Here is a 57,082-nt window from a genome sequence, read left to right as displayed (position 1 = left end):
GGGGCCAGCTCAGGCAGATCCGGCGTCCGCTCGGCGTACCGGTTGCAGAGATTCACGGCCTGACGCAGCGAGGTGTGCGGGGCGCGGATGCGGTGCCATCCTCCGGATGAGTCGCCCGCGATGGCGACCCCGCGCATCTCGGCCGGGATCTGGATAGCGGCGAGGACGGCGTCCGGTGAGATGTCGCCGAAGGCCATGTTGGCGGATGTCTCGTCGTTGACGCGGTGGGCGGTACGGCCGGTGAGCTGGGCGCGCAGCATGGTGATGCCCTTGCCGAGTTCGGAACCGAAGCGCTGCCCGCAGATTTCGAGGTAGATGCCGGCCGCGCGCCCGAGTTGGGCGAGGCGGACCAGGGCGGTAATGATGCGGTCTCGCCGCTTCTCCTCCTCCTTGTTGGCGTACAGGGCCAGTTCGGCGACTTCGTCGACCAGGACGACGATCGGGATCGGGCGCAGGTGTTCGGGCAGGTCCCAGATGTCGGCGGCGATCTCCGCGTCCGTCACATCGGCGGCAATCCGCTGCTCGGCGCGGATGAGTTGGTACACGTCTTCCATCCGGGCCACGAGCGCGTCGAGCAGTTCGGCGGCGGTGTCCGGGTTGTCGGCCAGCGCGGAGAACCGGCGGGCCAGCGGGAACAGTTCGACCCCCTTCTTGCAGTCGATGCCGACCAGGGCGACGTTCATCGGGGCGAGTCCGGCGACCAGGTTGCGTTGGTAGACGGACTTGCCGGACTCCGTGGCTCCGAGGGTGAGGGCATGAGGTATCGCCCGGTAGTCGCGGTAGTGCACCGAGCCGTCCTGCCGCAGGGCCACCGGCACCCGCATCGGCCGAACATCGGTCTCAACCGGCATCTGCACCCGCTTGAGCACGTCGTAGCCGGTCATCCGCACCTCTACGACGCCGGAGGACAGCTCGCGCGAGGTCACACCATGCATCGAGAACGAGTGCCGGAGTCGGTCCGAAGCCGCGGCAATGTCGAAGGCGTCCTGTCCGGGGCGGAGCTTGAGCCGCAGAACCAGGCCAGTGCGGGTCGGCCGCAGCCGCAGGATCCGCGGTGAACGGGACTCCGGTATCGGCCGGTTGGCGGCTCGGGCCAGAGCGAGACGCCACCGCGCGGGCGGAACGGTCAGCCCGCACGCGTCCATGACGGAGCTGTACCGGACCACGACCCGCGCCACCGCCAGCGTGACCCCGAAGGTCAACCAGTACCAGGCGGGGCGCCGCCACCGCAGGAGACCCGCGACGGCGGCGACCAGCACCAGAGCGACCACAAAGCCGGTCATGGTCAGGCTGCCTTCGGCCTTGTCGCGGCGTCGGCGAGCGAGGTGACCGCGACCGCGCGGAACGCGATGCCGTGCCGCTTCTGGCCGTTGAAGTCGTTCTCCCAGGGGCGGGCGATCAGGCCGGTGAGCGCCACCGGCGTGCCCATGGACAGTTCACCGGTGACCCCGGGCGCCGGGACAGTGATCGACAGGATCTCCACTTCCTCGTTCGCCGCGAACATCACGTCGACCGTCATCAGCGTCGCGCCGGTCTCGACGTCGGTGGCGATCTCGCCGGTGCGACGGTCCTTGATCTTGGGCTGCGGGGTCTTGGCGACCATCACGGTCGCGGCGGAGGTGTCGACGGGAATCTGACGCACAGCAGATCTCTCCTCTATAGATGCCGAACTCCGTCACTCATGTACATGAGTGACATGAAGAAGAGTGCATCACTCCTGTACATGAGTCAACCCGCCACGATGAAGAACTCGTGACGGGCTGCGAGGAGTTGAGCGGGTGTCAGTCGACGGCAGGGATCCGGTACTCGAAAACGAACTGGTCAGCGGCCATGAGCGTGTCGCACACCTCGACCACGAGACCCGCGGTCGTCCGAGCCTCCCGGATCAGATGAACCACCGGCGCACCCGGGCTCAGCGCCAGTTCCGAAGCCTCCCCCTTCGAGGCCGGACGCGCCTGCAACGTCTCGACGAACTCCGCGAACTCATACCCGTGGTCTTCGAGTCGGGCGTAGATGCCACCGCCGCCGGGGTTCTCGGCGAACAGCTCCGGGATCTCCTTCACCACGTCCCAGGGAAGGTAGGACGTGGCGGTCTCGACCGGGGTGCCGTTGCGGAAGTAGAGACGCCGACGGGCCAGCACCTGCGTGCCGGCAGGGACACCCAGTCGTCGGGCAGCATCCTCGGGCGCTTCCATGGGCCCGATGTAGAGAACGCTGACCTTGGCAGCCGCGCCGGACTGCGCGGACTCCGCAAGGTAGGCGGCCTGCCCACCCTGCCGGAGCGAACGCCGGAAGCGATCGGAGGAGCGGTGCCGCACCGGCGGCCGGTTCTTCACGATCGAGCCCTTGCCGTGCCGGGTCTCGACGAGCCCGCTCGCCCGCACCTCGACCATGGCCTTGCGGATGGTGCCACCGGACACGCCATAGCGATCCACCAGCTCAGATTCACTCGGCACCATGTCACCAGGCTTCAGGACACCCGCCCGAATCTGCTGCACGATCTCGTCCGCGATCTGCACGTATCGAGGGCTGGCCCCGCCCCCGCCTGCCGCAGTTCCCATAGTCCTTCTCTGCCTCCTATGCTCCTCTACATGAGTCAATCACAGGAAGCGACACCGTCCCCCCTGCACTCCGTGTCCGTGGCCGGAGTAGTGGTGCGCGAGGACGGGCGCCTCCTGGCGATCCGCCGGGCCGACAACGGCACCTGGGAACTCCCCGGCGGCATCCTCGAACTCGACGAGACCCCCGAGGCCGGAGTGGCCCGCGAGGTCCTGGAGGAGACAGGCATCCACGTCGAGGTGGACGAACTCACCGGTGTCTACAAGAACCTGACCCGCGGCATCGTGGCCCTGGTCTTCCGCTGCAAGCCCTCCGGTGGCACCGAACGCACCTCCAGCGAGTCCACGGCCGTCGCATGGCTCACACCCGACGAGGTCAGCGAGCGCATGTCCGAGGTCTACGCGATCAGACTCCTGGACGCCCTGGGTGGCAACGGCCCGCACGTACGGAGCCACGACGGCAGGCACCTCATCCCAGCGGGATAAAACCTTCTCTCCTTCATCAAGGCACCCGGCTGCGCTCCGCTCCGCCGGGCGCGCTTCCCGGCTCTGGCTGCGCCCGCGCTCCTGCCTTCGGCCCGCTCGGCGCTGCCGCCGCCGACGCGCGCCCGCAGTGGATAGGCCCGTGGGGCATGAGACGAGAACCAAGCCCGCGGCTTCAAGACATGCCTCCGGCGGGGGCGCTCAGACTCCGGGATGGGAGGGGCGCCGTACGCGAGTGCAGGCCGGAGCGTGGCGAGCGTCGTGGGCTCCCATCCCGACCACCTTCGCCCCAGGCAGAGCCGAGCAGTCGCGGCCCAGGGCGTCAAGGTCGTTCGTACAGTGGCGCGCTCCACCTTGACGCCCTGAACCACGACCGCTCCACGGTGTGTGGGTCGAAGGCGGACGGGATGGGAGCTGGGGTGAGTGGTGGGTGAGGGTCGGCAGACGCGCTGCCCAATAATTATGTGATCCTGATCACGCGACAAAAGACTCATAGTTGTGACATAAGGTCAGGAGACACTGGGTTTGCAGGGATGACACCCCATCAATTGTCGGAACCGTGTGATATGGCGTCGAGGTGTCCATGTGTTGCGGCTGGTCAGGGCCTCACGCGTTGTCGCAACGGGATCTGGGTCCGCGCCGGACCTACATGTGGACGACGACTTCGAGGTCGAGAACGACAACTTGGTCGGCGTCACGGTTTGTCGGTGCCGTGCCATAGCGTAGGAGGACCAAACCGAAGGGCACGCCCGCCTCTTGGGGAAGATGCGTCGGGCGTGCCCTTCAAGAACCGGAGGAAACATGTTCATCCCGGATCTCGGTGGGGCGGCACTCAATGGCGCCCACCTTCTCCGTACTGTCGCACGCCACACTGACAGCCGCAAAGAACCGCTGTTCGCTGCGGCCTTCGCTTTGGCCTGCGTCATCAATGGCGACAGCCTGACGAGCGTGCTGCGTCAGGCCACGTGGTTCATGGTGGCCCTGATCGTGCTCATCCTCGTGGTGGTGATCAGCGATCGATTCACGACGCCGTACACCAGCATCTCTACGGGTGCCCAGCCTCGGACGATTGAGTGACATCAACCGCTGACACCAACAGCTCCGACTCCACGCAGTCGGTCGCGGACACTCGAACCGGTGCTGTCTGGTCGCATTCCATGTTGATCAGGTTCAGCGCGAGGGCTGAACCGACCTGATAAGGATGAGGCTCCAACTTGTCCGCGAGGGGGCGTCGCTCAGGTTGTGGGCGGCGCCCCCTCAGGCTTGGCTCAGTCAGTGAGACTTCACCGGACCCGCAGAAAGGGCCTCGTGGTGATGCCAGATGAGGTATCGATCTTCTCGGCGTAGCTCCGCGGCACCCCACTCCAATCGCATCACGCCGTGGTTCATGGAGCAGGCGTAGGCGACGAGGACCAAGCCAACTTCCGGGGGGATCTGACCGAGGTCCCTGTGAGTCTCTTGCTCGTCGAGTTCTTCGAGCCCTAGGTCCAGCTCTCCCTGCATGGGTTCCGGCCCGTGACGTCGAATGAGGTCAGCGCGTAAGCCCGTGGCTCGCCGGAGTCGTGCTGCGGTGACGGGTACGTCCGTCTTGGCGTAGCGGATCGGGTAGATCACGTTGTCCGCGACGATCACGACGGTTCGGGCTTGGAGGCGGACTGCGGTCGCGCCAGGGAGATGTTCGAGGCCGGCGGCGAGCTCCTCGTACTGCACGGCGTGGAGGCCGTGTCCGTACGCCTCCAGCGTTTGGGTGTGCACGCCTTGGTGGCCGTTTCGCGCCCGTTCGTGGGCCCGCGTCAGGCACGCGGGGATGGCATCAGCCAGCGCACCCGCCACCTCGCCGAAGGTCTCCTTGGCCCACGGAGTCACCACACTCATTGCCTACAGCCTTTCCCCCGGGTATCTCGCCCGCCACGCAGCACCGCGCCCACCGTCCCGGCCCGAACCCCGACGTGCTAGTGCGCATAGGGGCGCATTCACGCACAGAGCCGGCGCATGGTCGATCGTAAATCCAAATCGGATGCCGAAATTTGACATCCGATTCCCATGCGTGCATGGTGCTTACGATCGCGCCTTGCTGTGAGGTGCGGCATCTCTCGAAGGAGGCCCATGAGCGAGACGGCATCGGACGCCGTGGAGTGGCAGCTCAAGCCCGGCGACCAGATCGAACGCAAGGCGCTGCACAGCAAGTTCGGGGGACGGACGCAGGGAGGTATCGGGCCGTCAGCCAAGACACCCAACGTCTTCATCTTCACGGACCCCGTCGCCGGCGAGAAGCATGGCTACTACGACGACTGGATGCCGGACGGCCGCTTCCACTACAGCGGAGAAGGCCAGTACGGCGATCAGCGGATGATCTCCGGCAACGCCAGCATCCTGAACCACCAGGCTGAAGGGCGTGCTCTGCGCGTCTTTCAGGGCGCCCGCGGAACGGTCACCTACCGCGGCGAGTTCACCGTCGATCAGGAGAACCCCTGGTACTCCGCGGACGCCCCCGAGACCGACGACGGCCCTCTCCGCAAGGTCATCGTCTTCCGGCTCAACCCGGTAGACACCGCGCCGCAAGAGCCTGCCACCAAGCTCGGCCGGCTGCTCGTCTCGCACCCCAACCAGGTGGACGACCTTCCCTTGGAGAGGAACGAGAGCGAGACCACGTTCGTCAACCCGAACCAGGAGCCCTACGAGGCCGACCGTAAGGAAGCCCGCCTCGTCAAGGCGTTCGCCGACTACCTGACCAGCAATGGTCATCGGTCCGGCCGGCAGCGCATCCTGCCCCCCGGGGAAAGTCGCCCGCTCTTCACCGATCTCCATGCCAAGGGACTCGGACTCCTGGTCGAGGCCAAGGGCAGTGTCACCCGCGAGAACATCCGGATGGCCATCGGACAGCTCGCGGACTACAGCAGGTTCGTCGACCACACCATCCGCGCCATTCTGCTCCCCTCCGAGCCGCGGGAAGACCTCCTGGACCTGGCCAAGGCGCAGGACTGCGCCGTGATCTGGCCCGAGGGTAAGGGGTTCATCAGCACCAACCCCAAGGCACTTCCGTAGTGGATGGCCCTGTACCGCAGCGCAGTACCGCAACCCCAGCAACCGGCCCCATACGCCACCACCTCTCCGGGACCGGGTAGCGGCCGGTATGGCCCTTACTGACCGATCCAGCTAGAGCTACGGATCAGAAGGTTGCAGGTTCGAATCCTGCTGAGTGCCCAGCAGGCCAGAGGCCCTGTGGAGAGATCCACAGGGCCTCTGGCTTTTGCCTTGATGGCAGCGTTTGACGGCAACCGCCTCAGCGGGCGAGTGCAGGGCTGATTGGACGGCGACGAGGACACCGGCCGCGCCGTCGTCATCGTCCGGCCTGTTGCCGTCACCCCTCAGCGCATCCCCGACGCGGTCGAAGGCCGAGCGCTGGGAGTCGAGCCGAACAAAGGTATAGATGTCCACGGTCACGCGGATGGAACTGTGGCCCAGGACTTCCTTGATCATCCGAGCGTCGGCGCCCTGTTCATGAAGCAGAGACGCGCACGTGTGGCGCAGGTCATGAAAGTGGACCTTACGGACTCCCGCGCGAGTACACAGTGTCTCGAAGGATCGGTTCAGGTTGCGCGGCTCGATGGGGGTCCCGTTCTTCGTGGTGAGGACGAGGTCCTGACCCGTCTCCTTCCGGTTGGCACCAGCCGCCTTCCGGTCGGCTATCTGCTGGGCACGGAGCGCGGTCATGCACTCGGCCGGCAGGGCCACGCGATGGGCCGAGCGCTGATTCTTCGGCGCGACGATCAGTAGTTCGCCGCCGACCCGCTGTAGGGCCTGGCTTGCACACTGGGCAGGCTTGCTGTTCGCCTCAGATTCGTCGCAGCGCATCTCTCCTGTCCGGCGCAAGCACCATACGAAAGCATGCGCCAGCCGCTAATGTTCTGATTGTCGACACACGCGAGGGGGGAAGACATGAGGGATGCTATAGCCTTAGATCTTCGTCAGATGATCTGCTCCCTGCATCGTCTGGATGCAGTGCGAACCGAATGGGTTTCCAAACGGTTTTGGCGCGGACTAAAAATTCGAGCTGAGCGAAATACGGAGGCTCGCAGGCGGTGTCTTCCTGAATTTTTAATCTATCAAACGTTACTCTCGCCAGGTAGATGTTGGCCAGCGTGGATCCATGAGTCTTGGCTGGTTGGGCACGTACCACTTCCGGTTAGATTCTCGCAGGCGAGCCACATGCACCCAGAGGACGTCCTTCCGGGATCAAATTTGATTGAGGCGATCCCTGGAAGCATGCGCGGCGGCCCAAATGGCACGGTCAGCTTTAAAGTGTTCCATCCAATGGTCACCGCAGGGTTTGTGGATTACTCGCGTCTTGGCGGTAGAGGGCAGGCGCTCTTGGCCTCGCGGACGGGCAGAGTCAAGGCGTTTTTCCTTGATGACTTTACGGGAGTTCAGCGGCCAAAGCTGATGCCCGAACTCTGCGTCGAGAAATGCACTCGAAATCTGGTTTCAAATAAGATCGAAGAAATACTTATCGCCGGTGGGGTCGAAGTTTCCGAAACAACCTACAAGAATCTGGCATCATCCAACGTATCTCGTCAAGACAAGCTCCTGGCGGAGGCTGTGAGGACAGGTCATACGTGGGGGCTGTTTTCGATTGATCTCCAAGGTACAGCTCTGACTGAGGCGGGTTACGTATACCTTGACGCACTCAGGCGTCTGCGTGGAAAGAAAATCCCAGGCAAGGATCGAGAGGTGGCCATGTCATACGACCTCCGCAATGCAAAGATCAACAACTTTCAACAGGGTGGAATCAATCTCGGCTCTCAAACCTTTAACGACAATGGATCTGCTCAGCTACCACTTGAGCAGGCCGCGGAACTCGTTCGGCTGGTGCTCGATGAAGCTCCGTCCTTGCTCGCCCACGCCACTGTGGTTCATGGCGAACTAAGGCAAGCTCAGGAAGAAGGATCCGGCCCCGACCACGGACGCATCAGCGCCGCTCTTGCCAATATCACTGCGGGACTAAGTGCAGGCAGTTCAGCGCTCGCGTTGGCCGAAGGAATCAGGGGTGCTCTGGGCTTCTGACAGTTGCCTTCCCGATGAACCTCCGCGCGCGGATCAGGCGTCGACGTGGCACGTTGCGGGGAGCAGATGTAGCGGCAGGGCGCTGGCAGTCGAGCGGGCGGCGAAGCATCGTGCTCTATCCGTAGGGCTTCTACCCTTGACGGTACCCAGGAAGCGGGCCGTGCGCGGAGTGCACAAGCCAGGAAGTGGTTGGCGACGGGGCGTCAGCGGGTCGCTTCGGCCATGAGCAGTGCAGCCAGAGGAGGGGGAAGCGCGTGTCTGAACTGAGTCCAGAGGGGTTCGCGCTCGATGGGGAAACGCATTCCTGGCAGACGGGAAGGATGCCTGAAACCGAGCAGGACTGGATCAGCGAATACCGACTCTTGCTAAAGAGCGATGAAACTTCGATGCGCTTGTGGCGGGGCCAGCGTGATGAATTAGAGGAACTTACGCAACAGATAGCCGATCTTACGGAAGAGAATCGGCAGCTCGCGGCTGAGCGCAAGCAACCTGCATTTCATCTCGGTAAGCGCCCAGAAACACCAGAGGAGATCGACGCCGAGGTCCGTCTACGCGAGATCGAGCGCCGCTGGGAAGTGGAACTCGCGGATCGGAAGCACCGGGCAGATCTTGCTTTCGATCAATCCAGCCTTGTTCGGCGCGCAGAGGGCGTTCGCGGCTGGGCGCTGGTTGCTGTGGTCTTTGCGATCACCGCCTCCCCTTGGGTCGCCATGATCACTGGGGTTGCCGCGAAGGACTTCAGTCTTTATGTCACCCCGGTCACAGGGATCGCTGGGGCCATCATCGGATACTGGTTCGGTCAAGGGCAGCAGAATGAGCTTCGCCCTCCGACAATCGTCAACTCTCCGACCGCCATGCCCCGCGCAAAGTCGCAGTAGTAGCGGTTGGTACACCGTCGCCGGGCAGTTCGATGTCTCCCGAGGCGTCAGTCCGGCATAGGAAACCGCCCCAAAGCGGCCGCATCGACGGTGCCTACAGTGGCCGTGGGGTTGGGCAGGTAATACCTGCCCCCCTCACCGCTAGGGAGTTCGTCAAGTTATTCAATCTAGGAGATACTGACATTCAGAGCAAATATCATCGTCACCGTCGCCGTAGAAATTCTGGGGGACCCTCTTGGCTGCTTCGATGAGCGAGTCGTAGGTGTTGACCCAATATCTACCACCGCTAGATCTAATGGCATTCAGGCGTTGTCGATCGGAAGGCGTGACATTCTTGCGTTGCCCGATTAGGATATGGCTGCTCGCTGCAAGCGGGGTCAGGTTGACGAGACCAAGACCGAACGGCTTCTCTCGCTGGGCGTAGTCCTGATTCAGGCTGATCCAGTGGTGCCAATCGCCCACCTGCTGAGTCGCTTCCACCATCTTGGTCGCAGGTTTACCATTGCTCGGATTGAACCATTTTGCGGCGGGGTTTTCGATCTCCACGAGCCGATAGTTCAGGAGTAAGCTTTCCGTTCGGGCGGCCAGAAAGTCAAGCCGGAATTCCTGGCCTAGCCATACCTCCTGCTTGACCCACCAGCAGTAGCCACCCCCCAGGAGGCGGCATAGAATCTGCGGATACTCCCACAGGAATCTCTGCATTGGATTTTCGGTTGTGGACGTTTCCACTTCTTTCTGGAATCGCGCAATCACGTCCGGGTCAATCGGATCGAGTGCGCAAACTCTCCTAAAACCGAGTGGCGATAGTGCTTCGTGGCAGAAATTAACTCGGATGTCGAGTTCGGCATCGTACCTGTCGTCCAATTCCCACCCCTTTGACGACCGCAGCTGTCTACGCATCCCAGACAGGCTAGCGCGGCCGACTGACAATGCCACGCACTAACGGAGGTGACACCGAGGTGCCCGTGTCTTCGTGGATGGTTGAGGATGCCAAGCAGCGGTTCTTCGGCATCGTGGCGCGGCAGCTCGCTGACGGATACGAGGCCCCCGGATGGGCCACGGCGAAACTCGCCGACATTCTGACGCTGCGCCGTACCGCGCAGGCGTCGACTCGCAACCGCACCGGACGACCATGCGTCAGGCCCTACGACTTCACGGGTTCAGCCTCAGGGGTTGACGGCAATGCTGACGGCAACGACTGCACATGACGCCCGCCAGCGGCCCTCTCTGAGCACCAGGGCAGACCGCTGCTGGGGCCTCGCACCAGTACCCTGCCCGATCCTACGGATCAGAAGGTTGCAGGTTCGAATCCTGCCGAGCGCACATAGACGAGAGGCCCCGGAGAAATCCGGGGCCTCTGGGCGTTGCCTGGGCGTACAGCAGCGAAGTACAGCAACCGTGTCAGCAGGTTCCGCCCATCGCGTCGGACAGCTTGCCGATCGCGTTGCGCACTTCTTCCTCCTTCGCCTCGGCATAGACCTCCATCGTCATCGCGATCTGTGATTAGCGAAGGATGCGCTGTGCCACCTTCGGCTGGATCTTGAGCGCGACCAGGAGCGAAGTGCATGTGTGTCGCGTGTTCCGCAGCGGGATTTCCCGGAGGTCGGCGCGACGGGCTCGGAGGGCGAACATCCGGGTGAGGTTCCCCGGCTCGATCGGGGTCCCGTACTTGGTCGTGAAGACCAGGCCATGAGCGTCCTGCCAGAGATCCCCGGCGCTTTCCGGTCACCCAACTGCTGAGCCCGCCGCTTCCGAAGCGCCTTGGGGCAGAGCGCCAGCAGCGGTAGGAAGTCATCGGATTCCTCCGTCTTGGTCTCACGGTGGAGGATCTGTCGTTGGCAGGCACCGTGCAACACAACGGCCCCTGACCGTTTCACATGGTCAGGGGCCGTACGCCTGCGCGGTGGGCTTCCACTCGTCTCCTTCAGGAGCGGTGAGGTTCGTTCACCGCCAGAAGGTGACCGCGGCTGGTCGCTACACGGAGCACATCTTGCAAGGCCCCGGCCAGTTCCTTCACCAGAAGTCGCAAGTCCTCCAGGCCCGCTTCCTTGTCGCCGAGGGTTTCCGAGGCCTGTTCCAGCAGTTCGGTCGCCATCCCCAGTTGCACCGCCTCGATGTTGTCCGCCAGCCGGGACATGTGTCCGTCTCGGTCATCGGTACTGAGGTAACAAGGCCTGCCTTCCGGTCCCGACCACGGGAGAAGCCGCAGTTCGTTTCGGGGTGTCATCCTTGCGTTTGCCTCTCGTTGATCATGTGGTGAGTAGTGAAGACCGCATCGACGCGGTCCCCCGGGAACACCAGATATGCGGCCTCAATGACGCGGCCGGCGCTGTCGGCTGCGACGCGAGTGATCGCGAGAACCGCCACGGCGGAGCTGATCCGAAGGGTCGATGCTTCGTCCGGTGTCGGCAGGCGGGCGCACACCGTCTCCCGGATGTCGGCCAGCGGAGGGTTCAGTACGGCAAAGCCCCTAACCCTCCGCTTACATGCGGATCCGTCGCGGAGCGTTGCGGTCGGCGTCAGGTCGCGCGGGACGTAGATGCGGGCCAGGCTGTGCGGCGACTCCCGCTCATGGCTGAGACAGAAGTACTCGGTCAACGGGCTGCCGCTCGGCACCCTCAACAGGTTTGTCAGGTGCCCGTGCGCCCGGATCGCGGTTCTGCGGACAGTGACACGCAGAGCCGCGTCCGCAGCAGTCGCCGGATCCAGCGAGCCTCGTCCCCCGACATACGTGATCTTGCGGAGTGGGCGACGAACGAAGTTCCCCTTGCCGTGGATCTTCTCAACGAGCCCTTCCCGCTCAAGCACTGCGAGAGCCCCCCGCAGCGTCGGCGTGCTGACCATGTACTGACGTGCCAAGTCGGCCTCGGACGGGAGGCGTTCGCCGGCCTCGATGCGACCGGTCGTGATCCGGTGCCGGAGGTCACCGGCAATGTCGTAACGGCGAGAAGACATGGACTCAGTCACCGCCTTCTCAGCATTCGCACGGCAGTGAGCCGAGTTCGCCCATGAATGGTCAACTGCTCACCCGTCTCGAACAGCAGCTGCTTGGCACCGTGCGGCAGTTGGCACAGGTCACTCACCCGGCACGCCCGGCCGCCGACTTGGATGACGTCGCCGCGTCGCACGGTGGTCGAGGTGATCTCGACGGTGGATGGCAGCGCAGCGCTGGGCGCCCGTCCCCTCATCGCTGCACCTCCCCGGGCGCGGGCTGGGTCGACGTCGAGTGACAGGGGCAGTCGCACACCTCGTAGACCACCCGGACGCCGGCCGGCACCGAGGGCGGGAAGAATTCCGTGCAGGCGTGGTGCGTACCGATCCGACATGCAATCGATCGGTAGGAGGCCCCCGCGGCGGGCGTGGCTCCGGACTGTTGGCGAGGAGGCATCAACGGGCCCCCGCAAGAGCCGACCAGGCCTCAGTCGACAGATGGGGAGCCAGGACCATCGAGCGTTGCCGTACGTGCTTCTCCCAGGCCAACACGTACGGACGGACGAGCGCGATGTCCTCACCCGCGAGCGAGTCCGCGTGGTCTACGCAGTCCGAGACCCGTCCCCCGCCGGCCGTCGACCTGTCAATGGGCGCAGGGGGCACGAAGGCAGCCATCGGCCGGGAGAGCGTTAAGGGGCGGCGGTGCCTGCCCTTGTGGAAGTACCGCTCTCTGGTGAGCGAGACGGCACGGCGGATACGGTTGAACACGCTACTCAGCTCCTATCGCTGATGGCTCGGTCCCCCGACATCGCCCGTCGAGGGGACCGCTTTGTCTACGACCGCCCAGAGGGTGCGGCCGTTCAGGCTGGTGGCCAGGAGCCCGAACCGATCGGCTTCGGCCACCGCTTCCAGAACCTCCCGCCATGACTCGGCGGAGAGCGATTCCGGCACCTCCGTTTCGACCGACGTGTATCCGGCGTGCTCCTCCAGGCGCGCGGGGAGCCCGACGGACGACAGCCGGGCGGCGATGGCCGCCGCGCTTACTCCTGAAGCGGGCACAGGGCAGCCTCCGTCACCGGCGATCACTTTCAGTGAAGCTAGTTAACTAGGTTAGAGCTAGTGGACTAGATTTTCCATATGCCTGAGCAGCCGCCCTATCTCCGCATCGCCGACGAACTCCGGCGACGGATCACGGAGCACGTATGGGAGCCGGGCGATCGTCTGCCCTCCCGCGCCCAGATCGGCGAGGAGTACGGCGTGGGCGAGAACGTGGTCCGCCGGGCGCAGGAGCTGCTGATCTCCCAGGGCGTGCTGGAGGGCCGCGCCGGTTCCGGCACGTACGTCGCGGAGCCACGGCAGCGGGTGCGGGTGGTCCGTTCAACGGCACGCGAGCAGCCCGACGGCTCTCCGTTTCGTGCGGACATGAAGGCCGTGGGCAAGCAAGGGGATTGGGAGAGTCTGACCGACGCCAAGGTCCCCGCCCCTGCGGAGATTGCGGCCCGCCTGGGTATCGCCGAGGGAGATCTGTGCGTCCGCACGACGTACGAGTTCCTGGCCGACGGCAGGCCGGTGCAGTTGTCGACGAGTTGGGAGCCGTACGACCTCACCGCCGGCACTCTCGTCGTTCTCCCCGAGGGAGGGCCGCATGCCGGGGCAGGTGTCGTGAACCGGATGGCCGCAATCGGCATCACCGTCAGCCACGCCGTGGAGCAGCCGGAGCCGCGGCTGGCGACCGCCGAGGAGGCATCGCTTCTGGGCATCCAGAAGGCCGCCTTCGTCACCCACATCCGGCGGACGTACTACAGCGACCAGGGGCGGCCCGTGGAGACGGCCGACATCGTGGTGCCCGTCGCTCACTGCGAGATCGTCTATGAGATCCCGATCAACCGGTAACCGCGGTATCTGACGGGCGTCCGCCGCCCTGTGGATCTCCTCGAACCGGGGTCAGGTCGTGCCCCTCGCGTGCCCCTTCCGTGCCCGATCGGGCGGGAAACCAGGGGGAGACACGGTGACTGACGGACACCGGGCAGCACCACGGCCCCCGACCGTCTTGCCTGGTCAGGGGCCGTTCAGCTGTGCGGTGGGTGTGGGATTTGAACCCACGGTGACTCGCGCCACGACGGTTTTCAAGACCGTTCCCTTAGGCCGCTCGGGCAACCCACCCCGCGTCGCCGGTTTCGAGGACCGGGGTCTACGCGAGAACAGCCTAGCCGGTCAGCTGTCGCCCTTGCGCTCCCCCAGGGTGACTTCGGCCGTGGCCGTCCGACCGTCGCGCTGGTACGTCAGCTTCACGCGGTCGCCGGGCTCGTGGGTCCAGATCTGGCCGATCAGGGTCGGGCCGCTGTCGATCACCGTGTCGTCGAACTTCGTGATCACGTCGCCCGCGCGGAGACCGGCGCGGTCCGCGGGGCCGTCCTTGGTCACGGCCGCCGTGCCGCCCGCGCCCTGGTCGGAGATGACCGCGCCGCCGGACCGCTCGTCCATCCTGACCGTGGCGCCGATCACCGGGTAGACGGGCTGACCGGTCTTGATCAGCTGCTGGGCGACGCTCGTCGCCTGGTTGATCGGGATCGCGAAGCCGAGGCCGATGGAGCCGGCCTGGGTCTGGCCCATGCCGCTGCCGGTGGACTGGATGGCCGAGTTGATGCCGATGACCGCGCCGCGTGCGTCGAGCAGCGGGCCGCCGGAGTTGCCCGGGTTGATCGAGGCGTCGGTCTGCAGGGCGCTCATGTACGAGTTGTTGCCGCCTGCCCCGTCCCCGGAGGCGACCGGGCGGTTCTTGGCGCTGATGATGCCGGTCGTGACCGTGTTGGACAGGCCGAACGGGGCGCCGATCGCGATCGTCGAGTCCCCGACCGCGACCTGGTCCGAGTCGCCGAGGGACAGCGGGGCCAGCCCCGACGGCGGGTTCCGCAGCTTCAGCACCGCGACGTCGTAGCCCTGCGCCCGGCCGACCACCTCGGCGTCGTACTTCTTGCCGTCGGAGAACGTGACCGTGAGCCGGCCGCTGTTTGCCGCCGAGGCCACCACGTGGTTGTTGGTGAGGATGTGGCCCTGCTTGTCGTAGATGAAGCCGGTGCCCGTGCCGCCCTCGCCGTCGCCGCTCTGCGCGTCGATGGTGACCACGCTGGGCAGGGCCCTGGCCGCCACGCCCGCGACGGTGCCGGGGTCGCGCTTGAAGCCCTGCGGGTTCGCCGCCGCGGAGACGGTGGTCGACCCGCTGGACGAGTTGTGCCGGTCGGCCGCCCAGTAGCCCAGGGAGCCGCCGATACCGCCCGCGACCAGCGCCGCCACCGCCACGGCGGCCACCAGTCCGCCCACCCCCCGCTTCCGGGGGCCCTGCGGGGGCGGGGACTGCTCCGGGGCGCCCCAGACCGGAGCCGCGCCGCCCGCGCCGGGGTGCGCGTACGTGGACATGGCGGGCGGGGGCGGGGGCCAGTTCGCCTCGGCGGCCGACTGGAAACCGGGAGGAGTCGTGCCCGCGGCGGCCCCCGTGGGCGCGGCGGGCCCGGCGGGCATGGCCGGTCCGTCCGCCGGGGCGGCGGGCCGCTGCTCTCCGGACGGCTGGTGCGGAGCCGCGGCCTCCGGGCTCTGCGGCTGCGCCGGGGCCGTCGCGGAAGCGGGAGGCCCCTGGGGAGCGTCGGCCGGCACTGGAGGTACGGACGGAACGGGCGGGACTGCCTCGCCCGCGGTGCCCTCGCTGCCCTCGTTCTCTGTGCTCACAGCTCTTAACTCCTCGATTCACACGATTTTCGGCAAGAGATCCGCTGTGTACGTGTCCTGGGACAGCTTTTCCCAAGACCCGTCAGGCCACTGTAAGCAGGACCTGTGCATCCACCGGACCAATCTTTACATCCGACAAAAAGGTCTATGGGTGCGGTCCCGCCGCGACGCGCGGCGACGTCGCCCGACACGTCGCACGCGGCGCGCGCACGGCGCGTCGCGCGGGCGCCGCCGGCTCGCGCCGTATCCGCCCGCTCGCGTCGCGCCCGCCCGATGCGCGGGCGGCCGCACCCATGCCGTATCCGCCCCTGCGCGCGGGCGCCCGCGCCCCGCCGCCCGCGTCCGCCCACCACCACACCGCGCCGCACCACACCCGCCACCCGCCCCATACCCGGGCATTCCGCCCGACGCCGTACCCGTCACCCGCCCCTCGGTGACACGATGACGCGGTGACCCCAGCACGGCAGCCCTCGACGCCCTCGCCCCATTCCATCCAGGTCGTCGCCCACCGGGGCGCGTCCGACGACGCCCCCGAGCACACCCTGGCCGCGTACCGGAAGGCGATCGAGGACGGCGCCGACGCCCTGGAGTGCGACGTACGGCTCACCGCCGACGGGCACCTCGTGTGCGTGCACGACCGCCGGGTGAACCGGACCTCCAACGGCCGGGGCGCGGTCTCCGCGCTGGAGCTGTCCGCACTCGCCGCCCTCGACTTCGGCTCCTGGAGGGACCACGAGGGCTCGGAGTCCCCGGACTGGGACCCGGTGCCGGGCGAGCTCACCTCCGTGCTCACCCTGGAACGGCTGCTCGAACTGCTCACCGAGACGCGGGCCGCCGGCCGCCCGGTCCAGCTCGCCATCGAGACCAAGCACCCCACCCGCTGGGCGGGCCAGGTGGAGGAACGGCTGCTGCTGCTGCTGAACCGCTTCGGACTCGACGCCCCGCCGGCCGGCGGCCCCTCGCCGGTGCGGGTCATGAGCTTCTCGGCGCGCTCGCTGCACCGGATCCAGGCCGCCTCCCCCACCCTGCCCACCGTCTATCTGATGCAGTTCGTCTCGCCCCGCCTGCGCGACGGGCGGCTGCCCGCCGGGGCGCGGATCGCCGGCCCCGGGATGCGGATCGTCCGCAGCCACCCCGGCTACGTCGAACGCCTGCACCGCGCGGGCCACCGTGTCCACGTCTGGACGGTCAACGAACCGGAGGACGTCGAACTCTGCGTCAACCTCGGCGTGGACGCAATCATTACGAATCGCCCCAAACAGGTTCTGTCACAACTGGGACGCCTCTAACATCCGTTACGAGGAGTGCAACGGCGCATTCGAACCGTATTCGATCGTCACGAGTGCGTCACCGGCGGACGAACGGCCGGTTTCCGGCCCTGTCCAGAAGGGCATCCACTCCGTGGCGTGGGGCAAAGGAGGTCTCGGGGGTGGCGTTGGTGGTGGCACAGGAAGTGCCCACGTCGTCGAGCATGGCCGTTCCCCATGGCCCTGCGGGCGTGGGGCAGGCCCGGCACCGGATGCGCGAGCAGTTGCGCGACTACGGAATGCCGGATTCGGTCGTCGACGACGCCGTGTTGATCCTTTCCGAACTGCTCAGCAACGCCTGCCGGCACGGCAGGCCGCTGGGACGGCACACGGACATGGGCGACGGCGACATCCGCGCCGCCTGGCGCGTGGACGGAAAGGGCGGACTGACCGTCGAGGTGACGGACGGCGGCGGCCCGACCCGCCCGGTTCCGGCCACGCCGTCGGTGACGGCGCGCGGCGGCCGCGGTCTCAACATCATCAGTGCGCTCGCCGAGGAGTGGGGCGTACGTGACGACTCGTCGGGCGAGGTCACGGTCTGGGTCCTCGTGAACGAGGGGCAACAGGGCGAGGGGCCAGGCCGGAGGTCCGGGGCGCCGAGCGCCCCCAGCGCCACGAGGGTGCCGGGCATGGTCCGCGCGGCGGGCGTGTCGGGTCCGGCGCGGCTGAAACGGATGGGGTTCACGGAGGCCCTCGACGATGTGGGCTGAGCCGCCGCTCCCTCGCCCGCGACGACGTGGGCTGAGCCGCCGTCCTCTCGCCCGCGACGACGTGTCCCGACGATGCGCCCTCGACGGCGAGGGCCGGCCCGCCGCCCCTCGCCCTCCGTGGCACGGGCTCGGCTCGCCCCTCGACGGGCGCGGGGCGTGGCGGGGCGCGAGGCGGAGTGCGGCGTACTCGGAGTACGCCGGGGGCGGCGCGAGTCGGGGCGGAGTGCGGGCGGCGGCGCGGTACGCGGGCCGCGTGTGTTCCGGACGCGACACGGGCCGCTAGGCTCGCGGGCCAGACCGCACTGTCGCAACCGGGAGAAAGCCCACGATGGCCAAGAAGCGCCCTCAGACCAAGGCCGGGAAGCAGCAACTCAAGGACGGCGAGATCCCGGTGGTCGGGGCCCGCGAGCCCTGTCCGTGCGGTTCCGGCCGACGCTACAAGGCCTGCCACGGCCGGGCCGCCGCCCAGGCCGTGGCCGAGCTGGTCCACCGTCCGTTCGAGGGGCTGTCCGGCGAGTGCGACTGGGTCGCGCTGCGCGAGCTGGTGCCGGCCGCCACCGTGGAGCTGACGCTCCAGGGCGGCCTGCCCGAGGGCGTGCCCTCCGTGACCCTCGCGACCGTGCTGCCGATGGCGTGGCCGGCGCTCCGCCGGGACGACGGCTCGGTGCTGCTCGGACTGCAGAACGACACCCCGTCGGGCGACCTCAGCCGCGACCTCGCGGACACCCTGCGGCAGGCGCTGGCCGCCGACCCCGGTACGCCCGTGACCGCGCGGCGCGCGCCGGCCGACGGCCCGCGACTCCAGGACCTGCTCGACCCGGAGGCCGCGTTCGAGCCGGTGGTGCACTCCGGTTTCGAGTTCTGGGTGCCGGACTCGGAGAACGCCTCGCCCGAGGTGACCGCGTCCCTGGAGCGCGCGAACGAGGCGACGATCCCCACGACCCGGCTCTCCGGCGTGGACGCCGCGTACTGGTGCGAGACCCCGGAGAAGAACCACCTGCGCTGGGTCATGCCGCACACCGAGGAGCGGCTCCTCGACGCGCTCGCCCGGCTGCACGCCGCCGGCGCCTCGTCGTTGGGCGAGGGGACGCGGCTGGTCGGTTCCTTCCGGGCGCACGGGCTGATGGTCCCGGTCTGGGACCTGCCGAGCACGATGGGGGCGGCGGAGTGCGAGAAGCCCGCGGTGGAGTTCGCGGAGCGGCTGGCCGGGGCGCTCGCCTCGGACGCGCCGCTCACCGCCGAGGAGCGGCGGGCGCGCGGCGGGCTCACCAACCGCCAAGTGACGCTCAGCTGACAGTGACGGCCGCCCGGCCGTATCGGTGACCCGCGTCACAAACCCCCGTACCGACAGGTAAATCCCTGTCCGAATACGCGAGATCGAATTTGCGAACGGCAGATCTCTTGTTACCGTTCTAGAAGCCCGGTCGCTGGTGCATCCCCCGTCGCCAGCGATCGGGCATCCTCATTTCCCGGTACGACGCGCGGCGCGCGCTCCGGCGCATGAGCCCCGCGCACAACTCTCCGGCGGTACGCCCCGCCGCATGGCCCGGCCACCCGCCGCCCGGACGTCGGATCCAGACCCTCCACGAGCCGGCACGACCCTCCCCCGCCACCGCGCCACCTCCCCAACCAGGCACGCCGGGAACGGCTTTGGGACCGCGCGGCACGCCTGCCCCCGGTCTCCCCTCCCGGATGCACCACAGGCTCCGGGCAGGCGAATCGCGCCGGACGGAAGAGGATCGAGATCCCCTTGCGCGCCCCCATGGAAGTGATCGAATAAAACTTCGATTATTTCCATGAAAAGACTTCCGAGTACCTGTCAGAAAGCCGGTTCCGCCTGCGCTTTGCAGCGGCAGACTTTGCATGAAGGGATCGCGAAGGGTCGCGACGGCCATGGGGGAGTCAGAACTCCGCGCCTCTCCGCACCGGAAGTCCGTGTCTCGCGCCGGAACCCGTGTCCCGCGGCGAACCGCCGTCCCGTACCGGCGCGCCGCCGCCCACGAGGATTCCTCTCGTCGGCGTTTCCACGGAATACGGAATGGGGAACGCCCCCGCCCGCACCGCGAGCCGCGGGCGGGCGCGCCGCGCCCCGGTCGGCGGGCGCCGGGGCCCGCCCGGCGCGTACCGGGGCGCACCCCGGGTCAGTACGCCAGTCGGCTGCCCCCGTCGGGCGCGGCGTTGCTCGCCTCGACCAGGGCGTCGAGCAGCACTTCCACATCCGGCAGCCATGGCGCTGAGGCGGCGTCGGCGGCACTCGCCCGGCCGCGCTCCCGGCCGTGGAGGACCGGTGCGGGTTCCGGGGCCGGAGGCCGTTCCCAGCGCACCTGCCCCGTCCCCGTCCCGGAGGGCGGCAGGACCAGATAGCCGCCCTCGCCGTGGAAGCGCAGCGAGCTGGGCACATGGTCCTGGGCGTGCAGCAGTTCACCGAGCCGTTCGAGGGTGTACGGGGCGACCAGCAGCGACCACCGGGTCGGCGTCGCCACCACCGGGCCCAGCCGCACCCTCATCCGGTCCAGCTCGGCCAGCGCCCGCGCGGCGGCCACGGCCGGCAGGCTCAGCGCGCAGGGGGCGCGGCCGCCGGTGGCCAGCACGATCGGGGCGGTGGGCCGGTTGGTCCACCACCAGCGCACCATGCGTTCGTCGGTGGTCGCCGCCAGAAGTCCGGGGTCGAAGGGGTGCGCGCCGGGCACGGCGCAGTCGGGATCGGGGCAGGCGCACCCGCGGTCACGGCCGCCACCGCTGCGGGCCGCCGCCGGCCCCACTCCGGGCAGTACGGGCCACTGCCACGCGGTGGCACAGATCAGGACCGCGTCGAGCTGGGCGGGCCTTGCCCTGCGCCGGAGCCTGCGTCGCCTTCCGAGGATCTCGCGCATGAGCGCTCGTTCCTTTCCGTTGAACGCCGAGGGTCCACATCACACCACGCGTGCGTCACATCGCGTGTGGATCACTTCACCGTGCGTGCGCGCTCGGCCGACGTGTCGTGCGGGTGGTTCGTCGTGCCGAACGTGCGCTGAGCCAGGTCGAGCAGAGGGGTGAGACGAGTCCGTACACCAGCATGGCGAGGAGAAGCGCTTTGTCGCGCGCGCCGTCCCATGGTGCGAACCCCGCCACTCGGGGGTGGGGGCGTGGCCGTCACAGAAGAGGACGTCCGGGCCCGCTGCCAGGTTCCCGGGGGCGATCAGAACTGCCCCTGGCCGTCGTCGATTACGTACCCAGCATGCCCGAAATGACGCTCCCTACGGGACTTCATCCGGGAACACCCCCTTGTCGAGCACCCTCAGTCGACCGCAATGAGCCGCCACCAGGTGCATTTTTCAGCCAACTTAACCATCGTCCAGACACCGCGAATCCCGCAGGGACAATGCTGGACATCACCTTACTTGTGCGTGTACATGTGGATGCTACGTGTACTCGTAGAGACACAGATAGCGACGCAGAATGACATGGGGGTTTGCGATGCTATTCCCAGAGACGCACCGGTGGGAAAGCCGACTGCCATGAGCGCCCCGCACTTGCCGAAAGTGGCTGGAATCGATCCCACGGTTCCCGTTTCAACGCAGACTGCCGGTCCTCTGTCCGGAATGTCGGCCACCCCCGGAACATTCGTCCAGGACCGGCTGGCCGGCTGGGTCTCCGATCTCACCACGCTGCACGAACTCACCGAACGACTGGCCAGGACCAGCACCCTCGACGGCGCTCTGCGCGAGCTCCTGGCCGCCGGGGCCGCCCTGGTCGGCGCGCGGCGCGGCCTGGTCGTCTTCGAACCGTCCGACCACCGCGGCCCCGTCAGCACCGTCGGCCTGGGGCTGGCCCACGCCGAGCTCGGGCACATGGAGACGGTCCCGCGCAGCGCCACCTCCTACGGCCGGATCCTGGAGGGACACCCGGACGCCGAGGGCAACCGGACCACCCCCGACCTGCTCGGCGACGTCGGCCTCGACCCCCGCCGCCGCGAGGTCGCCGCCAGCCTCGGATACGCCGCCAGCTACGCCATGCCGATCGCCGCCGAGTCGACCGGCCGGCTCGGCGCCGCCGTCTGGCTGTACGACGAACCCGCCGAACCGCTGGAACGCCAGCGTCATCTCGTCGGCCTCTACGCCGGATACGCCGGCGAACACCTGGCCAGAATGCTGGAGCTGGAACGGGCCAGGGCCGATGTCTCCACCGTCACCGAGGAACTGCTGCCCACCCATCTGCCCCGGGTCCCCGGCGTGCAGCTGGCGGCGCGTCACCGGGCGGCCCCGGAGGGCGGCGGCGACTGGTACGACGCGCTGGCGCTGCCCGAGGGCGCGCTCGGTCTCGCCGTGGGCTCGGTGGACGGCTCCGGGCCCAGCGCCCTCGCCGCCATGGGCCGGCTGCGCGCCGGTCTGCGGGCGTACGCCGTGATGGAGGGCGAGGACCCGGTCGCCGTGCTCTCCGATCTGGAACTGCTGCTGCGGCTCACCGAGCCCGCCCGCTCCGCGACCGCCCTCTTCGCCTACTGCGAGCCGTCCCGCCGCAAGATCCTGCTCGCCGGGGCGGGCCACACCCCGCCGCTCCTGATCGGCGAACGGCGCACCGAGTTCGTCGAGACCTCGGTCTCCGCCCCGCTGGGCATGCTCGCCTGCTGGGAGGCGCCCAGCGTGGAGATCGCCCCGGCGCCGGGCGAGACCGTGCTCCTCTACACCGACGGGCTGCTGCGCCGCACCGGCGAGTCGACGGACCGGGCGTTCGCCCGGCTCCACGCGGCGGCGGCGCGCGTGCCGAAGGCGCTGCGCGACGACGCCGCGGCCGTCGCCGACCATGTGCTGCGGACCATGCTGCCGGACGGACTCGACCAGGGCGGCGGCTCGGAGGACGTGGTGGTCCTCGCCGCCCGCTTCGAGTGAAGCCGCTCGACTTGGGCGAAACCGCCCGGCTCGGGTGAAACCGTTCGACCGGGGTGAAGCCACTTGCCCCGGGTGAAGCCACTTGTCCCGGGTGAAGCCACTTGTCCCGGGCGGCACGGCCCCGCGCCGCGCACCACGCCGCGCACCGCGCCGTCTCGCCGCGCGGACCAGGCATGGCGCCTCCGGGCGCCTCGCCGTGTAAGAGGTCTTACGGCCCTGTGCCCCCTGCGGTCCGCCCGTACGATGGATGACGGCCCAGTGTCGTACCAAGGAGAGACAAGCCGTGGCTGAGGAGCTCACCCCGGAGAACCCGGAGACCCCGGAGAACGCCGGGACCGACGCGGAAGAAACGATCAAGCAGCGGAAGAACGGCCTGTACCCGGGCATCTCCGACGAACTCGCCGCGAACATGAGGTCCGGTTGGGCCGACACCGAGCTGCGCGATCTCGCACCGATCCCCCAGGCCGAGCAGACCGCCGCCCGCCGGGCCGCGCTCTCCGCGCGGTTCCCGGGCGAGCGCCTGGTCATCCCCGCGGGGAACCTGAAGACCCGCTCCAACGACACCGAGTACGACTTCCGCGCCTCCACCGAGTACGCGTACCTCACCGGCGACCAGACCCAGGACGGCGTCCTGGTCCTGGAGCCGACCGCGGACGGGCACGAGGCCACCCTCCACCTGCTGCCGCGCTCCGACCGTGAGAACGGCGAGTTCTGGCTCGACGGCCAGGGCGAGCTGTGGGTCGGCCGCCGCCACTCCCTCGCCGAGGCCGAGCAGCTGCTGGGCGTCCCCGCGAAGGACGTCCGCGAGCTCCCGGCCGCGCTCGCCGAGGCGACCGGACCGGTCCGCAACGTCCGCGGCCACGACGCCGGCATCGAGGCCGCGCTGACCGACAAGGTCACCGCCGAGCGCGACGAGGAGCTGCGCGTCTACCTCTCCGAGGCGCGGCTGGTCAAGGACGCCTTCGAGATCGCCGAGCTCCAGAAGGCCTGCGACTCCACCGCCCGCGGCTTCGAGGACGTCGTCAAGGTCCTCGACAAGGCCGAGGCGACCAGCGAGCGCTACATCGAGGGGACGTTCTTCCTGCGCGCCCGCGTCGAGGGCAACGCCATCGGCTACGGCTCGATCTGCGCCGCCGGGCCGCACGCCACCACGCTGCACTGGGTGCGCAACGACGGCCCGGTGCGCTCCGGCGACCTGCTGCTGCTCGACGCCGGGGTGGAGACCCGCGAGCTCTACACCGCCGATGTGACGCGCACCCTGCCGATCAGCGGCACCTTCACCCCGCTCCAGCGGAAGATCTACGACGCGGTGTACGAGGCCCAGGAGGCGGGCATCGCCGCCGTCAAGCCGGGCGCCGCCTACCGCGACTTCCACGACGCCGCGCAGCGCGTGCTCACCGAGCACCTGGTCTCCTGGGGCCTGCTCGGCGACCTGTCGGTGGACAAGGTCCTCGAACTGGGCCTCCAGCGCCGCTGGACGCTGCACGGCACCGGCCACATGCTCGGCATGGACGTCCACGACTGCGCCGCCGCGCGCACCGAGACGTATGTGAACGGAACGCTGGAGCCCGGCGTCTGCCTCACGGTCGAGCCCGGTCTGTACTTCCAGGCCGACGACCTGACCGTGCCCGAGGAGTACCGGGGCATCGGCGTCCGGATCGAGGACGACATCCTCGTCACCGAGGACGGCAACCGGAACCTCTCCGACAAGCTGCCGCGCCGGGCCGACGAGGTCGAGGCGTGGATGGCCTCGCTCCGGGGCTGATCGCTCGCGGGGAGCCGGCCGCGCTCGGGGGCCGGCCGCGCTCGGGGGCCAATCTCCGTCGGGGCCGGTCTCCCTCGGGGCCCGGTCTCCCTCAGGGGCCCGGTCTCCCTCGGGGGCCGGCCGTTCTCCCCGTAACGCACCGGAGGGCGTCTTGCTCAGGACACCATGAGCAGGGCGCCCTCCCGCCATTTGAGGACCTTGTCGAAACTCACCACGGCGCCGTGGCCGGGGCGGTTGCGGAAGTGGACGTGGTCGGCGAGCTGCGCGATCAGACAGAGCCCCCGGCCGCTCTCGGCGCCGAGCGAGGGGTACGGCTGGGAACCGTGCTGCTGGGCCGAGGGGCGCGGCATGCGCCGGGAGGGGAAGCCCGGCCCCGAGTCGGAGACCTCGATCCGGCACTTCTCGCCGTCCAGGTACGCGGTGACCCGGTACTGGCCCGGGGCCGCCCCGGACCGTCCACCGCTTTCACCCCGTACGCCCCGTACGCCCTGTATGTCCCACCTGCCCTGCTCGTCGCGCCCGCCCTGCCTGCCCTGCTCGTCGTGTCCGTCGTGCCCGTCGTATTCGTCGTGCCCGTCGTGCTCGTCCCAGAGGCTCAGGACCGTGTTCCGGTCCTCCTGGGGCAGGTCATCCCGGGGGCCGTGGCCGCCGCCGTGCTCGACGGCGTTCGCGCACGCCTCGGTGAGGGCGACCGACAGGTCGAAGGACACCTCCGGATCCACGCCCGCGGTCTCCATGGTGCCCAGCAGGAAGCGGCGGGCGAGCGGAACGCTCGCAGCCTCGCGCCGCAGATGGAGAGACCACCAGATGCTCATGCTCCAGCCTCCTGGCTGCGGCTCGACATACCTCCGATACGTATTGCCATGCCGAACCGTCCATAAGCGCATACCGGATGTGAGACCGCTCATTCGGCGGATACCCGCGTTCCGCACCCCCCGTGTATGCCGAACCGGGCCCGAAGAAGCGGCCGTTGGCCCCGTGCCGACGCCCGGCACGCCGATGGGCCGGCCGGCCTGACGCAACGGGGCGGGAGGGACCATCCGGCCCGGCTCCGAACGGACGGACACGGGCGGTGACGTTGCGGACCTGCCGTATCCAGGGAGGGGGCGCGGTGCGATGATGGGCCCCGCCATGTCTATGCCTGTCGCACGCGCCGGAGCCGGTCCGCGGCTTCTGAGGGCCACGGTGTTCGCCGCGGTCTGTGTCGCGCTGTCCGCGGCGGGCCATGCCCTGGCCTCCTGCGCGCCCATCCCCTGGTGGGCGCTGCTCGCCGGGTTCCTGGGGACCCTCGCGGTGGTCGCGCCGCTCGCCGGGCGCGAACGCTCGCTGCCCTCCATCGCGGCGGCGCTGGCCTGCGGACAGGTCGCCCTGCACGCCGTCTTCAGCATGGGCATGCCCGCCGCGTCGGCGGCTCCCGCGAGCGCGACCGGCGACGACGCGCTGATCCGGTTCGCGGCGAGCATCGTGTGCGGCGCGGGTCCGGCCCAGCTGAACGCGGTACAGGCCCATCGCATCGTCGCCACGGCGGGCATCGACCCGACGGCGGTGGCCGGTCCCCGGCATCTGGTCCCCGTGCTCGGCACGCACCCGGGCGGACTCACCGGGCTGCTGCCCGACCTGCCCATGCTCCTCGGTCACCTGCTGGCCGCCGTGGCGACCGGTTGGCTGCTGCGACGCGGCGAGATCGCCCTGTCCGGGCTGGTCCGACTGTCCGCGCAGGGCGCCCAGCAGGTCGCCGCCGCAGCCCGGCTGCGCGCCCTGCGCGCCGCACTCGCGCTGGTGGACGCCCTGCGCGCCGGACTGCCCGGCTCCCCGGCGACCGGGCCGCGCGCCCCGCGCGCCGAGGACGACGCTCCGCTCCCCGCCACCGGGGACGCCCTGCAGCACACGGTGATCAGGCGCGGGCCGCCGGCCGCGTACGCGCTCGCAGCCTGACGCGACACCCGCCGGACCTCCCCGGCGGCCCGGCCCCCGAATGCTCTGCCGCTCGGCCGTCCGACCGCCCGCCGGTCGGCGACCCGGTCGCCCGACGCGCGCGTGCCCGGCGTACGGACCATCCGGTCCCGTCCCGCCGACGTACCCGCGCCGTGGACGGGAATGAGGTGTCGCGACGCCGTCGCGCACCCGCGCGCCGGACCACCTTTCTACGCGCCTACGTGGAGTGATTCCCGTCATGAACGTTTCCCGTATCGCCCTGGCCGGCGGCATCGCCGCGTCCACCGTGCTGCTGCTCGCGGGCACAGCCTCCGCGCACGTGTCCGTGCAGCCGCTGGGCGAGGCCGCCAAGGGCGGGTACGCGTCCGTCAACATCAAGGTCCCCAACGAACGCGACAACGCCTCGACGGTCAAGGTCGAGGTCAACTTCCCGACCGACCACCCGCTGGCCTCGGTGACCCCCCAGGACGTACCCGGCTGGGACATCGAGATCACCAAGAGCAAGCTGGCCAAGCCGCTCGACATGCACGGCAAGAAGATCGACGAGGCCGTCTCCAAGGTCACCTGGACCGCCAAGGGCGACAAGGACGAGGCCGGCATCCGCCCGGGCTACTTCCAGCAGTTCCCGCTCTCCATCGGCCAGCTCCCCGAGGACGCCGACCAGTTGGTGTTCAAGGCCGTCCAGACGTACGACAACAAGGAGGTCGTCCGCTGGATCGAGGAGCCCAAGGAAGGCGCCGCCGAGCCGGAGACCCCGGCGCCGGTGCTCAAGCTGACCGCGGCCGCCGACGGCCACGGCTCGGGCGCCGACGCCAAGGGCGGCGCCGCGCAGGCGGCGGACGAGAAGCAGACCACGGCCTCGTCCGACTCCTCGGACTCCTCGTCCAGTGACACCACGGCCCGTGTCCTCGGCATCGTCGGCATCGTCGTCGGCGTGGCGGGCGTGGCCTTCGGTGTCCTCGCCGGACGCCGCCGCACCGCCTGACACCGGCCGGCCGGCCGGTCCCGCGGGACCGGCCGCACACCGCGCCTTCAGCGTTCAGGACCCGTCAGAACCCGTTCAGTCCCATCGACCCACCAGGATCCAGTGCTCCATGCGTAAGAAGACAGTGCTGGCCGCGGCGTTCGCCGCCGCGGCCGCACTCACCCTGTCCGCCTGCGGCAGCGGCGACGACGCCGCCGCCGAGAAGCCGTTCGCCGACGTCTCCGCCCCGGCCAAGACCAAGGCCGCGACGGTGCTCGACCAGCCGTTCACCAAGCCCGACCTCGTCCTCACCGACACCCACGGGAAGAAGTACGACCTGCGGGAGCAGACCAAGGGCAAGCCGACGCTGATCTACTTCGGCTACACCCACTGCCCCGACGTCTGCCCGCTCATCATGAGCAACATCTCCGTCGCCAAGAACAAGCTCCCCAAGGCCGATCAGGACAACCTCCGGATCGTCTTCGTGACCACCGACCCCGAGCGGGACACCCCCTCCTCGCTGGGCACCTGGCTCAAGTCGCAGGACCCCTCCTTCATCGGTCTCACCGGCGACTTCCCGGCCATCCAGGCGGGCGCGCGCCAGATCGGCATCGGCATCGACGCCCCGAAGAAGGAGAAGGACGGCACGGTCGTCTCGATGCACGGCTCCCAGGTCATGGCGTTCTCGCCGAAGACCGACAAGGGATACCTGGTGTACAGCGAGGACACCTCCCCCGACGACTACACCAAGGACCTGCCGAAGATCATCAAGGGGGAGAACCCGTGAACCGTCGTACCATCCTCGCCGCCGCCCTCGTCACCGGACTGACGCTGGCGGGATGCTCCTCCTCGAAGAGCGAGCCCGGGAAGACCGGGCCCGATCTGAAGGTGAGCGGCGCGTTCATGCCGCAGCCCGTCAGCGACATGGCGGCGGGTTTCCTCGTCATTGAGAACGGCGGCGCCGCCGACCGGCTCACCTCGGTCACCAGTCCGCTCTCGGACGACGTCTCCATACATGAGACGAAGAACCAGGCGATGCGCATGGTCTCGTCCCTCGATGTGCCCGCGAACGGCGAACTGCGTCTGGAACGCGGCGGCAACCACATCATGTTCATGAAAATCAAGGAGCGGCCGAAGGCGGGCGGGAAGGTGTCCGTGGAGCTGCACTTCGAGAAGGCCGATCCGATCAAGGTCGACCTTCCCGTGAAGGAGACCACCTACAACCCGAAGAAGCAGTGAGGGACTGACACGTCATGACAGCCACCGCCCCGCACTTCGGACCGTCCCCGTCCGCGTCCCCGGCCCGTCGTCCGCTCGCCGCGGCGGCGCTCCTCGCCGCTCTCGCCGGCCTGGTGTTCGGCCTGCTGCTCGGCGGTGCGGGCCCGGCGTCCGCGCACGCCGCGCTGACCGGAAGCGATCCGCAGAACGGGGCGGTGGTCGGCACCGCCCCCCAGAAGATCACCCTCGCCTTCTCCGAAGGGGTCGCCTTCGGGGACGACTCCGTCCGGGTCCTGGACCCCAGCGGCGAACGGGCCGACACCGGCACCGCACCCCGCGGTCTGAAGTGCGGCTCCGACCAGGAGTACGAGGTCCCGCTGCGCACCGGGCTGCCGAACGGCACGTACACGGTCGCCTGGCAGGCGGTGTCGGCGGACAGCCACCCCGTCTCGGGGGCCTTCACCTTCTCCGTCGGGGCGCCGTCGAAGACCGCCGTCGCGCTGCCCACGACCGACGTCGGAGGCGGGCTCGTCGGCACGCTCTACGACATCGCGCGCTACGCCGCGTACGCCGGCTTCGTGCTGCTGGCCGGCGGCGCCGCCTTCGTGCTGGCCTGCTGGCAGCGCGGGGCGGGCGCGCGGCCCCTGCAGCGCCTGGTCGTGCGCGGCTGGCTGACGCTGACCGTCGCCACCCTGGCGATGCTGGTGCTGCGCGGCCCCTACACCGGCTCCGGGAAACTCGCGGACGCCTTCGACCTCGACGTGCTGAAGACCGTGCTGGACACCAAGCCGGGGGCGGCCCTGGTGTCCCGGCTGCTGCTGCTCGGCGCGTCCGCGCTGTTCCTGGCGGTGCTCTTCGGCGCGTACGCGCGCCGGGAGGACGAGCGCGAGCGGAAGGACCTCACGTTCGGGCTGGCCGCCGGCGGCGTGGTGATCGCCGCGGGCATCGCCGGCACCTGGTCGCTCGCCGAGCACGCCTCCACGGGCCTCCAGCCCGGCATCGCCATGCCGGTCGACCTGCTCCATCTGCTGGCCGTCGCCGCCTGGCTGGGCGGGCTGGCGGCGCTGCTCGTCGCGCTGTACCGGACTCCGGACGTGGACGCGGCGGCGGTGGGACGCTTCTCCCGCATCGCGTTCGGCAGCGTGCTCGTGCTCACCGCCACCGGGATCTACCAGTCCTGGCGCCAGGTCGGCAGCTGGTCCGCGCTCACCGGCACGGGATACGGGCAGCTGCTGCTGGTGAAGGTGGGGCTCGTCGCCGTCATGGTGGGGATCGCCTGGGGCTCGCGCCGCTGGACGGCGCGGCTGATCAGGGGCGGAAGCGCCGGTACGGGCGACGGGGCCGGGGCGAGTGCCGGCAACGGGCCCGAGGCCGGGGCGAGTGCCGGGTCGGGGGCCGGTACCGAGAGCAATGCCGGTGCCGGGGCCGATGCCGGTACGGGGGCCGGGGCCGATGCCGGGGTCCGCCAGGTCCCGGAGGGCGCGTCGACGGCGGCTGCCGAGGACCCGGTGCGGGCCGCACAGCTGGCCCGGCAGCGAGCCGCCATGGCCACCGCCGAGAAGAAGCGCGTCCGCGACGCCGACCCCGACCGTTCCGGCCTTCGCCGTTCGGTGCTGGCGGAGGTCGGTGTCGCCGTCGTCCTCCTCGCCGTGACGACCGCACTGACCTCGACCGAGCCGGCTCGTACCGAGGAGGAGGCCCGCGGCTCCACGGCGGCGACCGCCCCGGCGACCGGGGGCCCCGTCTCCGTGAAGCTGCCGTTCGACACGGGCGGCGAGAACGGCAGGGGAACGGTGCGCATGGACGTCGACCCCGGCCGTTCCGGCTCCGACGAGCTCCACATCTGGGTCGACGGCGCCGACGGCAAGGCCATGGAGGTCCCCGAGCTGAAGGTCGCCTTCACCCTGAAGTCCAAGAACATCGGCCCGCTCTCCGTCGTGCCCACCCGGATCGGCGGGGGCCACTGGACCGCGAGCGACGTGCAGATCCCGATGGCGGGCGACTGGAAGGTCGCGGTGACCGTGCGCACCTCGGACATCGACCAGACGACCGTCGACAAGACCGTGAAGATCGGCTGAGCAGAACCGTGAGCGAAAACAAGAGCGGAACCGTGGGCGGAAACAGCAGGAAGAAGACCCCTCCGAGCAGCCGCAGGCCGTCTGTGGACGACCGCGGGGGCCGAAGGGCCGCGCCAGCGGACGACAGCGCCACCGGCGGGACCGGCCCCGGCGGCCACAGCGGAATCAACGGCGCCGCGAACGGCGGCGGCTCCGGGAACGGCACCGGCGGCGCCCTCTCCCGGCGGCGGCTGCTCGGCACCGTGGGCGCGACCGGCGCCGCCGGGCTGGTGCTGGGGGCGGCCGGTGGCGCGACCGGCTACGCCGCGACCCGGCCCGAGACGCCGACCGCCCTGACCGCGGTCGGCTCCACCCGCGAAATGTTTCACGGGAAACACCAACCGGGGATCACCACTCCGCTTCAGGCACGCGGCCATCTCATCGCCTTCGACCTGGCGCCCGGCGCCGGCCGGAAGGAGGCCGCCGCACTGATGCGCCGCTGGTCGGACGTGGCCCGGCGGCTGATGGCCGGTGAGCCAGCCGACAGCGGTGCGGCGGACGGCCCGGCCCACGACACCGGGATCGCGCTGGACGCGGGCCCCTCCTCGCTCACGATCACCTTCGGCTTCGGCCACACCTTCTTCGACCGCACCGGCCTGTCCGACCGCCGCCCGCCGGAACTCGACCCGCTGCCGCCCTTCTCCAACGACCGCATCGACCCCAAGCGCTCCAACGGCGACCTCTGGGTGCAGATCGGCGCCGACGACGCGCTCGTCGCCTTCCACGCGCTGCGCGCCGTACAGAAGGAGGCCGCCCAGGCCGCCCGGGTCCGCTGGCAGATGAACGGCTTCAACCGCACCCCCGGCGCCACCGCCCGGCCGATGACCGCCCGCAACCTGATGGGCCAGATCGACGGCACCGCCAATCCGAAGCCCACCGACGCCGACTTCGACCAGCGCCTCTTCGTACCGGAGGGAACGGACGCCGCGTACCGGTGGCTGTCCGGCGGTTCCTACGCGGTCGTACGCCGGATCCGGATGCTGCTCGACGACTGGGAGCGGCTCCCGGTGGACCAGCAGGAACGGGTCATAGGACGCCGCAAGAAGGACGGCGCCCCGCTGAGCGGCGGCTCCGAGACCACCCCGATGAACCTCGACAGGGCCGGCGCCGACGGCAAGCTGCTGATCCCGGACAACGCCCACGCCCGGATCTCCTCGCCCCAGAAGAACAGCGGCGCGGCCATGCTGCGCCGCCCCTTCTCGTACCACGACGGCATCGCGCCGGACGGCACCCCGGACGCCGGACTGCTGTTCATCTGCTGGCAGGCGGATCCGCTGCGCGGCTTCGTCCCGGTGCAGCGCAAGCTGGACCGGGGAGACGCCCTGTCGTCCTTCATCCGGCACGAGTCCAGCGCGCTGTTCGCGGTGCCGGGCGGCGCGGCGGACGGCGAGTACGTGGGACAGCGGCTGCTGGACTCCTGAGTCCGGCGCCGCGAGGCCGAGGCAGCGGGGGCGGGCTCCTGAAACCGGCCGAGCGGGCCCCCGAAGCGGCGCGGCGAGCTCCTGAAGCCGACCGGCCGGATCCTGCAATCCGGCCGATCCGGCCGCTGGAGCGGACCGGGCGAACCGTACCGGCCCGGGGCCGTAGGGTGACGGTATGTCCGCCACGCGCTACGCCTATCTCGGTCCCGAAGGCACCTTCACCGAGGTCGCCCTCCGCACGCTGCCCGAAGCCGCCACCCGTGAACTCGTGCCGATGGTCTCGGTGCCGGCCGCCCTGGACGCGGTGCGCAGCGGAGCCGCCGCCGCGGCGCTTGTGCCGATCGAGAACTCCGTCGAGGGCGGCATCACCGCGACCCTCGACGAACTGGCCACCGGCGAACCGCTGATGATCTATCGCGAGGTGCTGCTCTCCATCAGCTTCGCGCTGCTGGTGCGGCCCGGGACCGCGCTGTCCGACATCAAGTCGGTCACCGCTCACCCGGCCGCGCAGCCGCAGGTCCGCAACTGGCTGGCCGCCCATCTCCCGGACGCGGTATGGGAATCCGCGGCGTCCAACGCCGACGGCGCCCGGCTGGTCCGGGACGGACGGTACGACGCCGCCTTCGCCGGCGAGTTCGCGGCGGCGACATACGGTCTGGAACCGCTGGTCACCGAGATCCACGACGCGGAGAACGCCCAGACCCGCTTCGTCCTGGTGGGCCGCCCCGCCCGGCCCGCGGCGCCGACGGGTGCGGACAAGACGTCGGTGGTCATCTGGCTGGGCGAGGACCAGCCCGGTGCGCTGCTCGAACTGCTCCAGGAGTTCGCGGTGCGCGGGGTGAACCTGATGCTGATCCAGTCGCGCCCCACGGGCGCCGGCATCGGCAACTACTGCTTCGCGGTGGACGCCGAGGGACACATCGCGGACCGGCGGGTCGGTGAGGCGCTGATGGGCCTGAAGCGGATCTGCCCGAACGTGCGGTTCCTCGGGTCGTACCCGCGGGCCGGGGTCGAGCCGGAGGACGTACGGCCGCTGCGGCCCGGCACGTCGGACGCGGAGTTCACCGACGCGTCGGACTGGCTGGCCCGCAATCTGGACGGCCGGGTCTGAGTAGGATCAGCCGATCTTCGGTATCCACCGCCGACCAAGAGTTATCCACAGGCCCGAGTCTCGACCTGGGGACAAGTCGACATCATCGTGCGGCGCGGGCGACATGTCACCCCTGGGGGCGCGGCAGCTTCCACAGATCCAGGGTGCCGCCGCGTCGCCCCGTGGCCTCCCGTACCGCCCCCGTTCCCGCGATCGTCTCCTGGGAGCGGGGAATTCCCGCCCGAACGAGCGTCGGCGGCGAGTTTGAACGGAGATTCCCCCGCGACATGGAGTCGGTTTCGGAACGCCGCCCTCCGGTGTCCACAGCTCTTCCACACAGCCTGTGGATAACTAGCGATCACGACGCCTCCTGTGGACAAGCCCTCCCCAACTCCCGTTCCCCGCACGGCGCATGAGTCAAGGCAGTCAAGACTTTCTGCCCCTTTTAGGGGAGTAAACTCTTTTTCATTGACCAATCGGAACCGACGCCGCCGGAACAATAGCCCCACCGTTTACCTATTCCGCCAATTTCGCCAATTCGGGCAAAGTGACACGCTTGGCAATATCGGTTCGAGCCGCGGAAGCGCACACCGGTAGCCTGGAGGGGTGATTGACCTTCGCCTGCTCCGTGAGGACCCCGACCGTGTTCGCGCCTCCCAGCGCGCCCGTGGAGAGGACGTCGCGCTCGTCGACGCCCTGCTCTCCGCCGACGAGCGGCGCAGGTCGTCCGGCGTCCGCTTCGACGAACTCCGCTCCGAGCAGAAGTCGCTCGGCAAACTCATCCCCAAGGCCTCGCCCGAGGAGCGCGCCGAGCTGCTCAAGCGTGCCGAGCAGCTGAAGGCCGAGGTCAAGGCGGCCGACGCGGCACAGGACGAGGCCGACGCCGAGGCCCGGAGCCTGATGCTCCAGATCGGCAACATCGTCCACCAGGACGTGCCGGTCGGCGGCGAGGAGGACTTCGTCGTCCTGGAGACCCACGGCACGATCCGCGACTTCGCGGCCGAGGGCTTCGAGCCCCGGGACCACCTGGAGCTCGGCGAGCTGCTGGGCGCCATCGACATGGAGCGCGGCGCCAAGGTCTCCGGTTCGCGCTTCTACTACCTGACGGGCGTCGGCGCGCTACTGGAGCTCGCCCTCGTCAACGCGGCGATCGCCCAGGCCACCGAGGCCGGGTTCGTCCCGATGCTGACCCCCGCGCTGGTCCGCCCGCGCGCCATGGAGGGCACCGGCTTCCTCGGCCAGGCCGCGGAGAACGTGTACCACCTGGAGAAGGACGACTTCTACCTGGTCGGCACCTCCGAGGTCCCGCTCGCCGCGTACCACATGGACGAGATCATCGAGGCCGAGCAGCTGCCGCTGCGGTACGCGGGCTTCTCGCCGTGCTACCGCCGCGAGGCCGGCACCTACGGCAAGGACACCCGGGGCATCTTCCGCGTCCACCAGTTCGACAAGGTCGAGATGTTCTCGTACGTCGACCCGGCGGACGCCGAGGCCGAGCACCGCAGGCTGCTGGACTGGGAGAAGCAGTGGCTCACCGCCCTTGAGCTGCCGTTCCAGGTGATCGACGTCGCCACTGGCGACCTGGGCGCCTCCGCCGCGCGCAAGTTCGACTGCGAGGCGTGGATCCCGACGCAGGGCAAGTACCGCGAGCTGACGTCCGCGTCGAACTGCGACAGCTTCCAGGCGCGCCGCCTGTCCGTCCGGATGCGCGACACCCGGGACGGCAAGAAGGTCCTCCAGCCGCTGTCCACGCTGAACGGCACCCTCTGCGCCGTCCCGCGCACGATCGTGGCGATCCTGGAGAACCACCAGCTGGCCGACGGCTCGGTGCGGGTGCCCGAGATCCTCCGGCCGTACCTGGGCGGGCGCGAGGTCCTGGAACCGGTCGCCAAGTGACCTTTCCGTACAAGCTGGTCGCGACCGACCTCGACGGCACGCTGCTGCGCGACGACGACACGGTTTCCGAGCGCACCCGTGCGGCGCTGACCGCGGCGGCCGCGGCCGGCGCCGCGCACATCGTCGTCACCGGCCGCGGCGTGCCGTGGACCCGGCACATCCTGGACGACCTCGGCTACGAGGGGCTCGCCGTCTGCGGCCAGGGCGCGCAGGTCTACCACGCGGGCGAAGGCCGCCTGCTGACCTCGCTGACGCTGGACCGGCGGCTCGCCGGTCTGGCGCTGTCCAAGGTCGAGGCCGAGGTCGGTCCGCTGGCGTTGGCGGTGAGCCGTGACGGGCTCGACGGCGAGGTGGTGGTCGGTCCCGGTTACCGCGCGCAGGAGGGGCCGCTCCCGGCCGTCGTGGCCGAGGACCCGGCCGAACTGTGGGCGGCGCCGCTGAACAAGGTGTACCTCCAGCACCCCGTGCTGGACGACGACGCGCTGGCGGAGGCCGCGCGGGCGGCGGTCGGCAATCTGGTGGACGTGGTCATGGCCGGTCCGGGGATAGTCGAGATCCTTCCGCTGGGGCTGAGCAAGGCCACCGGGCTCTCGCTCGCCGCGCGCCGGCTGGGGGTGAAGGCCGCGGACACGCTGGCCTTTGGCGACATGCCGAACGACATCCCGATGTTCGCGTGGGCGCGGTGGGGCGTGGCCATGGCCAACGCGCACGAGGACCTGAAGGCCGTGGCCCAGCAGGTCACCGCGTCCAACGAGGACGACGGCATCGCCGTGGTGCTGGAACGGCTCCTCCAGCGGTAACCGCCCACCACCGGTCCCGCCCGCGCCGGTCCCGCATCCGCGCGGCTGCCCGTGTCCGTACGACGCCTCCGGCGGAATGCGGCGCCCGGCGCCCCGGGGATGCCGGGCAGCGTTCGGGGGCGAGGTTCGGGAGGCGAGGTCCGAGGTTCGGGGCTCGGGATCCGGGGTCCGAAACGGCCTGCGGCCCCGGTGACGGGTCGTTTCCGCCGCCGGGGCCGTACGGACACCGCCGCGCGCGGTGCGTGCCGCATGCTCGCGGCGTACGGCTCTGCGGAGGATGCGCGGATCGAACGCGCGCGGGGTTCACGGCCCCGACGACGGCTTAGCAAGCCGCTGCCTTACCACTCGGCCAATCCTCCGGGAGGGCGGCCGCGCACAAAGGCGCGAAGAAGCCGCCCCGGGCGTACTGCCCCGATCGGCACTACGGAGTCGTGGTGACTACTCCGGTGCCGGCTCGGGGCCGCCCTGCTGGGAGCCCGACGGACTCGGACTGCCGGTCATCGTCGCGCTCCTCTCCCGGCCTGTGGTGTGCACGCGGGCGTATGACTGCCGTCGTCGCGTGCCGTGCCGAACTCGGCTCCGTACGGGGCTGGTTGCGGCAGGTGTCGTACCCACCACTGTGCCGGGGGCGGCCTTTCGGCGCCACTCGATTTCGGGCAACACCGAAAGGCCGGGCGCGGCTCTTCGATCAGCGCTGCCTCCCGCGGCGGTTCAGTTCCCTCAGCCGCCGGGCGAACTCGTCCATCCTTCCGTCGATCCGGACGACGTCCTCGGACAGGCGGCCCAGCCGCACGCTCATGGCGCCGACGACCTGGTGGGTGAGGTCCAGCCTCCGGTCGAGACTGTCGAGCCGGCGCGACATCCGATCGAGCACGGGCCCGAGTTCCTGGAGCGCGCTGCCCACTCCGGCGAGGCAGCTCTCGACCCGGGTGATGCGTTGTTCGAGCGAGGCGTAGCCCGCGCGCAGATCCTGCTCGGTGTCGAGCAGATGCGTACGGACGCATCGGGCGATGTCGCTGTCGCGAAGAAGCATCGCCACGTTGAGCACGGTCCTGCGGGTGTAGAGGGCGAGCCGGGCTGCAGCCTGTGGATAACTCTCCTCCTTGCCCCCACCCCATAGGGACAACATGTCCCTATGGAAATCTCGCAGTTCAGAGCCTTGGAGCAGCCTGAACCCGTTACCTTCCAGCTCGGCTCGGTGCCGCTGGGTGACCTTCTTGACGGCCTCTGTGGATACTTCGAAGTAGCGAGCCACATCCTCTGTGCGAAGGTGAATACCGTCCGGGAGCATGACAAGGCCCTTGACCTTGTCGAGGACGTCGACGCGTCCCATCTGTTCGACGCGCAGCGCGCGGGATTCGAGCAGGGCGACTTCCGTGGGCATGGACATGCCTTCCAATCGTGAAACCGACGATGGCCGGCCCTGTCCCGGGCCTGAGGGCGGAGGACGCTCACGGATGCCACTCACTCGATGACCGACCCGACGGGCTCGCCCCCCCGCCGGCATCGGCAATCCCCACTCACGAACGCTACGACGCCACGGATTCCAGTTGCCTCCACGCACCCCGCATAACGAACCGATAACCGCACAGTCACGCATTGGGTTGTCCGAAATGCGTCAACCCCCGCTCGGACGGCGGGGGTTGACGAGGGGTGGACCGAAGGGTTCAGAGCCTAACCGGAGGATTCAGAGCGCCGGAGCAGCCCCGGCAGGAACTCCCCTCACTCCTCCCCGGCCAGCTTCAGCGTGCGCAGCTTCTGTCCGGCGTACCAGGTGGCCACCACCGTGACCGCGACCAGCAGGACGGTCGCGACCGGCAGTCCGACGTCGGAGGTGATCGCACCGGAGCCGCCGATCTTCTCGGCCACCGCCAGGGACCACTGCTGCACGCTGAGCGTGCGCGCCCCCGGCACCAGCGAGCCGAACAGCGCCTCCCACACCAGCGCGTAGACGAGGCCGAAGACCACCGCGTGCCGGCTGACGGTGCCCAGCAGCAGGAACAACGAGCTGTACGCGATCGAGGCGACCAGCGCCGCGACGGTGTACGCCACCGCGATCTGCTGGCCGTTGCCGTTGAGGATCAGGCCCGCGATCAGCGTGGGCAGCGCGGAGAAGACCATGGTGACGGCGATGGACACGATCAGCTTGGTGAAGATGATCGTCGGCCGCTTCACCGGCTTGGCCAGCAGGTAGACGATCGATCCGTCGTCGATCTCGGGGCCGATGGCCCCCGTTCCGGCGATCACGCCGATCAGCGGCACCATCGTGGCGATGGCGAAGCCGCCCAGCACGTCGGACGCGATCTGGTCGTCGGCCCCGGCGAACGCCCGTACCGCCACGGCGATCGCCAACAGCAGCGCCGGCAGGACGAAGAGGATGGCGGCCCGGCGCCGGCCGAGCAGGGCCCGGTAGGTGAGCCGGGCCACTGTGGGGTCGTACATGACGCTTCACAGCTCCTTTCAGGCCACTACTCAGGCCGCTACGAGATAGGAGAAGACCGATTCGAGGGACTCGTCCGAGGGGGACACGGTCAGCAGGCGGATTCCGTGCTCCCGTGCGACCTTCGGCAGCAGCTCGGTGAACCGCCCGAAGTCGACCGCCTGGATGCGCAGGGCCCCTTCGCCCTGGTCCACCTCGATGCCGGCCGTCGACGGGTCGGCGATGAGCGCGGCGGCGAGGGCGCGGTCGTCGCTGGAACGCACGAGGTAGCGGTGGGGGCGGTCCGTCATCAGGCGGCGGATCTTCCGGAAGTCGCCGGACGCCGCGTGCCGCCCCGCCACGATCACCTCGATGTGCGAGGCGAGTTGCTCCACCTCTTCGAGGATGTGGGAGGAGAAGAGCACCGTACGCCCCTCGGCCCCCATCCGCCTCAGCAGCTCCATCAGCTGCATCCGCTGACGCGGGTCCATGCCGTTGAACGGCTCGTCGAGCAGCAGCACCGCCGGCTCGTGGACCAGGGCGGACGCCATCTTCACGCGCTGGCGCATGCCCTTGCTGTACGTGGAGATCCTGCGGTCCTGCGCGTACTCCATCTCGACCGTGGCCAGCGCCCGCTGCGCCTCCGCGTCGCCGAGGCCCTGGAGTTCGGCGTTGGCGACGACGAATTCGCGACCGGTCAGGAAGTCGTACATCGCCTCCCGCTCGGGCACGATACCGATCTCCTTGTACACCGCCTCGTTGCGCCAGATCGCCCGGCCGTCGAGCGTGACGGACCCGGTGGACGGGGCGAGGAAGCCGGCCATCATGTTGATCAGCGTGGACTTGCCCGCGCCGTTGGGCCCGAGCAGCCCGGTGACGCCCGGCCCCACCGTCATGCTCACGTCGTTGACGGCGACCACGTTGCCGAACCAGCGCGAGGTGTGGTCGATCTCGATGGTGGTCACAGCCCGACCCTCCGGTAGCGGCGCATCAGCACGGCGTACGAGCCGGCGACGAGCGCGAGAACAACGATCAGATAGACCGCGCCGACCCCGGCCCCGGGGACCGCCCCGCCGGGGAACGGGGAGCTGGCGTCGAGGAACGCGGACTGCACGCCGCCGATCAGCGTGATCGGGGAGAACAGCCCCAGCCACTGGACGGCCCCCTCGGACCCGGTCTGCCAGGCGATGGCCTGCACGGTGGAGACCGCGCCGTAGGAGATGGTCAGCACGGCGATCACCGCGGCGACACCGAATCCGCGGCGCGGCGTCAGCGCCGCCATCACCAGCCCCAGCCCGGCGAAGAGCACGGAGAGCAGCGCCACCGACACCATTCCCTGTCCGAACCCCTTGGTCTGCTCGACGAAGTCGAACTTCCCCAGCAGCGCGCCCGCGTAGAGGATGACGAGCGGCACGCCCGTGAGGATGAGCAGCGCGGACGCCATCGCCGCCAGTTTCGCGATCACGTAGTCGACGCGTTCGATCGGGCGGGAGAAGTACAGCGGCACGCTCTTGAACCGCAGGTCCCGGGAGACCGACTGCGGGGCCTGGGCGGCCAGGAACAGTCCGATGACGGCCTGCATGTAGATCGCGAACGACGTGTACTTGATCTGCAGGGCCGTGCTGTTCGGGATGGAGATGGAGACGGCGACGATGATCGCCGCGACCAGGCTCATCACGCCGAAGAGCAGCATCGGCAGCACCTTCGACTTCGCGGAGCGCCCCAGCCCGAAGGCGCCCCGCAGGGACTGCGAGTACAGCGAGCGGCGCGCGTAGCCGCGGCCCAGCCGCACGCCGTCGTAGGAGCGGTATCCGATGTTGTGGATCCGGGAGGTGTCGTTCCCGCTCATGGCTTCGGTCCGGGTGCTCGTCACGACCGCTCCCCCTCGGTGCGGAAGACCTCCGCGATGTGGTGGCGCCGCTGTTCCATCCGCACGAGGCCGAGGCCGAGCGCGGCGACGCTGTCGCGCACGATGTCGTAGGTCTTCTCGCCGGTCGCCTCGATCAGCAGGATGTGACCGGCGCCGGGCAGGCCCTGCCCGTCGAGGCCGTCCGTGCCCACGAGACCGACGCCGGCCCGGACGAGCGCCTGGCGGAGCGCGTCCGTGCCGTCCGGATGGGCGTCGCTGTCGGTGACCTCGACCGCGAGGGTGGTGGTGGACTGGGTGAAGTCGCTGGTGGAGCTGGACCGCAGCAGGCTGCCGCCGTCGATGACGACGACGTGGTCGCAGGTGCGTTCCAGTTCGCCCAGGAGGTGCGAGGTGACCAGGACCGAGATGCCGAAGTCGGCGTGGACGCGGCGGATCAGGCCGAGCATCTCGTCGCGGCCGACCGGGTCGAGGCCGTTGGTCGGCTCGTCGAGCAGCACCAGCTGCGGGTCGTGCACCAGCGCCTGGGCCAGCTTCACGCGCTGCTTCATGCCGGTCGAGTAGCCGCCGATCGGGCGGTAGCGCTCCTCGTACAGACCGACGTGGCGCAGGGTGTCGGCGGTGCGCTCGCGCGCGGCCGTGGGCGGCAGACCGGACATCCGCGCCATGTGGACGACGAACTCGGTCGCCGAGACGTCCGGCGGCAGGCAGTCGTGCTCGGGCATGTAGCCGACCCGCTCACGGATGGCGGGGCCGCTGGTGGCGACGTCGAGACCGAGCACCGAGGCCCGGCCCTCAGTGGCGGGGGACAGACCCAGCAGGATCTTGATCAAGGTGGACTTGCCGGCCCCGTTGGAACCCACCAGTCCGGTCACACCGGGGCCGATGTCCAGGGAGAGCCGGTCAAGCGCGGTCACCCGGGGGAACCGCTTGCTCAGGCTTTCGGTCGCGATCACAGTCACGCGTTCGACGTTAGTGGCGCGCACCACAGAGGTCATCAGCCCAGGCGGTGGGATCGGACTCAGACTCCAGATGTACGGGCCCGTAGGGGGAACCCACCCTACGGCCCAGGGCGGCCCCGCCCACGGGTTGAGCCGCGGCGGCCGGCCGCGCGGCCCGGCACGGGAACGACGCAGGTCAGGAGCGGAGTGCGGACGGCCGTGCGGGTGGAGCGCCCACGGAACGGAGACGGACGGACTCCCGCGTCTGAACGGGACCGGACCCCCGCGTCGGAACGGCACGGGCGCGGGAGCCGGGGCCGGGCGGGAACAGCGGCCGGGGCGGGCGCGAGCGGCGGCGTGCCCGGGTTTTCCACAGGTCTCCGCACACCCCTTGACGCAGCCGTCGGACATTGTCACATTCATCAGTGTCACGTTACGGACACGTACCGCACACGGCAGGGAACGGACGGTGGCATGGCATCGGCAGTGAAGGACGAACGGGCCTCGGAGCTCCGGGGGTTCGCGGAGGTGCAGCGGCTCGCGTACGCCTGCGCCGAGGCGGTCGCCGCACGTCTCGTACCAGGGGTGACCGAGCGCGAGGCGGCCCGGATGCAGCGCGACTGGCTGCGCGAGCGCGGGGTCCGGGACTGGTTCCACCTCCCGTTCGCCTGGTTCGGGGACCGGACGGCCTTCGCCGGTTTCAAGGTGCCGTTGCAGTTCTTCCCGACCGACCGGCGGCTGGAGGCGGGGATGCCGTTCATCCTCGACATGGCCCCGGTGTACCGGGGCTTCACGGCGGACATCGGATATTCCGGCTGCCTCGGGCCCAACCCCCTGCACGACAAGCTCCTGGCCGATCTGGAGGCCCACCGCGAGCTGATCCTGCGCGAGGTGCGGGAGCGGCGCCCGCTGCGCGAGATCTATGAGAACGTCGACCGGCTGATGGTCGGGCAGGGGTATGCCAACCGACATCGCGCGTATCCGTTCGGCGTCATCGCCCACAAGATCGACCGCGTCGCCGAACGCCGTTGGTCCCCGCATGTGTTCGGCTTCGGCGTCCAGTCGCTCAAGGGGCTGCTGAACGACGCGCTGCACGGGCACCGGGACGGCTGGTCGCCGCTGTGGAGCCCGTACCGCTTCTCCGACCACCCGCCGCGGCCGGGGCTGTGGGCGGTCGAACCCCACCTCGGATTCCGGGGTACGGGCGCCAAGTTCGAGGAGATCCTGGTGGTCACCGACTCCAAGGACCCCGAGCAGAGCGCCTTCTGGCTGGACGACGATCTGCCGCACGTGCGGCGCTGGGCCGAGGAGAGGGTGGCGGCATGAGTCCGCAGGGTCTGCCGGGGGCGCGCGAGCGCCGCGTCCGCACGGGCGGAATCGAGCTGTGCGTGGCCGAGTTGGGCGACGCGTCACGTCCGACGATCGTCCTGGTCCACGGCTATCCGGACAGCAAGGAGGTCTGGGCGGACGTGGCCCGGCAGCTGGCCGACGAGTGGCACGTGGTGCTGTACGACGTGCGCGGACACGGCCGCTCCACGGCGCCGGAGCCGCTGCGCGGCGGCTTCACCCTGGAGAAGCTGACCGACGACTTCCTGGCCGTCGTCGACGCGGTGAGCCCGGACCGCCCGGTGCATCTGGTCGGCCACGACTGGGGGTCGGTGCAGTCCTGGGAGTTCGTCACGGTCAAGCGGACCGAGGGCCGGATCGCCTCGTTCACCTCGATGTCCGGGCCGTCCCTGGACCACTTCGGGCACTGGATCAAGCAGCGGATGGCCCGGCCCACCCCGCGCCGGGTGGGCCAGCTGCTGGGCCAGGGCGCCAAGTCCTGGTACGTCTACATGCTGCACACGCCGGTCCTGCCCGAGCTCGCCTGGCGCGGGCCGCTCGGCAGGCGGTGGCCGGAGATCCTGCGACGGGTGGAGAAGGTGCCCCCGGGCGACTACCCGACGCCCTCCCTGCCCGACGACGCGGCGCACGGCGCCTGGCTCTACCGGGACAACGTCCGGGCCCGGCTGCGCCGCCCCCGCACCGACGCCTACGCTCATGCGCCGGTTCAGTTGATCACGCCCACCGGCGACGTCTTCCTCTCCGAGAAGCTCTACGACCAACTGGAGCTGTGGGCCCCGCAGTCGGTCCGCCGCTCGCTGCCGGCCAAGCACTGGGTGCCGCGCACGAGGCCGGACCGGCTCGCCTCCTGGATCGGCGAGTTCGCCGCCGCCAACGAGGCGGCGCGCGAGGACGGGCGGCCGGTGCGGGACACCGCGCCGACCGGGGCGTACGCCGACCGGTTCGCCGGGCAGCTGGTCCTGGTGACGGGCGCGGCCGGCGGCATCGGCCGGGCCACCGCCTTCGCCTTCGCCGAGGCGGGCGCCCGGGTGGTGGCCGTGGACCGGGACGCGGAGGGCGCGGCCCGGACGGCCGAGATGGCCCGGCTGATCGGCTCCCCGGCCGCCTGGGGCGAGGCGGTCGACGTCGGCGACGAGCAGGCGATGGAGAAGCTCGCGGAGAAGGTCGCCGCCGAGTACGGCATCGTCGACGTCCTGGTCAACAATGCCGGGATCGGCCTGTCCGGCCCCTTCCTGGAGACCACGAGCGAGGACTGGAGAAACGTCCTCGACGTCAATCTGTGGGGCGTCATCCACGGCTGCCGGATCTTCGGCGGGCAGATGGCCGACCGCGGCCAGGGCGGTCACATCGTCAACACCGCCTCCGCGGCGGCCTATCAGCCCTCCCGGGCACTGCCCGCGTACAGCACGTCCAAGGCCGCCGTGCTGATGCTCAGCGAGTGCCTGCGCGCCGAGCTCGCCGACCGGTCGATCGGGGTCAGCGCGATCTGCCCCGGCATCGTCAACACCAACATCACCGCGACGGCGCGCTTCGCCGGCGCCGACGCCGAGGAGGAGGCGCGGCTGCGGAAGCGGACCACCCGGCTCTACGGCCGCCGCAACTATCCCCCGGAGCGGGTCGCCGACGCCGTCCTCAGAGCCGTGGTGCGCAACCAGGCCGTGGTGCCGGTGACCCCGGAGGCGCGGGGCGCCCGGCTGCTGGCCCGGCTCAGTCCCGGCGCGCTGCGTGGGATCGCCCGGCTGAAGCCGCCGCTGTGAGCGGCACGGGGCAGCCGCCGTCGGCGGCGGGCGAGCGGTCCGCCGCCGAGTACCGGATCGAGGATCTGGCCCATGCCAGCGGCGCCACGGTCCGCACGATCCGCGCCTACCAGGACCGCGGGCTGCTGCCGACGCCGGAGCGGCGCGGCCGGGCCAATGTGTACCGGGACAGCCATCTGGCCCGGCTCCGGCAGATCGCGGAGCTGCTGGACCGCGGCTACACCCTGGCCAGCATCAAGGAGTTGCTGGACGCCTGGGACGCCGGCCGGGGCCTGGGGGGTGTGCTCGGACTGGTCGCCGAGGTCCACGGCCCCTGGACCGACGAGCGGGCCGGCCGGATCACCCGGGAGGAGCTCGACGCCCGGTTCGGCGGGGGCCCGGACGACGAGGCGGTCGCGGAGGCCGTCGCGGAGGCCGTCGACCTGGGCGTGCTGGAGCGTGTCCCGGGATGGGACGACGAGTTCCTCGTCCCCAGCCCCCAGGAGCTCGCCGTGGCAGTGGAGTTGAACGCCGCGGGCGTCCCCCTCGGCGCGATCTCCGCCCACCTGCGGGAGCTTCGCGGGCAGGTCGAGCACATTGCCGCGCGTTTCCTGGAGTTCACCAACGAACACGTCTTCGCTCGTTATCTGGAGCATCGCCCGCCGACGGAGGCGGACGCGGCGGAGGCCGCCGCCATGGTGCGCAGGCTCCGCCCGCTGGCGCAGCAGACGGTGGACGCCGAACTCGCCCGCGCCATGCGGACGTTCGCCACCCTGCATCTGCGGCATCATCTGAGCGCGGAAACAGGCCTCGTCGGCCCCGGCACGGCCGCGGAGACCACCCGGGTCCCTCTTCCCGGATCCACGATCGACGCCGTACGCAGGCTGGTTGGCCCGGATAACGTCGCCGCTTTCGTCACCGCAGCCGCCGAACGAGAGGTGCAGTCAAGGACATTGGACGCACTCACCACATCTGGCTCCCAATCAGGCGAGGTTGAGCAAATGACGTGAATCAACCGCTACTTGTCCACAGAATTCTCAACGATCCTGTGGATAACCCGAGTTGGCTGTGGAACAAACACATGGACGGGAAATTGCTTGAGCAAATAAAATTGTGCCGGTGAAGCATCGCAAAATGCGGATGCGACCCGGAACCCGCCCGGGCACTCTGGGCTCATGGACGCTCATCGCACCGTCAAGGTGTCCAAATACCTCTCGAAGCATCTGCGCCACCAGCCGGAACGAATCGGGATCACGCTCGACGCCCAGGGCTGGGTGGCGATCGACGAGCTGCTGCGCGCCACGGCCGGACACGGCTTCCGCCTCACCCGGGCCGAGCTCGACCATGTCGTCGCCACCAACGACAAGCGGCGCTTCGCCGTCGAAGGGGACCGCATCCGTGCCAGCCAGGGCCACACCGTCCCGGTCGACCTCGGCCTCCCGCCGTCTGAGCCGCCCGCGTACCTCTACCACGGCACGGTGGGCCGAGCGCTGGACGGGATCCGCAGCGAGGGCCTGCGCCCCATGAACCGCACGCATGTGCACCTGTCGTCCGATCGCGAGACGGCGACCAGGGTGGGGGCGCGACGCGGCCGTCCGGTCGTCCTGTCCGTGGACGCCGCCGCCATGCGTGAGGCGGGCCACACTTTCTACCTCAGCGCCAACGGGGTCTGGCTCACCGACGCCGTGCCCCCGGCGTTCCTGCGCTTCCGCGAGTGAGCCCGCCGGCCGGCCGAACGGCCGGCTGGCCGCTCCGGCGCCGCGCGCCCCCGCCACCGCCGCCCAGGCGCCGATCGCGGCCCGGCCGACGACGGACCGGCCGGCTACGGACCGGGCCGGCTACGGACCGGGCCGGAGCCGCGACGGAAGCGGTCAGCTCACGCTCATGCCGCGCTCCGGCCACCCGCCGCGCTCCTCGCGCATCGCATTGATCTTCCGGGACGCCTTGAGGAACGAGTGGTCCGTCCGGCCGTCGTCGGCCGACGACGTGCGGGATTCCTTGTCCATGGTCAGGCGCCGCGAAAGGCTGTCCGGACCTTCCCCGAACTCGTAGCGGACCAGCTCCGCTTCCTCGGACAGCTTCCGGAAGCAGACGAATGCGGCCGCTGCTGCCACTCCCCTCGTCTTCCTCCCGCTTGTTCGGCGGTACGAAGTCCTGTTGTTCAACGGTACGAAGTCCTGCCCGCCGCTCGCCTGACACGGCCTGATCCGGATCGCCCCGTCCTCGTCCAACCGCCGTTCAGGGCCCTGCGGCCTCCACGGGGCCGGCCGTGTCCGGCCCCTCTGTGCGGGACCGTCCCGCGTGAGACGCCATGGCAACGGCATCCGTCGCCACGTCGGCGCGGCTTCCCGGCTCCGGCCGCTCCGGCAGCGCATCCGTGGCGGCGGAAGGCCCCGCGTATCGTCCGAGGCATGCGTCTGAGCACTGTGATTCTTCCGATCCACCGCTGGAACGAGGGCCAGAAGTTCTGGCAGCGCGCCGAGGACATGGGGTTCCACACTGCCTACACCTACGACCATCTGTCCTGGCGGACGTTCCGCGACGGACCCTGGTTCGGCGCGGTGCCGACTCTCACCGCCGCAGCCGCCGTCACCCGGCGGATGCGCCTGGGCACCCTCGTCACCTCGGTCAAGCCTTGTTCACCTGTCGCGGGCTGAGCTGCCGAAACAGGGCAAAGGCTCAGCAGGAAAGTTACGTACCAACTGACCAGTCGGTGCTCCGCGATGACTACCGCCGGCCGCCGATGAGCCCACTGAGGCGGTCGCCGATGACGGATACGCCCGGACGGGGCTCGTTGGCGTAGTACCAGGGCTTGCGCCGGCGCAGCAGCGCCTCGCCGTGCTCGGTCCAGGTGAATCCGGGGTTACGCAGCAGCTTCTGGAACACCGTGTCGGCTGTCTCCGGGTGGGTGGCGACCAGTCGGCGGATGGGCAGTGGCGTGATCGAGTCCTCGCGCAGGTACGTGCGCAGCAGATCCTGGTGCCGCCTGCGGCCTGTAAGGGTCGGTTCCGCGAAGAGGTCCCGCAGCATTCCGTAGTCGGCGTAGAAGTTCAGCCCGTCCACCTCGTCGTAGATGACACCGATGGTGTCCGCCTCCGCGAGCTCACGCGGCAACTCGAACAGTGGCAGGTCCGGGCCGGGCGGCCGCTTGTGCCGGGAACGGCTGGACTGTGCCGGGGTGGCGGTGTCCTGGCGGTGGTGGTAGTAGGCGTTGAGGAGGCTCTCGGCGTCGGCGGGTGGGAGCACCAGTTCGTCGTTGCCGCAGAACTCGACGAACGCGGCCCGGTCCTCTCGCATCCGCTGCCACCCCTGCTCGATGTTCGCGGGGTTGCGGAAGACCAGTTCGGGGCAACTGGTGGCCAGTTGGAGCGCCGCCTGCGCAATGTCTGCGGCACTGGACCTGGGGTAGTACGACATCGCCCCGGACACCAGCCACACCCCGTCGACCGGTTGGACAGGAACCAGGCAGGTGTGGAGGAATCCCTTCTTCGAGACTCCACGGAACGCCGCTCGCCCGACGTTCGAGTATGTGCGGTACTCCAGGTCGTCGACCAGGTTCAGCAGGACGACGGCATCCCCGTCCTTCCGCTGGACCTCGAAGACGCCCTCGACAGGGTCACGCCAGCCGAGCAGCATCTCCCGGTCGGCCGTGGTCAGGTCCTTCCGCCCCGCGAGGAACCGGTCCAGCACGGAGGAACCGTCAGGCAGCCGGTACCGCAGGACGAAGTGGTCGATGATCCGGACGGCCTCGCCCTCGCCCAGTTGCCGCCCGGGCCCCGTAGCCTCCAGCAGCAGGGGTGTCAACCACCGGTCGAAGCGGGCGCTCTGAGCGAAGGCGACCAGTTCCTCCTTCAGCTCGGAACTGCGTTCGATGAGGCCGGCGAGCGTGACTCCACCCGCGCCGTGTGCGGCGTCAGCCACCGTGAGCCCTTTCGTGCGAACCGGTCCCGTGTGAGGTAAGAGGTGCCTGGCCCCCGCCGACCCAGTGGCGGTACGCCTCGATCCACTCCACACCATCGGGCGCGGGGCGGGCAACGGCGGATCCAGGATGCCGATCGACTGCCGGACGCGGCCACGAGAACACCGGGCGACGGCCCTGCCCTCGGACGAGAGGCCAACACCGCGCACCGTCACCTCGACACCGAGAACCGCGGTGGCGAAGGGCAGATCGAGAGGTGATGCTCCAGCATGGCGAACAGGGCGGTCCGCTGCTCGTCCTCGCCGCAGGCGTGCACCGTCGCCTCTTCGATCACGGCCTCAAGTCCGGCCCTGTCCAGTGTGCCCATGACGCCACGGTAGCGGCCCCCGACGCGATGTCGGCGTGGTCTGCCGAATCTCCTGTGCCACCCGGCGCATCGGCGGCGGCAGGAAGTCCGCGTATCGTCGCAACATGCGTCTGAGCACGGTGATCCTCCCCATCCACCAGTGGGCCGAAGGACAGAAGATCTGGCGGCGGGCCGAGGACCTCGGCTTCCATGCTGCGTACACGTACGACCATCTCTCCTGGCGGAGCTTCCGCGACGGACCCTGGTTCGGCGCGGTGCCGACTCTCACCGCCGCGGCCGCCGTCACCCGGCGGATGCGCCTGGGCACCCTCGTCACCTCCCCCAACTTCCGGCACCCGGTCACCCTGGCCAAGGACCTCATCACGCTGGACGACGTCTCCGACGGTCGCGTCACCCTCGGCATCGGCGCGGGCGGCAGCGGCTTCGACGCGACGACGCTGCGCCGGAGCGGCGAGGTGCCGTGGACGCCGCGCGAGCGGGCCGACCACTTCGACGAGTTCGTGCCGCTGCTCGACCGGCTGTTGCGGGAGCCCTCCGTGACGCACGAGGGCCGCTTCTACTCGGCGTACGAGGCCCGCAACATCCCCGGCTGCGTCCAGCGGCCGCGGCTGCCGTTCGCCGTGGCCGCCACCGGTCCGCGCGGGATGGGGCTCGCGGCGCGGTACGGGCAGGCGTGGGTGACCACGGGCGACCCGAAGCTGTTCGAGACGGGCACCCCGGAGCAGTCCGTGAAGGCCCTCCGGGGCCAGCTCGACCGGCTGGGCGCGGCCTGCGAGTCCATCGGCCGGGACGCCGCCGAGCCGGACAAGATCCTGCTCACCGGTTTCACACCGGACCGTCCGCTGGAGTCCTTCGACGCCTTCGTGGACTTCGCGGGCACCCACTTCGCACTGGGGTTCACGGAGATCGTCGTCCACTGGCCGGTCCCCGGCTCCGACTTCGCCGCGGACGAGAAGCTCTTCGAGCGCATCGCCACCGAGGCGCTGGCCGAACTGAGCCGCTGACCGGACCGGGGTCGTCCGGTGGGCCGCCCGCCCTGAGCCGGGCCGGGCCCCGCCCGGAGAACACGGAGCCGGGGCGGGCCCGCCCGCCGGACACCGCCCGCCGGAAGCCCGGCCAGGACGTGGGGCACAGGACGCGGGGAGCCGGCCCGGAAGCGAGGCATGGGACGCCGGGCGCGGGGCATGGGGAGCGGGCCGCCCGGTGCCGGGCGGCCTCGTGGGCGTCCGCTCGGCCGGGGCCCTCCGACGGCCACCGGGCCCGGCTCTGGCATATGCCGCAGGCATGTCCCCCGGTCAGGCGCGCGCATCCTCATGTGTGCGCCCCTGCGCACGGCCGTGCGTCCCGGTACGCGAGAATGGGCAGGTGACCTCAGCTACCGACACGCCTTCGCCTGCCGTTCCCCGGCTGATCGCCACGGACCTCGACGGCACCCTGCTGCGCGACGACAAGACCGTCTCGGAGCGCACGGTCGCCGCGCTCGCCGCCGCCGAGGAGGCCGGGATCGAGGTCTTCTTCGTCACCGGGCGTCCGGCCCGCTGGATGGGCGTCGTCAGCGACCACGTCCACGGCCACGGGCTGGCGATCTGCGCGAACGGCGCCGCCGTCGCCGATCTGCACGCGGACGGCAGACTGATCAAGGTCCGCCCGCTGGCCCGCGAGATCGCCCTCGGCGTCGTGAGCACCCTGCGCGCCGCCGTCCCCGGTACGAGCTTCGCCGTCGAGATGACCAGCGGCATCCACTACGAGCCGGCCTACCCGCCGCTTCACGTGGACCCGGGCGCCACCGTCGCCCCGGCCGAGAAGCTGCTCCGCGAGGAGGTGCCGGGCACCGGGGCCCCCGTGCTGAAGCTCCTCGCCCACCACGCGGAACTGGCCCCGGACGACTTCCTCGCCCTCGCGCAGACGGCGGCCGGCGACCGGGCGGACTTCACCCGCTCCAGCCCCACGGCCCTGCTGGAGGTCAGCGGGCCGGGCGTGTCCAAGGCCAGCACCCTGGCGCTCTGCTGCGCCGAGCGCGGCATCTCGCCCGCCGAGGTCGTCGCCTTCGGCGACATGCCCAACGACGTGGCGATGCTCCGCTGGGCGGGCACCTCGTACGCGATGGGTAACGCGCACCCCGCCGCGCTGGCCGCCGCGACCGGACGGACCGCGACCAACGGCGACGACGGCGTCGCGCGCGTCATCGAGCGGATCCTCGCCGCCCGGCGATAGGCCCTGTCGTCAAACCGCTGCCCACCGCGGCCCCCGCCCGGGGGCCGTCCTGCCCAGGCGCCCCGTCACCCGCCCAGGGGCCGTTACGCCGCCCCCGCCGACGACCGGGCCCCGCCACCCCGCCGCTGGACCCGCCACCCCGCCGGCCGCCCTCGCCGCCGGCCGCCCTCGCCGCCGGGCGACCGGCCCGCCGCGGCCAGTCGCCGCGCCGGCCGGTCTTCCCGCGCCGGTCAGAGCGGGACCTGCCACACCACCGTCGTGCCGCCCCCGTCCGCCCCGATCCCGGGCCCGAACCAGCTCGCGCCGCCGAGCGACTCCGCGCGGCGGGCCAGGTTCCGCAGCCCGCTGCGCCGACCGCCCTCGGGTATGCCCACCCCGTCGTCCGCGACCGACAGCCGCACCGCGTCCCTCCCGTCCGGCAGCACGGCGGCCGCGTCGACGACCACCTCGATCGCCGACGCCCCGGCGTGCCGGAAGGCGTTGGACAGCGCCTCGCGCAACGCCGCGATCAGGTTCTTCCCCGTCAGTTCGCCGACCAGCGAGTCGACCGGGCCGAGAAAGCGGTGCGCGGGCTTGAAGCCCAGCGGGACCGCCGCCATGTTGATCTCGCGCAGGACGCGGGTGCGCAGTCCCGACGGCGCCTCGGCCGGTTCCTGCTGCAACGCGAAGATCGCCGTACGGATCTCCTGAATGGTCACGTCCAGCTCGTCGACCGCCCGGCCGACCCCGGTCCGCACCTCGGGCGCCGCCGACCGGCGCTGCGCGCTCTCCAGCATCATCCCGGTGGCGAACAGCCGCTGGATGACCAGGTCGTGCAGGTCGCGGGCGATCCGGTCGCGGTCCTCGTACACCGCGAGCCGTTCCCGGTCCCGTTGCGCCTCCGCCATCATCAGCGCCAGCGCGGCCTGCGAGGCGAACTGCGCGGCGAGGGCCCGCTCGGTCCGCGTGAACGGCCTTGCGCCGCGGGCGCGGGGGGTGGCGAGCGCCCCCAGCACCCGGCCGCCGCTGTGCAGGGGCAGCAGCATGCTGGGCCCGAAGCAGTCGGCCAGCCCGGTGGTCATACGGGAATCGACGGCCGGGTCGTCCACGAAGACCGCCTCGCCGTCCAGCAGTCTCGCCACCGCCGGGCTCTCCGGCCCGATGATCGTCCCCAGCGAGGCGGAGGGCGTGCCCGCGGAGACGGCGACGATCTCCAGACCGCCCGCCTCGGCCGGCAGCAGCACTATCCCGGCCGCGGACGCGGCGAGATGGCGGGCCTGTTCGGCGACGACGCAGAGCGCGTCGTCGGCGTCGCCGCCGGAGAGCAGGGCGGTGGTCACGGCCACCGAACCGTCGATCCACCGCTCACGCTGGCGGGCCGCCTCGTAGAGCCGGGCGTTGCCGATGGCGATTCCGGCCTCCACGGCGAGCACCCGCAGCATGCGGAGATCGTCGTCGCCGAATTCGCCGCCGTCCTTCTTCTCGGCCAGATAGAGGTTTCCGAAGATCTCGCCCTGCACGCGGATCGGGACGCCGAGGAAGGCGCGCATCGGAGGATGGCTGGGCGGGAACCCGGCGAACCGCCGATCGGCCGTCAGGTCCGCGAGGAGCACCGGGGCCGGGTCCCGGATCAGCGCGCCGAGCAGCCCCCGGCGCCCGTCGGGGCGGCGCCCGATCGCGCGGGCCACCTCGTCGGGGACGCCATGGGCGACGAAGTCCGAGAACTCGGCGTTCTCGTCGTCGACGACGCCGATCGCCGCGTAGCGGGCATGGGCGAGTTCGGCCGCCGTCTCGCAGATCCGGTCGAGGGTGGAGTGCAGTTCCAGGCCCGTGCCGACGGAGCGCATGGCCTCCAGCAGTCGCGGGACCCGGGCGGCGAGTTCGGCGGACGGGCCCCGTGAGCCGCCGATCGCCGCGGCCGCGGCTCCGTGTGGGTCCTTCGGGTCCTGCTCCGGCATACCCCGAGAGTAGTTAGTACCCATGAGGGAGGAAAGTCGGCTGTGTCCCCACCCGGTCCGCACCCACCGGGAGCGGACGGCCGCGGGGTTGCCTGCATCGGCTCCCGCTCACGCCGACGCCCGCCTCGCGCACCGACATCTCCCGCTCACGCCGACGCCCGCTCTCTCGCCCCGGTGTCTCCCGCTCACGCCGACGCCCCCTCCCTCGCTCACGCCGAAGCCCCTCTCTCGCATCCGCGTCCCCCGCTCACGCCCGTACGCCCGCGAGGTTTCGCGCCGTCTCCGTGCTCTCCCGTTCGCGCTCCAGCATCCTGCGCAACGGCCCGTCCGCGGCGGCGAGATCGGCGTACGGACCGGCCTGCACGACCCGGCCCTCGTCCAGCACCAGCACCTCGTCCACGGCTTCCAGCCCCCGCAGACGGTGGGTGATGAGCACCGTCGTACGGCCCAGGGTGGCGTCCAGCAGGTCGGCGGTCAGCGCGTCCGCGGTCGCCAGGTCGAGGTGCTCGGCGGGCTCGTCCAGGACGAGCACGGGGAAGTCCGCGAGCACCGCGCGGGCCAGCGCGAGCCGTTGCCGCTGACCGCCCGAGAGGCGGGCGCCGTGCTCGCCGACGAGGGTGTCGAGTCCCTCGGGCAGCGCCTCCACCCAGTCGAGCAGGCGGGCGCGGTCCAGGGCGGCCCGCAGCTCCTCGTCCGTCGCCCCGGTGCGGGCCAGGCGCAGGTTCTCCCGGATCGAGCTGTCGAAGACATGGGCGTCCTGGGCGCACAGGCCGACGAACGTCCGGACCGTGTCCCCCTCCAGCGCGGCGGCGTCGACGCCGCCGATCCGGTACGTGCCCGCGTCGGCGTCCAGGCAGCGGAGCAGGACCTGGGCCAGGGTCGTCTTCCCCGAGCCGGACGGCCCCACGACGGCGATCCGCCGGCCGGCGGTCAGGGTCAGGTCCACCGCGTCCAGGGCATCCCGCTCCGCCCCCGGGTAACGGGCCGACAGCCCCCGCACCTCCAACGGGAAGGGCGAGGCGGGACGGGCGGCCGGGGCGTCCGGTTCGTGCACGGGCAGCGGGGCGTCCAGCACCTCGTACACCCGCTCCGCGCTCCGCTCGATCCGCTGCCGGTACTGCACGGCGAGCGGCAGACCGGTCACCGCCTCGAAGGCGGCGAGCGGGGTGAGCACCACCACCGCGAGCTCCACCCCCGCGAGCCGGCCGTCGTGCACGGCGGGCAGGGCGACCAGTGCGGTGGCGACGACGGTGAGTCCGCCGATCAGGGCGGTGAGTCCGCCGCCGAGCGCGGTGGCCGCCGCCGCCCGGGCCGCGATGCGGGTCAGCACGCCGTCGGCCTCCCGGGCCCGCGCCGAGCGGGCGGGCAGCGCCCCCGCGACGGTCAGTTCGGCCGTCCCGCCGAGGAGATCGGTGACCCGGGTGGCCAGATCGGCGCGGGCGGGGGCGAGACGGCGCTCCACCTGACGGGAGCAGGCGCCGCTGATCCACGGCACCCCCGCCCCGGCCAGCAGCAGCCCGGCGGCCAGCACGGCGCCCGCCGCCGGCAGCAGCCAGCCGACGAATCCGGCGGTGGCCGCGCCCACGACCACCGCGGTCCCGACGGGCAGCAGCCAGCGCAGCCAGTAGTCCTGGAGGGCGTCGACGTCGGCGACCAGACGGGAGAGCAGGTCCCCGCGCCGGGTCCGGCGCAGACCGGCGGGCGCGATCCGCTCCAGGCTCCGGTAGACCGCCACGCGCAGTTCGGCCAGCATCCTGAGCACCGCGTCGTGCGACACCAGACGCTCGGCGTACCGGAAGACGGCCCGGCCGAGGCCGAAGGCGCGGGTCGCGGTCACGGCGACCATCAGATAGAGCACCGGGGGCTGCTCGGAGGCGCGGGAGATCAGCCAGCCGGAGACGGCCATGAGCCCGACGGCCGAGCCCAGGGCGAGGCTGCCCAGCAGCAGCGCGAGCGCCAGCTGTCCGCGCCGGGCCCCCGCCGCCTTCCGCACCCGGGCGAGGACGTGTTCCCTACGGGTCGTGGAGCGGGGCGGCGCCGCGGTCTCCCCCGGCCCGGCGGGGCCGCCGTCGCGGGGGGCCGACGGCCGGGGCGCCGGGGCGGTCTCCCCGGACTCCCGCCGTCCCGGCGTCGCGGCCGGTTCGAGGGCCACCACCCGGTCGGCCACCGCGAGCAGCGCCGGCCGGTGCACGACCAGCAGCACGGTCCGGCCGACGGCGAGCCTGCGCACCGCCTCGACGATCCCCGCCTCGGTCTCGCCGTCCAGGCTCGCGGTCGGCTCGTCCAGCAGCAGCACCGGGCGGTCCGCGAGGAAGGCGCGGGCGAGCGCGAGCCGCTGGCGCTGGCCGGCGGAGAGGCCCGCTCCGTCCTCGCCGAGGAGGGTCCGCTCGCCCTCCGGCAGCCGTGCGACGAAGTCGTACGCCCCCGCGTCCCGCAGCGCCGCCATCACCGCCGTGTCGTCCGCGTCCGGGCGGGCCAGCCGCACGTTCTCCGCGATCGTGCCCGCGAACAGGTACGGCCGCTGCGGGACCCAGGCGATCTGCTCCCGCCAGCGTTCGAGGTCCAGCGTCTCCAGGTCGGCGCCGCCGACCCGTACCCGTCCCTCGTCGGGGGCGGTGAAGCCCAGCACCACGTCGAGCAGGGTGGACTTGCCGACGCCGCTGGGGCCGGTCAGGGCGACGGTCTCGCCCTCCTCCACCACCAGCGTCGCCCCGGCGAGCGAGGGCTCGCCGCGGCCCTCGTGCCGTACGGTCACGCCCTCCAGTTCCAGCCGCAGCGCGTCCGGGACATAGGCCGTGCCGCCCTTGCGGGGCTCGGCCTCCAGGACGGCGAAGATCTCCTCCGCGGCCGAGAGCCCCTCGGCCGCGGCGTGGTACTGCGCCCCGACCTGGCGAATCGGCAGATACGCCTCCGGGGCCAGGATCAGCACCACCAGCCCGGTGTAGAGGTCGAGTTCGCCGTGCACCAGCCGCATGCCGATGGTGACGGCGACCAGGGCCACCGACAGGGTCGCCAGCAGTTCCAGGGCGAAGGACGACAGGAACGCGATCCGCAGGGTCCGCAGCGTGGCCCGCCGGTACTGCGAGGTGATGGCGCGGATCGACTCGGCCTGGGCCTTGGCCCGGCCGAAGACCTTCAGGGTCGGCAGTCCCGCGACCACGTCGAGGAAGTGACCGGAGAGCCGGGACAGCAGCCGCCACTGACGGTCCATCCGTGACTGGGTGGCCCAGCCGATCAGGATCATGAAGAGCGGGATGAGGGGCAGCGTCACCACGATGATCGCCGCCGAGACCCAGTCCTCGGTGACGATCCTCGCCAGCACGGCCACCGGGACGATCACCGCGAGTCCGAGCTGCGGCAGATAACGAGCGAAGTAGTCGTCGAGCGCGTCGACCCCCCGGGTGGCGAGGGTCACCAGGGAGCCCGAGCGCTGGCCGCTCAGCCAGCCGGGCCCGAGCTCCGTGGCCCGCGCCAGCAGCCGGCCGCGCAGTTCGGACTTGACCGCCGCGCCGGCGCGGTGGGCCGCCAGTTCGGTCAGCCAGGAGACCAGGGCCCGGCCGAGCGCGACCGCGGCGAGCAGGATCAGCGGGGTCCGCAGCCCGGAGACGGTCAGCCCGTCCTCGAAGCCGCCCACCACCACCTCGGCGACGAGCATGGCCTGGGCGATGACCAGCGCCGCCCCGACCGTTCCCAGCGCCACCACGGCCGCCAGGAAGAAACGGGTGGCTCGGGCGTGACGGAGCAGACGCGGATCGATCGGTTTCACGTGAAACAGCCCCAAAGTGAACTCGTCGTCGGACCGGGGCGGGGCCTGCCCGGCCTCTCGGCGCGGGACAGGCCCCCGGTGCGCTCAGTGCGCTTCGGCGATGTGCTGGGTGCCGATGCGCTTGCGGAAGACCCAGTAGGTCCAGCCCTGGTAGAGCAGGACGAGCGGGGTGGCGATGCCCGCGCACCAGGTCATGATCTTCAGTGTGTACGGGCTGGACGAGGCGTTGGTGACCGTGAGGCTCCAGGCGTCGTTCAGCGAGGACGGCATGACGTTCGGGAAGAGCGTCAGGAAGAGCATGGCGACCGCGGCCGCGATGGTCACTCCGGAGAACGCGAACGACCAGCCCTCGCGTCCCTTGGCGATCGCGCCGATCGCGGCGAGCAGCGCCAGCACCGCGACGATCATCGCCGCCAGGCTCCAGCCGTTGCCCCGGTCGGCCTGGGTCCAGACCAGGAACCCGAGCGCCAGCACCGCGGTGACCGCGCCCAGCTTCAGCGCCAGCGCCCGTGCCCGGTGCCGTATGTCACCGACGGTCTTGAGCCCGGCGAACACGGCTCCGTGGAAGGTGAAGAGGGTGAGCGTGACCAGCCCGCCGAGGATGGCGTACGGGTTGAGCAGGTCCCAGAAGTCGCCCACGTACTCCTTGCCGGCGTCGATCTTCACCCCGCGCACGATGTTGCCGAAGGCCACGCCCCAGAGCAGGGCCGGGATCAGCGAGGTCCAGAAGATCGCGCGCTCCCAGTTGGTCTGCCACCGCTCCTCGGGCCGCTTCGACCGGTATTCGAAGGCGACCCCTCGCACGATCAGGCAGACCAGGATGAGCAGCAGCGGCAGATAG

At 70.4% G+C, this 57,082-nt stretch carries 51 protein-coding genes, 2 tRNA genes and 2 pseudogenes (2 of these 55 running past the window's edge); 28 read left to right on the top strand and 27 right to left on the bottom strand.

Annotated elements, in window-relative coordinates; genetic code table 11:
- From WA762_RS02530 to WA762_RS02520, 3 genes are all read right to left on the bottom strand, one after another.
- Positions 1–1,283, bottom strand: partial view of an FtsK/SpoIIIE domain-containing protein gene (locus WA762_RS02530; RefSeq protein WP_335932549.1) — the 5' portion only. Its footprint begins 73 nt before the window's first position; 1,283 of the gene's 1,356 nt are visible here — the first part of the coding sequence; it begins with the start codon at positions 1,281–1,283; its stop codon lies off the left edge, out of view.
- 2 nt (positions 1,284–1,285) lie between these two features.
- Positions 1,286–1,642, bottom strand: a complete 357-nt coding sequence (locus tag WA762_RS02525; protein WP_335932547.1) for an SCO3933 family regulatory protein — start codon at positions 1,640–1,642, stop codon at positions 1,286–1,288.
- A 139-nt stretch (positions 1,643–1,781) separates the two neighbouring features.
- Positions 1,782–2,561 carry a GntR family transcriptional regulator gene (locus WA762_RS02520; protein ID WP_335932545.1) on the bottom strand — a complete coding sequence of 260 codons (780 nt, stop codon included), beginning with the start codon at positions 2,559–2,561 and terminating at the stop codon, positions 1,782–1,784.
- 18 nt (positions 2,562–2,579) lie between these two features.
- On the opposite strand from WA762_RS02520, the gene WA762_RS02515 reads away from it, so the two are divergent.
- Both WA762_RS02515 and WA762_RS02510 read left to right on the top strand, forming a co-directional pair.
- On the top strand, positions 2,580–3,044 hold the full coding sequence (locus WA762_RS02515) for an NUDIX hydrolase (protein WP_335932543.1): 465 nt from the start codon (positions 2,580–2,582) through the stop codon (positions 3,042–3,044).
- Positions 3,045–3,842: 798 nt separating this feature from the next.
- Entirely contained in the window at positions 3,843–4,118 is a 276-nt protein-coding gene (locus WA762_RS02510; RefSeq protein ID WP_335932541.1) for a hypothetical protein, read from the top strand.
- Positions 4,119–4,313: 195 nt separating this feature from the next.
- On the opposite strand, the gene WA762_RS02505 is transcribed toward WA762_RS02510, so the two are convergent.
- Complete coding sequence (locus WA762_RS02505; RefSeq protein ID WP_335932539.1) at positions 4,314–4,916, bottom strand: hypothetical protein; 603 nt, start codon at positions 4,914–4,916, stop codon at positions 4,314–4,316.
- A gap of 231 nt (positions 4,917–5,147) precedes the next feature.
- Here WA762_RS02505 and WA762_RS02500 point away from each other — a divergent pair, with 231 nt between their 5' ends.
- Positions 5,148–6,086 carry an SRA domain-containing endonuclease gene (locus WA762_RS02500; RefSeq protein WP_335932538.1) on the top strand — a complete coding sequence of 313 codons (939 nt, stop codon included), beginning with the start codon at positions 5,148–5,150 and terminating at the stop codon, positions 6,084–6,086.
- 117 nt (positions 6,087–6,203) lie between these two features.
- Here the strand turns inward: WA762_RS02500 and WA762_RS02495 are convergent, their stop codons facing one another.
- Positions 6,204–6,896: a tyrosine-type recombinase/integrase gene (locus WA762_RS02495; RefSeq protein ID WP_335932536.1), complete on the bottom strand. Its 693-nt coding sequence runs from the start codon at positions 6,894–6,896 to the stop codon at positions 6,204–6,206.
- Between the two features lie 354 nt (positions 6,897–7,250).
- Between WA762_RS02495 and WA762_RS02490 the strand changes: the two genes are divergently transcribed.
- Complete coding sequence (locus tag WA762_RS02490) at positions 7,251–8,105, top strand: hypothetical protein (protein WP_335932534.1); 855 nt, start codon at positions 7,251–7,253, stop codon at positions 8,103–8,105.
- A gap of 254 nt (positions 8,106–8,359) precedes the next feature.
- Positions 8,360–8,983 carry a hypothetical protein gene (locus tag WA762_RS02485; protein WP_335932532.1) on the top strand — a complete coding sequence of 208 codons (624 nt, stop codon included), beginning with the start codon at positions 8,360–8,362 and terminating at the stop codon, positions 8,981–8,983.
- Between the two features lie 162 nt (positions 8,984–9,145).
- Here the strand turns inward: WA762_RS02485 and WA762_RS02480 are convergent, their stop codons facing one another.
- Positions 9,146–9,847 (bottom strand): Shedu anti-phage system protein SduA domain-containing protein, encoded by a 702-nt coding sequence (locus WA762_RS02480; protein ID WP_335932530.1) that lies wholly within the window; start codon positions 9,845–9,847, stop codon positions 9,146–9,148.
- A gap of 113 nt (positions 9,848–9,960) precedes the next feature.
- Between WA762_RS02480 and WA762_RS02475 the strand changes: the two genes are divergently transcribed.
- The gene (locus tag WA762_RS02475; protein WP_335932528.1) at positions 9,961–10,191 is read left to right on the top strand and encodes a hypothetical protein; all 231 of its coding nucleotides are present in this window, start codon (positions 9,961–9,963) and stop codon (positions 10,189–10,191) included.
- Between the two features lie 193 nt (positions 10,192–10,384).
- Here WA762_RS02475 and WA762_RS02470 read toward each other — a convergent pair.
- The 5 genes and pseudogenes from WA762_RS02470 to WA762_RS02450 all read right to left on the bottom strand — a co-directional run.
- Positions 10,385–10,818: pseudogene (locus tag WA762_RS02470) on the bottom strand (site-specific integrase); the annotation flags it as partial.
- An 89-nt stretch (positions 10,819–10,907) separates the two neighbouring features.
- A complete protein-coding gene (locus tag WA762_RS02465) occupies positions 10,908–11,210 on the bottom strand; it encodes a hypothetical protein (protein WP_335932526.1) in 303 nt (100 codons plus the stop codon).
- A complete protein-coding gene (locus WA762_RS02460; protein ID WP_335932687.1) occupies positions 11,207–11,938 on the bottom strand; it encodes a GntR family transcriptional regulator in 732 nt (243 codons plus the stop codon). The genes WA762_RS02465 and WA762_RS02460 overlap by 4 nt, the downstream gene beginning before the upstream one ends.
- Before the next feature lie 8 nt (positions 11,939–11,946).
- On the bottom strand, positions 11,947–12,171 hold the full coding sequence (locus WA762_RS02455) for a hypothetical protein (protein WP_335932524.1): 225 nt from the start codon (positions 12,169–12,171) through the stop codon (positions 11,947–11,949).
- Between the two features lie 523 nt (positions 12,172–12,694).
- Positions 12,695–12,973 (bottom strand): hypothetical protein, encoded by a 279-nt coding sequence (locus tag WA762_RS02450; protein ID WP_335932685.1) that lies wholly within the window; start codon positions 12,971–12,973, stop codon positions 12,695–12,697.
- Positions 12,974–13,051: 78 nt separating this feature from the next.
- Between WA762_RS02450 and WA762_RS02445 the strand changes: the two genes are divergently transcribed.
- Positions 13,052–13,807, top strand: a complete 756-nt coding sequence (locus tag WA762_RS02445; RefSeq protein WP_335932522.1) for a GntR family transcriptional regulator — start codon at positions 13,052–13,054, stop codon at positions 13,805–13,807.
- Positions 13,808–13,992: 185 nt separating this feature from the next.
- Here WA762_RS02445 and WA762_RS02440 read toward each other — a convergent pair.
- Positions 13,993–14,077: transfer RNA gene (locus WA762_RS02440), tRNA-Ser, on the bottom strand.
- A gap of 51 nt (positions 14,078–14,128) precedes the next feature.
- A complete protein-coding gene (locus WA762_RS02435) occupies positions 14,129–15,637 on the bottom strand; it encodes a S1C family serine protease (RefSeq protein WP_335932520.1) in 1,509 nt (502 codons plus the stop codon).
- 449 nt (positions 15,638–16,086) lie between these two features.
- Between WA762_RS02435 and WA762_RS02430 the strand changes: the two genes are divergently transcribed.
- From WA762_RS02430 to WA762_RS02420, 3 genes are all read left to right on the top strand, one after another.
- The gene (locus tag WA762_RS02430; RefSeq protein WP_335932518.1) at positions 16,087–16,926 is read left to right on the top strand and encodes a glycerophosphodiester phosphodiesterase family protein; all 840 of its coding nucleotides are present in this window, start codon (positions 16,087–16,089) and stop codon (positions 16,924–16,926) included.
- A gap of 53 nt (positions 16,927–16,979) precedes the next feature.
- Complete coding sequence (locus WA762_RS02425; protein ID WP_335932516.1) at positions 16,980–17,654, top strand: ATP-binding protein; 675 nt, start codon at positions 16,980–16,982, stop codon at positions 17,652–17,654.
- Between the two features lie 328 nt (positions 17,655–17,982).
- Positions 17,983–18,948, top strand: a complete 966-nt coding sequence (locus tag WA762_RS02420; RefSeq protein ID WP_335932514.1) for a DUF5926 family protein — start codon at positions 17,983–17,985, stop codon at positions 18,946–18,948.
- Between the two features lie 847 nt (positions 18,949–19,795).
- Here the strand turns inward: WA762_RS02420 and WA762_RS02415 are convergent.
- On the bottom strand, positions 19,796–20,527 hold the full coding sequence (locus WA762_RS02415; RefSeq protein WP_335932512.1) for a bifunctional DNA primase/polymerase: 732 nt from the start codon (positions 20,525–20,527) through the stop codon (positions 19,796–19,798).
- A 708-nt stretch (positions 20,528–21,235) separates the two neighbouring features.
- On the opposite strand from WA762_RS02415, the gene WA762_RS02410 reads away from it, so the two are divergent.
- Positions 21,236–22,522 (top strand): PP2C family protein-serine/threonine phosphatase, encoded by a 1,287-nt coding sequence (locus WA762_RS02410; RefSeq protein ID WP_335932510.1) that lies wholly within the window; start codon positions 21,236–21,238, stop codon positions 22,520–22,522.
- Between the two features lie 283 nt (positions 22,523–22,805).
- Entirely contained in the window at positions 22,806–24,287 is a 1,482-nt protein-coding gene (locus tag WA762_RS02405; RefSeq protein WP_335932508.1) for an aminopeptidase P family protein, read from the top strand.
- 155 nt (positions 24,288–24,442) lie between these two features.
- On the opposite strand, the gene WA762_RS02400 is transcribed toward WA762_RS02405, so the two are convergent.
- Positions 24,443–25,102, bottom strand: a complete 660-nt coding sequence (locus tag WA762_RS02400) for an ATP-binding protein (protein ID WP_335932506.1) — start codon at positions 25,100–25,102, stop codon at positions 24,443–24,445.
- A 316-nt stretch (positions 25,103–25,418) separates the two neighbouring features.
- On the opposite strand from WA762_RS02400, the gene WA762_RS02395 reads away from it, so the two are divergent.
- The 9 genes from WA762_RS02395 (at position 25,419) to WA762_RS02355 (ending at position 35,728) form a co-directional block, all read left to right on the top strand.
- Positions 25,419–26,222, top strand: coding sequence for a hypothetical protein (locus WA762_RS02395; protein WP_335932503.1), 804 nt, complete (start codon positions 25,419–25,421; stop codon positions 26,220–26,222).
- Between the two features lie 238 nt (positions 26,223–26,460).
- On the top strand, positions 26,461–27,207 hold the full coding sequence (locus tag WA762_RS02390) for a YcnI family copper-binding membrane protein (RefSeq protein WP_335932501.1): 747 nt from the start codon (positions 26,461–26,463) through the stop codon (positions 27,205–27,207).
- A gap of 109 nt (positions 27,208–27,316) precedes the next feature.
- Positions 27,317–27,973 carry an SCO family protein gene (locus tag WA762_RS02385; RefSeq protein WP_335932499.1) on the top strand — a complete coding sequence of 219 codons (657 nt, stop codon included), beginning with the start codon at positions 27,317–27,319 and terminating at the stop codon, positions 27,971–27,973.
- On the top strand, positions 27,970–28,425 hold the full coding sequence (locus WA762_RS02380) for a copper chaperone PCu(A)C (protein WP_335932497.1): 456 nt from the start codon (positions 27,970–27,972) through the stop codon (positions 28,423–28,425). Before WA762_RS02385 ends, WA762_RS02380 begins: the two co-directional genes overlap by 4 nt.
- A gap of 14 nt (positions 28,426–28,439) precedes the next feature.
- The gene (locus tag WA762_RS02375; RefSeq protein ID WP_335932495.1) at positions 28,440–30,482 is read left to right on the top strand and encodes a copper resistance CopC/CopD family protein; all 2,043 of its coding nucleotides are present in this window, start codon (positions 28,440–28,442) and stop codon (positions 30,480–30,482) included.
- Between the two features lie 8 nt (positions 30,483–30,490).
- The gene (efeB, locus tag WA762_RS02370; RefSeq protein ID WP_443080495.1) at positions 30,491–31,942 is read left to right on the top strand and encodes an iron uptake transporter deferrochelatase/peroxidase subunit; all 1,452 of its coding nucleotides are present in this window, start codon (positions 30,491–30,493) and stop codon (positions 31,940–31,942) included.
- A 175-nt stretch (positions 31,943–32,117) separates the two neighbouring features.
- The gene (pheA, locus tag WA762_RS02365; protein WP_335932493.1) at positions 32,118–33,053 is read left to right on the top strand and encodes a prephenate dehydratase; all 936 of its coding nucleotides are present in this window, start codon (positions 32,118–32,120) and stop codon (positions 33,051–33,053) included.
- 585 nt (positions 33,054–33,638) lie between these two features.
- Complete coding sequence (gene serS / locus WA762_RS02360) at positions 33,639–34,928, top strand: serine--tRNA ligase (protein WP_335932491.1); 1,290 nt, start codon at positions 33,639–33,641, stop codon at positions 34,926–34,928.
- Positions 34,925–35,728, top strand: a complete 804-nt coding sequence (locus WA762_RS02355) for an HAD family hydrolase (RefSeq protein WP_335932488.1) — start codon at positions 34,925–34,927, stop codon at positions 35,726–35,728. Before serS ends, WA762_RS02355 begins: the two co-directional genes overlap by 4 nt.
- 271 nt (positions 35,729–35,999) lie before the next feature.
- Here the strand turns inward: WA762_RS02355 and WA762_RS02350 are convergent.
- The 6 genes from WA762_RS02350 to WA762_RS02325 all read right to left on the bottom strand — a co-directional run bounded on the left by WA762_RS02350 (position 36,000) and on the right by WA762_RS02325 (position 41,012).
- Positions 36,000–36,087: transfer RNA gene (locus tag WA762_RS02350), tRNA-Ser, on the bottom strand.
- Positions 36,088–36,416: 329 nt separating this feature from the next.
- Positions 36,417–37,112 (bottom strand): hypothetical protein, encoded by a 696-nt coding sequence (locus tag WA762_RS02345; RefSeq protein ID WP_335932683.1) that lies wholly within the window; start codon positions 37,110–37,112, stop codon positions 36,417–36,419.
- Positions 37,113–37,450: 338 nt separating this feature from the next.
- Positions 37,451–38,170, bottom strand: a complete 720-nt coding sequence (locus WA762_RS02340; protein WP_335932486.1) for an ABC transporter permease — start codon at positions 38,168–38,170, stop codon at positions 37,451–37,453.
- Between the two features lie 30 nt (positions 38,171–38,200).
- Complete coding sequence (locus WA762_RS02335; RefSeq protein ID WP_335932484.1) at positions 38,201–39,112, bottom strand: ABC transporter ATP-binding protein; 912 nt, start codon at positions 39,110–39,112, stop codon at positions 38,201–38,203.
- Positions 39,109–39,996 carry an ABC transporter permease gene (locus WA762_RS02330; RefSeq protein WP_335932682.1) on the bottom strand — a complete coding sequence of 296 codons (888 nt, stop codon included), beginning with the start codon at positions 39,994–39,996 and terminating at the stop codon, positions 39,109–39,111. Before WA762_RS02330 ends, WA762_RS02335 begins: the two co-directional genes overlap by 4 nt.
- 20 nt (positions 39,997–40,016) lie before the next feature.
- Positions 40,017–41,012: an ABC transporter ATP-binding protein gene (locus tag WA762_RS02325; protein ID WP_335932482.1), complete on the bottom strand. Its 996-nt coding sequence runs from the start codon at positions 41,010–41,012 to the stop codon at positions 40,017–40,019.
- 417 nt (positions 41,013–41,429) lie between these two features.
- Here WA762_RS02325 and WA762_RS02320 point away from each other — a divergent pair, with 417 nt between their 5' ends.
- The 4 genes from WA762_RS02320 to WA762_RS02305 all read left to right on the top strand — a co-directional run bounded on the left by WA762_RS02320 (position 41,430) and on the right by WA762_RS02305 (position 45,756).
- A complete protein-coding gene (locus tag WA762_RS02320; RefSeq protein WP_335932480.1) occupies positions 41,430–42,281 on the top strand; it encodes a M24 family metallopeptidase in 852 nt (283 codons plus the stop codon).
- Positions 42,278–44,059, top strand: a complete 1,782-nt coding sequence (locus WA762_RS02315; protein WP_335932478.1) for an SDR family oxidoreductase — start codon at positions 42,278–42,280, stop codon at positions 44,057–44,059. The genes WA762_RS02320 and WA762_RS02315 overlap by 4 nt, the downstream gene beginning before the upstream one ends.
- A complete protein-coding gene (locus WA762_RS02310; protein WP_335932476.1) occupies positions 44,056–45,048 on the top strand; it encodes a MerR family transcriptional regulator in 993 nt (330 codons plus the stop codon). The genes WA762_RS02315 and WA762_RS02310 overlap by 4 nt, the downstream gene beginning before the upstream one ends.
- A 165-nt stretch (positions 45,049–45,213) precedes the next feature.
- Positions 45,214–45,756, top strand: coding sequence for an RNA 2'-phosphotransferase (locus WA762_RS02305; protein WP_335932474.1), 543 nt, complete (start codon positions 45,214–45,216; stop codon positions 45,754–45,756).
- A 153-nt stretch (positions 45,757–45,909) separates the two neighbouring features.
- Here the strand turns inward: WA762_RS02305 and WA762_RS02300 are convergent, their stop codons facing one another.
- Positions 45,910–46,152 (bottom strand): hypothetical protein, encoded by a 243-nt coding sequence (locus WA762_RS02300; protein ID WP_335932472.1) that lies wholly within the window; start codon positions 46,150–46,152, stop codon positions 45,910–45,912.
- 297 nt (positions 46,153–46,449) lie between these two features.
- Between WA762_RS02300 and WA762_RS02295 the strand changes: the two are divergent.
- A pseudogene (locus WA762_RS02295) lies at positions 46,450–46,686 on the top strand (LLM class flavin-dependent oxidoreductase); the annotation flags it as partial.
- Between the two features lie 79 nt (positions 46,687–46,765).
- On the opposite strand, the gene WA762_RS02290 reads toward WA762_RS02295, so the two are convergent.
- Positions 46,766–47,959 carry a hypothetical protein gene (locus tag WA762_RS02290; RefSeq protein ID WP_335932468.1) on the bottom strand — a complete coding sequence of 398 codons (1,194 nt, stop codon included), beginning with the start codon at positions 47,957–47,959 and terminating at the stop codon, positions 46,766–46,768.
- Positions 47,960–48,168: 209 nt separating this feature from the next.
- The gene (locus tag WA762_RS02285; protein WP_335932466.1) at positions 48,169–48,324 is read right to left on the bottom strand and encodes a hypothetical protein; all 156 of its coding nucleotides are present in this window, start codon (positions 48,322–48,324) and stop codon (positions 48,169–48,171) included.
- Between the two features lie 104 nt (positions 48,325–48,428).
- Between WA762_RS02285 and WA762_RS02280 the strand changes: the two genes are divergently transcribed.
- A complete protein-coding gene (locus WA762_RS02280) occupies positions 48,429–49,328 on the top strand; it encodes an LLM class flavin-dependent oxidoreductase (RefSeq protein ID WP_335932464.1) in 900 nt (299 codons plus the stop codon).
- A 361-nt stretch (positions 49,329–49,689) separates the two neighbouring features.
- Entirely contained in the window at positions 49,690–50,538 is an 849-nt protein-coding gene (locus WA762_RS02275; protein WP_335932462.1) for a Cof-type HAD-IIB family hydrolase, read from the top strand.
- A gap of 230 nt (positions 50,539–50,768) precedes the next feature.
- Here the strand turns inward: WA762_RS02275 and WA762_RS02270 are convergent, their stop codons facing one another.
- The 3 genes from WA762_RS02270 to cydB all read right to left on the bottom strand — a co-directional run.
- Entirely contained in the window at positions 50,769–52,475 is a 1,707-nt protein-coding gene (locus WA762_RS02270; protein ID WP_335932460.1) for a sensor histidine kinase, read from the bottom strand.
- 247 nt (positions 52,476–52,722) lie between these two features.
- Positions 52,723–56,241 carry a thiol reductant ABC exporter subunit CydD gene (gene cydD, locus WA762_RS02265; RefSeq protein ID WP_335932458.1) on the bottom strand — a complete coding sequence of 1,173 codons (3,519 nt, stop codon included), beginning with the start codon at positions 56,239–56,241 and terminating at the stop codon, positions 52,723–52,725.
- Positions 56,242–56,325: 84 nt separating this feature from the next.
- Positions 56,326–57,082 carry the 3' portion of a cytochrome d ubiquinol oxidase subunit II gene (cydB, locus tag WA762_RS02260; protein ID WP_335932456.1) on the bottom strand. Its footprint extends 245 nt past the window's final position, so only the last 757 of its 1,002 coding nucleotides appear in the window; its start codon lies beyond the right edge, outside the window; its stop codon occupies positions 56,326–56,328.

It is taken from the genome of Streptomyces tyrfis, from assembly GCF_037034285.1.
Lineage (GTDB): Bacteria > Actinomycetota > Actinomycetes > Streptomycetales > Streptomycetaceae > Streptomyces.
The sequence above is the reverse complement of the archived record's forward strand: the minus strand, read 5'-3'. Positions and strand labels throughout refer to the sequence as shown.

Bases quoted from the DNA above. Each gene is read 5' to 3' on its own strand.
- WA762_RS02395 (WP_335932503.1), top strand. From the start codon at position 25,419: ATGTCTATGCCTGTCGCACGCGCCGGAGCCGGTCCGCGGCTTCTGAGG.
- WA762_RS02285 (WP_335932466.1), bottom strand. From the start codon at position 48,324: ATGGGCACACTGGACAGGGCCGGACTTGAGGCCGTGATCGAAGAGGCG.
- WA762_RS02515 (WP_335932543.1), top strand. From the start codon at position 2,580: ATGCTCCTCTACATGAGTCAATCACAGGAAGCGACACCGTCCCCCCTG.
- WA762_RS02510 (WP_335932541.1), top strand. From the start codon at position 3,843: ATGTTCATCCCGGATCTCGGTGGGGCGGCACTCAATGGCGCCCACCTT.
- WA762_RS02385 (WP_335932499.1), top strand. From the start codon at position 27,317: ATGCGTAAGAAGACAGTGCTGGCCGCGGCGTTCGCCGCCGCGGCCGCA.
- WA762_RS02465 (WP_335932526.1), bottom strand. From the start codon at position 11,210: ATGACACCCCGAAACGAACTGCGGCTTCTCCCGTGGTCGGGACCGGAA.
- WA762_RS02460 (WP_335932687.1), bottom strand. From the start codon at position 11,938: ATGTCTTCTCGCCGTTACGACATTGCCGGTGACCTCCGGCACCGGATC.
- WA762_RS02375 (WP_335932495.1), top strand. From the start codon at position 28,440: ATGACAGCCACCGCCCCGCACTTCGGACCGTCCCCGTCCGCGTCCCCG.
- WA762_RS02345 (WP_335932683.1), bottom strand. From the start codon at position 37,112: ATGCCCACGGAAGTCGCCCTGCTCGAATCCCGCGCGCTGCGCGTCGAA.
- WA762_RS02320 (WP_335932480.1), top strand. From the start codon at position 41,430: ATGGCATCGGCAGTGAAGGACGAACGGGCCTCGGAGCTCCGGGGGTTC.
- pheA (WP_335932493.1), top strand. From the start codon at position 32,118: ATGTCCGCCACGCGCTACGCCTATCTCGGTCCCGAAGGCACCTTCACC.
- WA762_RS02410 (WP_335932510.1), top strand. From the start codon at position 21,236: ATGTCGGCCACCCCCGGAACATTCGTCCAGGACCGGCTGGCCGGCTGG.
- WA762_RS02490 (WP_335932534.1), top strand. From the start codon at position 7,251: ATGCACCCAGAGGACGTCCTTCCGGGATCAAATTTGATTGAGGCGATC.
- WA762_RS02270 (WP_335932460.1), bottom strand. From the start codon at position 52,475: ATGCCGGAGCAGGACCCGAAGGACCCACACGGAGCCGCGGCCGCGGCG.
- WA762_RS02390 (WP_335932501.1), top strand. From the start codon at position 26,461: ATGAACGTTTCCCGTATCGCCCTGGCCGGCGGCATCGCCGCGTCCACC.
- WA762_RS02305 (WP_335932474.1), top strand. From the start codon at position 45,214: ATGGACGCTCATCGCACCGTCAAGGTGTCCAAATACCTCTCGAAGCAT.
- WA762_RS02445 (WP_335932522.1), top strand. From the start codon at position 13,052: ATGCCTGAGCAGCCGCCCTATCTCCGCATCGCCGACGAACTCCGGCGA.
- WA762_RS02505 (WP_335932539.1), bottom strand. From the start codon at position 4,916: ATGAGTGTGGTGACTCCGTGGGCCAAGGAGACCTTCGGCGAGGTGGCG.
- WA762_RS02340 (WP_335932486.1), bottom strand. From the start codon at position 38,170: ATGTACGACCCCACAGTGGCCCGGCTCACCTACCGGGCCCTGCTCGGC.
- WA762_RS02455 (WP_335932524.1), bottom strand. From the start codon at position 12,171: ATGAGGGGACGGGCGCCCAGCGCTGCGCTGCCATCCACCGTCGAGATC.
- WA762_RS02420 (WP_335932514.1), top strand. From the start codon at position 17,983: ATGGCCAAGAAGCGCCCTCAGACCAAGGCCGGGAAGCAGCAACTCAAG.
- WA762_RS02325 (WP_335932482.1), bottom strand. From the start codon at position 41,012: ATGACCTCTGTGGTGCGCGCCACTAACGTCGAACGCGTGACTGTGATC.
- WA762_RS02415 (WP_335932512.1), bottom strand. From the start codon at position 20,527: ATGCGCGAGATCCTCGGAAGGCGACGCAGGCTCCGGCGCAGGGCAAGG.
- WA762_RS02500 (WP_335932538.1), top strand. From the start codon at position 5,148: ATGAGCGAGACGGCATCGGACGCCGTGGAGTGGCAGCTCAAGCCCGGC.
- WA762_RS02315 (WP_335932478.1), top strand. From the start codon at position 42,278: ATGAGTCCGCAGGGTCTGCCGGGGGCGCGCGAGCGCCGCGTCCGCACG.
- WA762_RS02330 (WP_335932682.1), bottom strand. From the start codon at position 39,996: ATGAGCGGGAACGACACCTCCCGGATCCACAACATCGGATACCGCTCC.
- WA762_RS02495 (WP_335932536.1), bottom strand. From the start codon at position 6,896: ATGCGCTGCGACGAATCTGAGGCGAACAGCAAGCCTGCCCAGTGTGCA.
- WA762_RS02520 (WP_335932545.1), bottom strand. From the start codon at position 2,561: ATGGGAACTGCGGCAGGCGGGGGCGGGGCCAGCCCTCGATACGTGCAG.
- WA762_RS02280 (WP_335932464.1), top strand. From the start codon at position 48,429: ATGCGTCTGAGCACGGTGATCCTCCCCATCCACCAGTGGGCCGAAGGA.
- WA762_RS02400 (WP_335932506.1), bottom strand. From the start codon at position 25,102: ATGAGCATCTGGTGGTCTCTCCATCTGCGGCGCGAGGCTGCGAGCGTT.
- WA762_RS02475 (WP_335932528.1), top strand. From the start codon at position 9,961: ATGGTTGAGGATGCCAAGCAGCGGTTCTTCGGCATCGTGGCGCGGCAG.